Below are 57,671 nucleotides of genomic sequence, written 5' to 3'. Positions count from 1 at the left end.
CGAAACGAAGCGGTTCTTAATCAGAAGAGCTTACCAAACCTACAAATCGTCCAGGAAAGTCGCGAAAGACCTCGGGATTAGCCAGTCGAAAGCCTCGAAACTAATCCGGGAGTACTGCGAGGACCTGATGAATACCTGAGCGTCTTGGACTTTCTTAGATTGGACTTGTAGGCGGTCATCCCTTTCTACATGTTCAATCGCACACAAAAAGACACCGTAATTAGCACGGCGTTTTTTTGTGTATTTATTATAATTTCTTATTTTAGTAAAGCCCCTGTTACTAATCATTTAATCCCTTTCCATTGAGAATTTGCTGCATATATTTTTCAACCCTTGACTCTCGAGTTTTGGATTGTTTGGGTTGAGAAAAATAAAGTATGTATGCTCTTTGCCGTCCCGGCGTCAATGCTTCAAAAGCAGTTTTCAAGGCAGGGATTTCATCGAATTTATTTTGAAATTCTTCAGGAATTATAAATTCTGTATTCTTTTTAAAATTCACTTCCAAACCGGCTTTTTCCACTTCAATGGCTTCATAAATATAATCTTTCAAGATGGTTTCTATTTCAACTATTTCTTGAACATTCGTGAACCGAATCTGGCGTGCCGCCTGTACATTCTCCGTTTGCTGGATTAGAATCCCATGGGCATCCTTTAACAAGGCACCTTTGTGAAACAGAAGCGCACAATATTCTTTAAATCCATGTATTAAAACTATGTTTTTTTTCTCAAACGTGTAACAAGGATGCATCCACTTAAATTCTTCGGTCAGCTCACAGTCAAGAACGATATTTCTCAACTTCTCATATTCTTCCTTCCACTTTTTAGCTTTACTTAAAAATTCATCAACCTTAGGATTCATTCTACTATTTGTCATCAAGAAACACCCTCTTCAATTTTTCAATCAGCTAACAATCAAGAATGATCATTCTCAATTTCTCCAATTCTTAAGAAAAAATAACATCCTATCTTGGACTTTTAATGTTTTGGTTTTATTCTACTTTAACTTTTATACTATCAAAGGCATTGTATCCATAGCCCTTTCTGTTCCAAAATGGTTCTGAAGGTTGAACATTCCCTTGAGAATCAGTTGCTTTTGATTTTATCGTGTATTCACCTTTTTTTAGTGCCTCCCATTTATAATTCCAATGAACCCATGAGTATTTTTCGGATGGAGAATTTAGTTGACAGGGATCCCAAGTTTGACCACCATCTAAACTAATTTCTACTTTTGTTATCTTTCCTTCTCCTGTCCGTGCAATTCCTTTAATTTCATAAATTCCTGTATGCAATAATTGTCTATCTAAAGGATATTGTATGGTGGAGTTAACATTGGCCGCAGTGACGGAAAACTTTCCTGCATCGTTTTCTTTGTTTGGGTAATAAACGTAATCAACTACTTGAAAGGGACCTTTAAATTCCTTGTCAATCACAGTAATTTTTTTAATCCATTTTACAGAAGCCATTGCATACCATCCAGGAACAATCAATCTCAGGGGAAAACCATGCTTGAATGGGATGGGTTGATGATTATATTCATAAGCAATAAGGATATCTGGTTCAAGGGCTTTTTTAATGGGTAAACTTCTTGAAAAATTAACAATTTGGTTGGAATCAGGTCTTTCTCCATAATCATAGCCTTCAAAAACAATTTCTTTTGCAGTATCAATCAAACCAGTGTGCTCTAGTAAGGTCCTTAATGAAACACCTTTCCAAATTCCTTGACTGATTGCACCTTTTCCAAATTGTTCACCAAATACCTTTGGTTGAAATAACTCACGCTTATCTCCAGCACACTCTAAAACAACTTTTATAGTTTTCGATGGCAATGAGTAAATTTCCTGTAAAGAAAATATTTTTGGGGTATGCACCAGTCCATCAATTGGGAGAAGATAAAAGGATGATGTAAAGTGAGGGTAAGAAAAATGGTTTCTTCTGTAAAATAATTTTCCATCCACAATATCGCTATTTAAAAAATGTATAGGTGTTTCCTGATTTTCAGGGAATAAAGTCTTTGTAATTAGGTAGGGTTTTACCTGGGGATGGTCAAAATTTTTCAAGTAAATACCTCCTTAAAAATTGCTTTGCTATTTAATGCATATGTAATCGGTGGTTTATTATTCAAATTCCCTCTTATTAAATTAAAATCTGTTTTTTAATATGGATAAAAAACAACAAACTTTGCGAAAATATCGTATAAAAAAATAAAAAACACAACAGTTCGTTGTGTTCAATTCATCTATCGAAGTCGGTCCAATAAGAAACCGCCTTTAAATCTTCTTGGCTCATATGAAATAATAAACGCACTAGGTTCAAACATTTCCACAGTTGCAATTAGTTCATTTTCTCTATTTCTCTTTGTCAATATTTCCATTCGATAACGTTCACTGTCTCGGCCTTCACCCGTATATAAAGTAACGCCGAAGCCATTTTGTCGTAATGTGTCTATCAAATTACTATTTTTTTCTTGTGTATTAACCGTTACGTTTATATAACCAATAGCTATTTTTTGTTCCAATTTCGTCCCAAGGATAATTCCTAAGCCGAAGCCAACTGCATAAACAACCATTGATACAAAACTTTGATCTCCACCAAATACGAGAGAAAGGCCAAAAACATAAATTAACATTTCTGCAATACCTAATATCGATGCTAACACGGTTATATTTTTAACCAAAAAGATTGTTCGTAGCGTGTATATAGGTACATAAATCAGTTGTAACAGCAAAATCAAAAGAATCTCTTTCACTTTGGCACCTCTATCGTCATATTTAAAGTACTCTTTATTTTATCTTTTTTAATCTAAATAAAATAGTGTTATTCTTCCTTTAAAAGGAAAGAAGATATTTAACGTTTCTACTACCAAAAATTTTAATCTATTAGCCGTCTCCTTAATTCCAGAAACGGCTTTCCAGCATCAGGGGACAGAGCGACACCGTACAGTGCATGGGATTATCACAAGTTCACTTTGCAGGAATTCAAGACCGACAAACCTAAAGTGGTGGATTTGCAGCAATTTGATATGTATTTTGGTGATGAAGCCAACGAAATCGTTCAATCTGAGGATGAATCCAACCGGGTTCCGGCAGCGGAAGAACAGTGGATATTAATGGGTTTTGATATATCTCTATATTTCCTGACCGGAAGAACCCTTGATGGCCACTGATCTTATTGAGAGCAATTATAATTTCTTTACAACGAGCGGGCTGAAAATCACCCCACTTGCAACCGCATCATTTTTATACCAGCTCGCAGGACTGGATGAATACGATGTTAATTTATACCCAAGTGCATCATCAGAAGTATGGTATGGAATTCTTGTCAAAAAGACAGCCGGCCTTGGTCGGCACTGTAAAAGTGTACAGTGGCTGGACAGCTGTTTCAAGTGCAAGGCCGTAAAAGAGAAAGCAAAAAGCCTGGTATTGGCAGCCAGGCTTTTTTTACGGTCTAAAAATGCAAGTAAACCACCAGCACGAGTTATAAGTGCAAGTGCTGAAATAAGGCCGCCATTGGCAGCTCGATTTCAAGTAATGGAAGCTATCCAAAATCCATTCTTCAAGTGGAAGTTCCATTCAATCCTTTTAATCTCAGGATCCCGTATCTAATTTGCCCATTGTTTCAGAACTTGTTCTTGTGCCATACGATAAACTTCTTCTTCTGTTTGGTCTTTGGTAGCTATTACGTTGGTTTGATAGACTTTACCTTTATGTGTTACATAGATTGTATACTTGTACATTTTGTTCTATCTCCTTTATTTAATTCTAACTTTTTGTTCATTCCACTTCTGTAATAAATCAAAGTTCATTTAGTTATGCCTAAAAAATGTTTTTTAACTTTTTTATATTTTACAAATAAAACGAAAGTGATTAAAGCTAAATAAAAGGTCAAGATTTGACAAATTCTCCACTTAACAAAAATGAATATACTCACTAGCAACGGTAATGACTGGAAAAGTCAATAAAATCAACAAACTTTATAAGATTCTAATCTCTTATGTATTTTTTTACACTTCTTAGAATGCAGAAAAATGTCGAAACATATAAACTAAAAAAGGCTGGCTCCTTATACCGATCTTAAATTACACTTTTGTTTTAATCTTTGAAACTAAATAGCCCCAAAGTAAAAAACCCACCTTAGATAAGATGGATCTTACTTATTTATTAAACTAACGCTTCTTATTTATTAATAGTTGTGAGCTACTCTCACTGAAATGGAACTTGTAGCAGTTAAGCCATCCCTGGCTATGACAATCTATGATTGATCTAAAGAATACTGCTTCTTGAAGTAATTCTTGTATTCCCCACTAATAATTTGCTCCCACCACCACTTGTTATCCACATACCATTCAATCGTTTGAGCGACTCCCGTTTCGAATGTGTAAGTTGGTTTCCACCCTAGCTTCTCCAACTTCGTAGGGTCAATAGCGTAGCGCTTATCATGACCTAAACGGTCAGGGACAAATTCAATGAACTCTTCCGATTTTCCTAACGTGGTAATAATCGTTTTTACCACCTCTAAATTTGTCCGCTCGTTGTGCCCGCCTATGTTATAGACTTCCCCAGTAACACCCTCATGCAAAACAAGGTCTAGTGCTGCACAATGATCATGTACATGCAGCCAATCACGGATATTCTTTCCGTCACCATAAACAGGTACCTTCTGATTATTTACTACGCGAGAAATTGTTAATGGGATCAATTTCTCTGGAAAATGGAAGGGACCATAGTTATTGGAACAACGTGTAATATTGACTGGCAGTCCAAATGTTTCGTGATAAGCACGAACCAAGAAATCAGAGGAGGCTTTACTAGCACTGTATGGACTATTGGGCTGTAACGGCGTCTCTTCTGTAAACAATGTCGATGAATCCAGCTCTAACTCACCGTATACCTCATCTGTTGATACATGAACAAACTTGGTGACTTCTATTTGTTTGGCGGCATCAAGTAACACTTGCGTCCCCAACACATTCGTCCGAACAAATATTTCTGGGTCCGTAATCGAGCGATCGACATGGCTCTCTGCGGCGAAGTGGACCACATAATCAAACTTTTCTTTTTCAAAAAGCGGTAGAATGGCTTCGCGATCAGCAATATCGGCTTTCATAAAATGATAGTTTTCCATCTTTTCGATCTCACGGTGCTTGGTTAGATCGCCCGCATAGGTTAACCCATCTAAATTATAAATACCATACTGAGGGTATTTGTTTATCATATGTTGGACAAAGTTTCCACCAATGAATCCGGCTCCACCTGTTACAAGAAGCTTTTTCCCTTGCATTACTCCACCTCTTGCTTTAACGCTTTTAAGTACTGCTCTAAGGATTCCTGCCAAGACGGCAATGGAATAAATCCATTGTCCAGTAGCTTTTGCTTCGACATTCGGGAATTCATGGGTCGGACTGCCCTGGTCGAATATTCCTCGGTTTTAATGGAATGAACTTTTACTATTTTGCCTGCTTTGTGAAAAATTTCTTCAGCAAATTCAGCCCAACTGCAGAATCCCTCATTCGTGGCATGATAAATTCCATATCGATCCGTTTGAATCATATCAATTAATAAACGTGACAAATCCAAGCTATTCGTTGGCGAACCCACTTGATCTCCCACCACATGTAGTCCATTTTTAGTTTCAGACAATCGCATCATTGTTTTCACAAAATTATTCCCGTTTAGTCCAAAAACCCATGATATCCGGACGATGAACCAATCGGATAAGATCGTTTGGACAATTTTCTCCGCTTCATATTTGGTCTGACCGTAATAACCGACGGGGTTGGGCTCGCTCGTTTCGTCAAAAGGTACTTCACCCAATCCATCAAAAACATAATCTGTACTGATATACATAAATTTAGCCCTTAGTTCCTTGGCGGCGCAGGCTAAATACTTGGTCCCATCGACATTCACCTTCCAGCAATTTTCTTGATCATCCTCTGCTTGATCAACCGCCGTATAGGCAGCACAATGGATTATCGCATCCGGATTGATTTCTTTTACAACCTTGGAAACAGAACGTTCATCTGTTATGTCCAGATCTTTTGACCCCACGCCAACCATTTCAATACTGCGCCTCGCCCCTTCACGAACCACATCAAAACCGAGCTGTCCTGAAAAACCCGTCACTAGAATTTTCATCGTTTATTCTCCAAATTAAAAATTATTTTCTGCATCTGCTAGTAGCGGAGCCAGTTCATCTTTTGTTGATAGTATCGGAGTCATCTCAACTGGCCATTCAATCCCAATGGTTGGATCGTTCCAGATGATGCCCCGGTCACATTCAGGTGCATACAAGTGGTCTACTTTATATTGAACTTCTACATCATCGGTCAACGTCAGAAATCCGTGTGCAAACCCCTTAGGAATCAATAATTGACGTTTATTTTCCGCACTTAACTCGATTCCAAACCACTTTCCATACGGTTGGCTTCTTTTACGAAGATCGACGGCCACATCAAATATCGCCCCTTTGGTACAGCGAACGAGCTTGGTTTGCGCTTTTGGATGTAATTGATAATGCAATCCCCGTAATGTCCCTTTGGCTGCCGAGAATGATTGGTTATCTTGAACAAATTTCACAACGATTCCTGCTTCTTGAAGCCTTGCCTCGCTATAGGTCTCCATAAACCAACCACGATGATCGCCAAAAAGTTTTGGCTCGATAATCATTACCCCTGGCAGGGAAGTCTCAATCACATTCAACCTATCACCTCTTTTAATACTTGATGCTGCCATTGGCTACTTTTAATAGATATTGGCCATAACCCGTTTTGGAAAATTTCTCACCTGATTCAATTAATCTATCAATATCAATCCAGCCATTGATATAGGCGATCTCTTCGGGTGCCGCGATTTTAATTCCTTGATGATCCTCAATTGTTTTTACAAAATTAGTGGCTTCCACTAAACTTTGATGTGTTCCCGTATCCATCCACGTAAAACCTCGACCAAGCAGCTCAACCTCAAGTTCTTCCATCCGTAAATATCGATCATTTACAGTGGTAATCTCTAACTCACCTCGTGCCGAAGGTCTGACACTTTTGGCAATATCCACAATTCGATTGTCGTAAAAGTACAATCCCGTGATCGCATAATTTGATTTTGGTACCTGCGGTTTTTCTTCGACGCTTAATACTTTTCCATTTTCATTAAATTCCACTACACCAAAACGCTCTGGATTTTGCACATGGTAACCAAAAATGGTTGCCCCACTCTCCTTTTGAGCCGCACGTTGGAGAATTTTTCGCATCCCACTGCCGTAGAAAATATTGTCTCCTAAAATCATCGCGACAGAATCATCGCCAATAAACTCTTCCCCAATTAAAAAAGCCTGGGCTAATCCATCTGGGCTCTCCTGGATTTTATATTCTAGATGTATTCCAAACTGTGATCCATCTCCGAGCAGCGCCTCGAAACGCGGGGTATCCTCTGGAGTTGAAATAATCAGAATATCACGAATCCCTGCAAGCATTAAGGTGGAAAGCGGATAATAGACCATCGGCTTATCATAAATGGGTAATAATTGTTTACTGGTGACCATCGTTAACGGATATAAGCGTGTCCCGCTTCCACCTGCTAGAATAATAGCTTTCATCGTAACCTCCATTCCGGGTCGTTATGGAAGGAATTTTGGTTTGGGCTGCCTATCGGGTTTCATTCCTTTATGTATATATGCTTATTTTGTAGTTCACGAAATATTCCACCGCTACATACGAACAGGAATGTTCGATGTTTTAATTAACGCTGGTAAAAATAAAGAGCCCGATTTCTACGTTGGCAATCGAGCTTAATTTCAGGATAACTGGGAATCTGATAATGATGGACTCGATGACACAAGAATGCCAATGATTTCCCATAAATTATGATTGAATAGATGATTTAAAAACTGTAAAATTAATAGAATTGATTTTGCCAATGCATCGGAGGAAATTATGAAAAAGAAGAATAGACGCAAATGGAAGATTGCCGGCTTTAGCATATTGGGGATTATTTTACTCATCGTTGCGGGCCTTGGATATGAATACTATAAGATACAGCCGACAAATCATTTTTCCACGGTGCCTGTGGTAAGTTCAGGAAAAACGGGCGATACCACATCAACAAGTGAATCTGTCGAGGTAAAAGAACCCGTTTTTAACCTGTTATTGATCGGGTCCGATGAACGGAAAGGTCAAAATGTAGGTCACTCGGATTCGATGATGTTGGTCCATGTCGATTTAACAAAACATCAATATGATGCGATTAGCATTCCACGTGATACCCGCGTTCATTTAGATGGGTACGGCTATACCAAACTAACAAGTGTTCAATATATTATGCAGGCCACAAAAGGCGCCCAAAAAGGAGTAGAAGCAGCAGTCAATGCAGTCGCTGAATTAACGGGAACTCCGATCAATTACTATGTCGAAACCAATTATGGCGGCTTTCAAGCAATGGTTGATGCCGTCGATGGCATTGAGATGAGCGTACCATTTGATGTGAAATTAACACATCCTTGGTATGGTGAAAACAAGGATAAAGTGATAAGTGCTGGAACCCATTCCTTTGACGGAAAAATGGTAGCTGAGGTTGTACACGAGCGCTATTCCCTCGCAAGTGGTGAATATGGTCGTCAAAAGTTACAAGAGGAAGCGCTAAAAGGAATTGCAAAGAAAGCCTTAAGTCCAAATAATATCACCAACTTGCCTTCTTTAGTGAAATCCATTCCCGACTTGGTGGTTGCGACCAATATGTCTACACAAGATATGTTAAGCCTTGGACTAGCAGCGAAAGATTTCGACCCCAACACCCAGTTGGAATACCACCAAATTCCCGGTGAAGGAAAAAGAATGTACGATGATATCTTAAAAGCAAATAACTACCAGCTAGTGATTAATCAGGACAAAATCAAAGATCTAGTAGCTCAGAACTTCTAAATAGAATGGTAACTCTATTAAGCCAAATGATGATAAAGTATCATTTGGCTTTTTTTCGCTTTGGAGCGGGGAGATGACTCTATTAAAAATAGGCTTTGGCAAAGAAGTCAGTCACGTTAAGTGGTTCTACGTTACCCAAAACCTTGGAATTTCTTGAGTTCAGTCACGTAGAGTGGTTCTACGTGACCCAACACGTTGGAATTTATTGAGTTCAGTCACGTAGGGTGGTTCTACGTGACCTAAAACGTCCGAAAATTTTCATTACAGTCACGTAGAGCTACTAGGCGACGGAAATGTGATTGAATCTCTGATCGCCTGACTTAAAAATAAAAAACAACCCCTAAAAAGACGGGATTGTTCTAGAAAACGCTTTCAATTTATTGATGTGTTTCGATTAACTGGTCTCCTCTTTTCGCTGCAACCATTAGACTCATAATCAAAAGCATAGAGAACGATCCAACAAATAGGCCTGCAATAAATATAAACATAGTATTACCTCCTAGAGTGTGTTTGATAATTCGTAGTAAGGTGTTCAATCATATTCGGTAACTGGCTAGCATAGTTGTGAAAACCTTAGCCCCTCTAGTTTTGCGACACCATCTTTCAATGGGAGTGCCCTTTCGTACGAACTATGTGTTTATTTTCATATTATACCATCTATTACTAGGATTTAATAGCCCTATAAACCTATTTAATATGATAATAAAGTGACGCAACGACAGTCTTACATCCATTTGCACTTCACCACATTTATTGTCGAAATATTTTTTCAATTTTCGCGCATTTCTACGTTTTTCCCTAACAGTGTTTGGGTATCATAAAGGAAACAATCTGAAAACTTACACCCCCTAGGGGAAGGACTATTTGAGATCCCAATTATTGAAAACGTTACCAACAAAACTCGAAAACCATAAATGTTTATCTATGTCGATCATAGGAGTGGATTTCATGGACAAGCAGGGGAATCTATTAATTGGATTAATTTGGGGTACATCACTTAGTGTTCCGTTATGGATTGCGTTTTTCGGTTGGATCAAAGTAATCACTCATTTTATTTTCTAATGGGATAAGAACTCAACATAATCTGTTTGTTGTCATTGGTCTTGCTTTATTATTTGGACTGTTATTCCCTACAGCATTAGTATCTTTGCAGCTTTTAGGTGTTTCAGGAATGGTTCAAATATTCCCTGCGATTGTTGTCAGCTTATTCTGGAAAAATCAAACGAAAGAGGCAACAACCATTGGATTGCTTGTTGGGTTGGCAACAACATTTACAGTGTACGGAACAAACAGCTCGCATGGAATTTACGAAGGGTTTTGGGGATTATCAGCCAACTTCTTAACCATTATTATTTTAAATCCTTTTTTCACAGCAAAAGCGAAACATCAATCAAATTCTGTAAAAGAGTATCTGTTTAATCCTTCAAAGTCTGTACAATCAAAACATAGAAAAGGCGCATAATGGGGCGGTTTTAGGCCCAGAGTGCCTATCAATGAGTTTGGAGAAATGCATAAAAAAAGCCCTGGGAGAGGTTATACTCACCAGGGCATTTTTCCATTTAAAATCCTCGACTTAAACTAACACTGCTGATGCTGTGTTTTTTTGTTAAAAACATAATGGTTCAAGAAATAAACTGATAAATAAAAGACTACATAAATAGTAAGAAAGAAAGATACATAAAAATTATAAAAATTAAGAAAGAAAAGAGGATGGATACAAATGTAATAGAGTGACTAGAAGGAATAAAAATACCTTCTTGAATTTCTTTTCTTTTCCTTGAATATTGAATGGTTGACATCACACCAGTTATAATCCCAACAATACATGCAAATATACCCAGAAAAATAGCCACAATATTAATTAAATGATTCGCGCTTATTTTGATGGTAAAATGCAACGAAGTAGTCAAAAAGCCAACCCCAGTAATAGAGACGGCTGTTCTAATCCATGCTAGGTAAGTTCTTTCATTTGCTAAATGTTGCTGTGCATATTTCTCACTGTCTTCGGATTGCTCTTTTATTTTTCGTAAAACTTCCATAAATAGCTGATCCCCTTTTTATAAGTCAAAATAAATAAATTTTACTGCCGAAAGGAATAGTTTAATATAATACAGCGACTAGCATAGTTCTACATAAACAGTAAATCCATACTAGTAGCCGTATCTAGTTACCTAGCAATTACCAACTAATGAGTTGTTTTTGGTATTAAACGTTTCCAAGATTTCATTTAGCATATCCTCATTACATTTAGCAGGATTAAATGCAATTAATGCACGTAACGGCATAAACTTCATCATTGCTACCATCATTTCATAGCTCTCTTCCCCCTCAGATACATTCAATAGAGGGTTATCTTGATAGATCTTAGTAAGAAATTGCTGGACAAGCGGAGCAATATTTGGATCAGCTAAAGAGGATTAAATTTTGAAAAACTCTGCAGCTCTTTTATAAATATTCTCTTCTTTCGGTTCTTCAAATGCTTCCGGGTGCCTCTCCTTTAGTTCAGGAATAGCCCAACCTCGTCCTGTTTCTTCTAAGTGTTTTACATACTTTTTTAAATCCTTGGATTGAGCATGGTATGGTCCACCCTCTTTGATGACGGTCCATAAAGGATCAACATCAAACGGCATCGATTTCATCATCTTATCATGCCATTGATTGAGATAATAGACGGCATCCTTGCAAACGCCTGGCTCTACTTTTGCCAAGTTATATTGTTCATTTGGATCATTTTGAAGATCAAATAACATTTCCTCATCAAATAAATGAAATCCATCATGGTACGTTCGAATGTATAGCCAATTATCAAAACGAACGCTTCGTTGGCACACATGGGCACATTGAGAAATGACTAAATAGTCTCTTCCACTCTCTTGACCTCTTGTTAATACTGAGGCATAGCTTGTACCATCCCAGCTTGGTTTTATATCTTTTCCAATTAATTCAGCCAGTGTTGGCAATAAATCAAGGTGGTAATGTAATCCGTGATCTACATGTCCCTGTTTCATACCAGGCCAGCGGACTATCATGGGAATTCGGCATGTTGCATTATCAGCAGTTCCATGTTCACCATATATACCAAGTTCTCCTAAGTTTTCTCCATGGTCCGCTGTAATAAGAATGATCAGATCATCCATGACTCCTTGTTCCTCAAGAGCCTTGAAAATTTGACCAATATTATTATCCATGTGGCGTACACCGCAATCATATCCATCAATCACCTCACGTAAACCGTTCATGTCCGAAATCTCTCCTGGATAACGAGGATATTTTGAAGATGCTAAATTATCATACATATTCAAATCATGAGCGCTATGAGGACCAACTTTTTGCCTGTGATTTTCAAAGACTTCCTGTGTAATCCAATCTGGCAATGGATCGTTTTCAAACGGGTTACCAAAGCTCTCAGGTGCTCGGTAAGGTGTATGTGGATCCCAATAATTCACATATAACATCCAGTTATCTTCTTCGGCGTTATCCTTCACCCACTTTAAGACTTTCGGTGTCACTTCTTCTGCCGATTCCATACCGAATTTTCCTGTATTATGTACTTCATTGAATCCGGCATAAAAAGTCCAAGCGGAGTGTCTTTCTGGGAAAGGGCTTACGAGTGTTGTTTTTAATCCTGCTGAACGGAAGAAAGAGGGTAAACTTTCGAACGTATGAAGATCAGAGAACGATCGACTAGCTCCTTCTTGCCGCACATAAGCTGCGGTTCCCCCATGTCCGACAGCTCCCGTATGAATACCGAAGCGCCCGGTCATTAATGCCGTACGGGATGGAAAGCATGGAGCATCTGAAGTGTAATAATTTGTAAATCGAACACCCTCATCCGCGATTTTGTCAATGTTAGGAGAGGTATTCCGGTTATATCCGTAACACCCTAAATGATCTGGTCGTAATGAATCTAAATCTAAAATGAGCATTCTCATACTTAAAACATCCTCTCTTTATATATCATGTTATATTTATGCGTCAGCCGCACAGCGAAATCCAATATTTCCTGTTGAACTATCTGGAGTATTGGAGCTACGGGCAGCAACTCGGTAACGATTGCAGTACGATTGATGGCAAAGGTAAGAGCCACCACGTGTAACTCTTGCTTTACCGCTGGATGGTCCCTTCGGATTCTCACTTGTTCCATCCAGATAAGACGTCGGACTAAACCAATCTGAGCACCATTCCCATACATTCCCAGATACATTATATAACCCATATCCATTGGCAGGAAAAGATTTTGCCGGAGCAGTACCCTGGTATCCATCCTTCCCTGTGTTCTTTTCTGGAAAAGTCCCTTGCCAAATATTGCACATGTGTTTACCACCAGGATTCAAGCGATCTCCCCAAGGATATCTCTTTTGTATGAGTCCCCCGCGAGCTGCATACTCCCATTCCGCTTCCGTGGGTAATCGTTTCCCCGACCACTGGCAGTAGGCAAGCGCATCATTCCAGGACACATGGACAACTGGATGATCCATTCGACTGAGAATCGTTGAATTAGGTCCCTCCGGTTCCTTCCAACAAGCGCCTTTAACAGCCCACCACCATGGGGCATTTTGTACAACATCTGTCACCGTCTCCGCCACTTGTTTTGAAACAAAACCGGAAAATACGAACGACCATCCGTATAGTTCAGCTTCCGTCTTGTATCCTGTATCTGTAATGAATTCCAAAAATTCAGAATTCTTAACCGTACATGGATCGATATAAAATGGATTCACCTTTACATTTCGAACAGGACCTTCTCCATCTTTGGGAAATCCTTCATTACTATTTGTTCCCATTAAGAATTCCTCACCAGAAAGGTAAATCATCTCTTCCGTTACAGACCTGTCACGCTTTTCCATCGTATCATGTTGTTGTGTAACCACCATTTTGTCGAGCGTTTTTGGTCTGCTTGCACAACAACATGAGGGTTTCTTTTCATTTGACATTTGTTTCACCTTTTTCCTGCTATTTAATGCAAATGATTTTTAAAAACCATTTCATGTTTTTGTGAATTGAATTAATTAAACAGCCACTTTACTATGTTTTTCTTCTAAATCTTGAATCATTTTTGCTTCTTCTTTCTCTAATCGGTAGAACAGGACTGCAACAATTCCGATAATGTAACAAATTAGTGGAATCCACACAAAGTTGAATTCAATGGCAAATAATGCAGACGAGCTTTGTTGTTGGTTTGCTACATACCCACCTAGTGACATGATCCATGCTGCAATTGCTCCTCCGAGTCCCATTCCAAATTTTACACCAAAGGTGGAGGCAGCCATCAATAGTCCTTGTGCTCTTACACCAGATTTCCATTCCCCATAATCTACCGTATCGGCAATCATAGCAAATTTTAATCCAGCCACTAATCCTAGTCCTAAGATACTTAACACTCTTCCTATAACAATCAAAGGGATTGTTAATGCTTCTGAGCCAAAATAAACCACTATTTGACCAATGATGGCAATACTAAATCCTAAAAGCAACGTATTTCGTTTCCCTAATTGTTTTGCAAAAAATGGGACTGCGATGATCCCAGCAATGGTTAAAACTGATAATCCATTTAACAATGGAATCAAATCTACTCGTTTAAGATTATAGGTAAAAAAGTAAATGGTAGATTGGGCTGCAGTAATAATAGAAATAAAAAGGATAACGTTTACAAACAATAGGATCCACCAAGGATGATTTCCTTTTAATGCCTTAACTCCTTGTTTAAAAGGAATCGGTTTATTTCCATTTACCTGGACACGTTCTCTTGTATTCGCGAACGTAATAAAGAACAAAACAACTGCAACAGAAGAAAACAGAATCATTGTAAAGAGAAAACCATGTTGCTTGTTTCCATGTCCTAAAAACGCAACCAAAGGTAATACAGCAGCATTTACAATTAATGCACCAGCTTGGCCCCCGACCATTCTAAATGCATTTACTACAGTTCTTTCTTGTGAATTACTTGTTAGACTTGGCAATAATGACGATAAAGGTACATTAATAGCCGCGTAGGTAATTCCCAATAAGATATACGTTACATAGGCATAAATCACCTTACCTGAGGGACTTAAATCTGGAGTCATGAACGTCAACACTGCAATAACCCCAAACGGGATGGCTAACCAAAGGAAATAAGGTCTTGATTTCCCCCATTTAGTACTTGTTTGATCAACTAAAACGCCGATAATTGGACCATCGAAAGCGTCGACTATCCTTGCGATTAGAAATAAGGTGCCGACCGCTGCTACGTCTAAACCAAATACATCTGTATAGAAAAACATGAGATATGTTGTAACCATTGTGAAAACAAGGTTAGAAGCCGTATCACCGAAACCATAACTGATTCTTTCTTTCAATGGAACTTGTTTATTGTTCATAATATCCTCCCCTGGTATTTGATTTTGCCTCCCGAGTACATCCCATATAATTGATCGATTAATTCTATTATTTTCCTTTAGTGGGGGTTTTCGTGGAAATCTCAAATCTAGTAAAATTTAAATGTAAGTAAATCTTGGTTGTATAAAATTAATCAATGACCATATCGGCATATTCAGCCAAGATCTTTTAAGCTTGTATTTTCCCACCCCTTCGTTACTCTTTTTATCAACCTCTCTAAAATGCAAACGCTTAATTGTTACCGCTTACTTTCCTCCCTTTGGTCATTATTATAAGGACCCTTAATTAGTAACTCCATGTACATTTCTCCGATTTCATGTACGATTTTTCAAAATTATTAATTTAATCATTATTTATAACAAGTAAATAGTGTATATTATTCCTATCTTAGTTCTGATAGGAGGGAACCATTATACTTTCCATTCTTAGCGCTTTTTTTGACAACTTCATTCCCGATTGGCATACACAAACAGAAAACATTCCTTATAATGTGTTAATTTTAGTTGTACAAGGCCGTGTACAATATACGATATCCGGAAAACAAATAACTGCTGAAAAAGGTGATATTTTATACATCCCTTCAACGACTGTTCGTGCCGGTAAAAATCATGAATCTGGTCCACATCAAAAATATACGGCTATCTTTACTTTAAATGAAAATGAGATTCCCACTAACCCCTTTCCGATTGATCAAAACTTTTTCCACCTAAAGACAAGAAGTTTTGAATATGTAAAGAATCGATTTGAACGATTATATTTTGATATAAGAGGAAAGAAAAAACACCGTGATTTTATTTGCCTTGGCATATTACAGGAATTAATCGGACTGTTCGCACAAGAATTGGAAGTCCCTTCCATCGCGCCAATAAAAGTAAAATACGCACAAATTATCGAGCGGTTCTTGTTGGAAAACTATCGAAAATCGATCGAAATTGAGCAGCTTGCAAAATTAATTCACCGGTCGCCTGGATACACCATTTCCGTTTTCAAAGAAGTAGTTGGTCATTCTCCAATTAAATACATACATCAATTACGAATATTGGAAGCTTGTAATCTCTTAGTCAATACGGATATGACAGTTGTGGCGATTTCCGAGTACCTAGGATATTACGATACATCTTATTTTTCTCGTATGTTTAAGAAATTAACATCACTTTCCCCAATGGAGTATATAAGGGTTGGACATCAGCTGGAGCATCAACCTTAAAAAAACGATTGGAATAGGGTTTCGGTGGGCGGCAGCTATCATTTTCTGCGCCTTTTCTTTTGCCCACTTTCCAGAACGATCCTTAATAAAATCCCCGCTTCCAACTCCCTTTTCCGCCACAAATCTAGCTCTATTTGCGCTTTCGGTTTGGCCCCCTAAGCAATTTTACGAAACTAACAAAGAAGGCATAATGCATACCGTTTCAAACGTTTGATTAAAAGTACCTTCAGCATGCTTCATTCCTGACTTTATCCCTTCAAATGCATGAAAAGAATGTCGAGAACTGTCTTCAATAAAGACTCTTTTAAAAAGGAACCTTGTTTAGCTGACAGGTCTTGCAGCAGTAGGTAAATAGAAGAAGACCTTTTGAGCTTCCTTCAAAAGGTCTTTTTGACTTTTCTATACAGGGGTTGTAAAAGTAGTGAAAACGTCTCGTAAATTGAAATTTTTTTAATTTACTATTTCCTAACACCCCTTTTTTTATATGGCCACTGTCAATTTCATATACTACACAATCAGGCATAACTAATACATTCAACTGTTAATCTGTTGTATTCTGTTTAAAATGGTTGATAGCGTTTGGTTTAAATTATTTAATTCCACCAAGTCCAAAGACAAATTTTCTAGTAATTTAGTAGGAATACATTGAGCTTTGCCTTTCAAGTCTTCGCCTTTTTTAGTCAATGAAATGATTACCGTTCTTTCATCCTCTAAGGATCTCCGGCGTTCAATGAGACCATTCCCTTCCATACGCTTTAACATAGGAGATAATGTTCCCGAATCTAAAAATAACCTATGCCCAAGCTCTTTAACAGTCACCGATTTTTCCTCCCATAGTACTAACATTACTAAGTATTGAGGATATGTGACATCCAACTCTTCTAATAAATTTCTGTATAATTTAGTGATTTCACGTTCTGCTGAATAAATCTTAAAACAAATTTGGTTCTCTAGTTTTAATTTATTGTTGTCCATTTTCTTGTCCTTTCTTCTTTCATCAGTACCATTATAATACAATAAACATTTATTTAAACCACAAATTAATTTTACACAATTTAATTGTTGACTGCAGATTATTTTATTGCTAATATAGTTTTATAAAATTAATTGTACACAATTTAATTTTATAAAACTATATTTTGGAGTGATTTTTTATGGAAACATTGTACACTGCAAGTGCTACAGCAGAGGGTGGTAGAGCTGGGAAAGTAACAAGTAGTGATGGAACCTTAAATTTAGCACTATCAATGCCGAAATCACTAGGCGGTCAAGGAAAAGAAAATGCAACAAATCCTGAACAATTATTCGCTGCTGGCTATGCAGCTTGCTTCGATAGTGCGTTAAATTTGGTCGCAAGACAAGAGAGAAAACGAATTGACTCTAAAGTTACTGCGGAAGTTTCACTTGGAAAAGATCATGATGGCGGATTCAAATTAGCTGCGGTCATAAACGTGTCAATAAAAGGGGTATCATTCGTAGAGGCTGAAGAATTAGTAAAGAAAGCTCATGGTGTTTGTCCTTACTCTAAAGCAACAAAAGGGAATATCGATGTAAAATTAATGATGAGTGTAATTTAAATTTTTCCTTCAAGTAACGTCCTAAAGTGGATTTATTATCAAATAAAAAGAGGCTAACTCTCCTAAAAACAAGGAGTAAGCCTCTTTCTTTTGTTCACTTTACCCAGCGCTTTTTTGTACTTTCGTTGCCCGTGGAATCCGTTCCTCTTGGTAAGCTAAGAATGCCTGCTCAAAGTTTTCCCCATGAAGCTTAAACATATCAGCTAAGTAGGAAGCATCTTCTAGTGCTTGGCAGCCTCCTTGGGCCAAGTATTGCAGAATAGGATGGGCCGCATCACCTAAAAGGGTGAAATTTCCTTTTGTCCAGTTTTCAATCGGCTCTCGGTCAAACATTGGCCAGCGAATTTGGTGTTGAATGAAGGATTAGATTCCGTGCCTGTCACGCCCCGGATTTTCTTGTAGATTAATTGAAGTAATTCCCTCTTCTTTGGCTAGTTTTAATCTACTAATAATAAACTCTCGAATTCTATCCGTTAATCCTGGATTTTTAATAAATTTTTGCATAACTAATCCTCCATTATTGTATTGCCTACCTCTAATGTTAGAAAATGTAGCAGTAAATTCCCTAATTTTTACTAGTTCAATATTACTTTCATCAACAGTATCCATTAAAAAACCAACCTGCCAAAAATACATATCGATTAGCTTCATTGGCGTATAGTGAGTCCCATCTTCACTAAATAATTGGTGGCATTTATCGAATTCATCTCGATAAAGATTGTAAAAGCCGACTATTTCTAGTAATGACGCTTCATTAAATTGCTGGTTAATCCCATGCAGCTTTAAGGCATCTTTTAAATATCGATCATAGGCCGGTACATTTCTATATACACCGAGTAATATTTTTGAGGCCAACATATCTGTCACACTTATCAATTTGTCCTCTCCATTAATTTGAGGAATGTTATTTATGTATGATTCAGTCGTTTCCTTGATCAGCGAGTCTAAGCTATCGGCACTACCCCTATTCATGCTTAATTGGAGTTCACGGTCATAGAAGTGATGGTATTTATTATTTTTAACAACATTTTCTTTTTTCCTTCATTTTTCCTTAAAATCAAAAAGTTTTATTTTGATAGTTTGCAATATTAACCTTTGTTCATTAAGCAAAGAGGACACGAGCCTCATCAAGTAAGCATTTTAAGAAATCTTGCAGCTTTTGTAAAAATGACTGACCCTCTTCAGATTGCAAATATGTCGAGATTTTTTCTGTCGTAACACTAAATTGTTCTTTTACTTGGTTCCAGTCAATATCCATAGCATTTAGTTTATTGAAGAAGTCTACTAACATATCTAACTCTGCATCTTTTAAAGTAATCCCAAGCTCCGTGGCAACTTGTTCAATTAATGCACGCAAGTCAGCTTCTGTTTTCGGTTCATTCTTGGCGATTTCATCCTTGACTTTTCCCATGAGAGCAGCAGCATTTTCCGCTCCAATGGAGTCACCGAGCTGTGCGGTTTTCACCATTTCTTCATTCGCCACTTTTTTGATTTCTTCAGGAATTTCTTCATTAGTTGTCGTTTCGTAAGCTTTCATAATTCCTGTCAGCAGCTGTACCTGTAACAGAAAACGGAGCGGTAATCTGAATTGTTGCATCCTTTACACCCGCCGTAAACAAGGCATTTGTATACATTTCATCCGTAACCCATGTAATATTGTTCGTTTGAACGTCTAACCCGGAATCTTTGGCACCGATTGTGATGCTCGCTGATGAAATAGCAATAGAACCAATTTGTGCCTTAGGAATAGACTCCCCTAAATAATCATGCTCTTCTTTATTGGATACGGTAATAATTTGTGCGTTTTCCGGTACCGCTAACTCTGCTAACATTTCATTTTTTTGCTGTTCGGTTAGGTTTTCTCCTAATGTAACAATGACATCTCCTTCTGCTACTTCTGCTAAGCTGATAGAAGGAACAGAGAAAAGCATCGGTATGGCAAGAAACATTGCCTGTAATTTTCGTTTCAAAAAAAGACCTCCTTTTATACATTAACCATTCATATAAGAATGGTTAATGTTTCGCCAATTATATTTAATATCAATAAAGAATACTTCCTGAAAAATTGGCTTTGAATTATCTTAACATAGAGGTTGGGATTTTCATTGAAAGAATGGGAAACTTTTATGTTAAAAATCTATTAAGATTCTTACATGGTAGATAATAATGTTACAACCTTTACAGTAAGCCTCAAAAAGCTTAATAAACATGACGTACGTATAACGAATATAATTTAATGGAGTAAAACATTGAAAGAAGTCTAAAAAGACGATGAAAAATTACCAAGACCACAACTATATGAGGGACAAATCAAAGAAATGGAACGATAGTAAAAAATTCCAATCGAATGATGAATTTATGTAAAAATACTGCAAATTAGGTAATCTTTAAAAGAACTTTAAGCATGAAAAAAAGGCTTCACAGGGAGCGAAACCTTTTTGTTACCAGAGTTCATGGTAATCTATTGTCTTGATGGAAATTAGATATTCTAACCTACTTTACTTTCTTCTATGGCATGTTGCCAACTTGGGTAGTAATACAAAGCAATCCGCATTAAATCAGGATAAAGTTGTTTTACCTCTTTTTTACGTAGAGAATTACCTTGGTTCTGTAACTTCTGGATCTGAGTAATGTAAAAAGCCCTGGGAGAGGCTATTCTAACCAGGGCATTTTGCACCTAAAAACACTATAATTAATAATCTATTTCTCCTTAGGCCGTCACAGCTGAAAAATTCTTTGCTACCTCTGCCACTTTTGCTAGACCTTCAGAAATAATAGTTTCAGCTTGTGCTGGCATCGCGTTATGACCTTCGATAATTACTTCATCAACGATTTCCATACCGAATACGCCGCCAAATACATTTTTTATATACGTTGCTGCCATTTCCATTGGTGCAGTTTCAGGCGTCGAGTAAATGCCTCCGCGAGCACTTAGGATAACGGCTTTTTTGTCAGTCATTAAGCTGATTAATTGACCAGTTTCACTGTATTTAAATGCGAAACCAGCTGCGTATACATAGTCGATAAACGTTTGTAATTTAGCAGGGATCGTTAAATTCCAAAGCGGGAAGGCAAATACCACTACGTCCGCGGCAGTTAAGGCATCCATTGCTTTTTGTTTAGCAGCTAAAATACGTTGTTCGACATCTGTCATCTCTTCGCCTGATTGTAATTTACCGAACGCGTTGAATAAATCTTGACCAAAGTAAGGCATATCTTCAGCAAAAACATCATAAGTCGTTACATTGACGCCTTCTAAGTTCTCCATGAAAGTTTCATACATTTTACTAGAAACAGCTTCAGAAGCTGGACGGTTGTTTGCTTTCACTACTAATACATTCATCTATTTAAACTCTCCTTAAAAATCGTATTTATTTTTATCTTGAATTCATAATATATTAAATACGAGTTTTTGGCAAACGAAAGGTACTGACAAGGGAGGGAAATTTCGCCATGTTTACTGTTTTTTGAAAAAAACTAACAGATTCATGGGTTGATTCATTAACATCGTTCCCGCTGACTCCGTTTTTCCTTGGTCACGGGCACGATTCGCTTCTTCCCCATCTCGAACATATTTACAGACGATTAATAGAATTAATCGTTTATTTACAATTCTTTACACTCACTTAATTAACATAGTGATGGTAGTAACCTATAATCATAGATGGAGATGAAAATCCACTACGTACTTTATTCTTAGGTATACAGCCATATAAGAGGAGGAAATTTTAAATGCTACAAAATATTGGGATTCCTGGTTTGATTCTTATTCTTGTAATCGCCTTAATCATTTTCGGCCCTTCAAAATTACCGGAGTTAGGTCGCGCGGTTGGCTCCACATTAAAGGAATTCAAAAAATCAACAAGAGATTTAGTTACCGATGAAGAGCCGGCAAAAGCACAGCTCAAAAAGGAGGAAAAAGCCATTTAATCCAAATCATTTTTTAGGAAGATGTAAGGAGGCTTGCATCTTCTTTTTCATAAGGAGGACCTGATGAAAAACCACGATATGGCCCTGATTGGTCATTTTGAAGAATTACGTAAACGTCTCATTTTCGTACTAGGAACTTTTATCCTGTTCTTCATTGTATCCTTTATCTATGTACAGGACATTTATCACTGGCTAGTGAAGGACTTAGAAGTGAAGCTGGCCATATTAGGACCGAGCGACATTTTATGGGTCTATATGATCCTATCAAGTGTCGTGGCCATTGCAGGAACCATCCCAATGGCCGCCTATCAAACTTGGCTGTTTGTCCGTCCCGCATTGAAAGAAACGGAACGTAAAGTAACGCTGGCTTATATTCCAGCACTATTCCTTCTATTTATTATCGGAATTTGCTTTGGTTATTTTGTCATTTTTCCAACGGTATTTCAATTCCTCCTCTCGATGTCAGAGGAAATGTTTATGACCTTTTTTACAACAGAAAAGTACTTTATGTTTTTAATTCATATGACGCTTCCATTTGGATTTTTATTTGAACTTCCAGTGATTATCATGTTCCTAACAAGTGTCGGAGTGCTGAACCCATATAGATTGCAAAAGATTCGAAAATACGCCTATTTTGTGCTAATTTTATTCGCAATCTTCATCACCCCGCCGGATTTTCTATCAGACATATTGGTAATCATCCCCCTGATTTTCCTATATGAATGCAGCGTTCTATTATCAAAGGTCGTGTATCGGCGAAAACTACAAATGAATCTAGCTGCGTAAATGATAAAGAAGTCTTAGTCTAAGTGCTAAGACTTCTTTTTTTATGAAATGGTCCATCAACGAGCCATCCAACATAAGTCAAAAAGAAAAGATGTAAACCAGACACAGGGCCGGTTTACATCTTTTTATAGATTCATATAAAGGTTAAATCTTCAGTCCGTGGCGCTCAAATGCTGCTGCTTCCAGAATCGACATTCCTTGACTCTCGGCAAACTGGGCAACCTTGTTAGAGACCTGTGGTGCAAAATTTTTCGAAGGAGCAGCGTAAGACATTTCCCTTGCACGGGCAGAGTTACTGCGTGCAAATGGACCCCAGATGGCAAAGGTTCTGCCTGGGCTTTGAATGTTAACAAAAAGCGTGTTTCCGTCAGGCGAGAAGGTAGGCCCTGTCATTTCAGATCCATTGAGACGATTGTGGGCAAAAGGATAGATTTTGCCTTCAGGTGTAATTCCCATAAGTCGATCGTCACCTGCTCCATCTTCCACGAACCAAAGGTCGCCCCATGGAGTCATAGCAATGTTATCCGGAGATTCCATGTCTTTTGCATCTGTTGCCTCATAGAAAAGCTCCAAGGTATTGGTGCCAGGAATGTAGCGGTAAATGCGTCCAAGATTTTTTTCGCCGGCAGAGCTGTCATCGAACCAAAAGACACCCGCTTGGAAGAACGCTCCCTCTAATTTTTTGAATTCAATACAGCCTTGTGCCTTGGCATCCTCGCGGCATAAATGAGGATCTAGTTCCTTCCAGACAATCTTAAAGGTTTGTCCTGTTTTAAATGTGCTTGCTGATGGGCCAGCTACCTCTTCAATCGCCGCCGCATAAAGCTTGCCGCCTTTTTGCAGGGCACCCGGCTGTTGGGTGGTATCATTTGGGATAAAACGATAGAAATAACTTGGAGTTGCATCCTCAGTCAAGTAAACATATCCTGTCGCCGGATCAATCGCACAGGCTTCGTGAGAAAAGCGTCCCATTTCCTTAATTGGAGTTCTGGACATTTCATTCTCAGGCTGCTGCGGGTCCACTTCGAATACATATCCGTGCGTCGCCGAACGTGTTTCTTCACAAGTCAGCCACGTACCCCAAGGTGTCGCTCCTCCTGCACAATTTCGAATGGTACCGGAAGAGGTTACATATTCTTTGATGACGTTTCGATTTGGGCTAATAACTAGTGCAGTTGTACCCCCTGCAGCTGCGGCATCATAAGGCTTGGTTCCAATCACCGGATTTGCTGCACCTGGACTCAATTCATGATTACGAACAAGAATGGTTGTATTGTTAGGTCCTTCAAAAGCTGCCATTCCATCAAAGGCTCCAGGGATTTTTCCGCCGTTTGTCAGCTGACCGCCCTCTTCGGAAATAATCTTATAATGAAATCCTTTTGGAAGATCTAGAACTCCATTCAGATCCTGAACCAAAGGACCATACCCACCAAAACCGCTGGTAGGATTATTCGCAGTATCCGCAAATGCTTTTGAACCGAGTGTTAACACTCCGGTTGATCCAAGCGTAATTGCAAGTGTGCTCATTCCTCCCGCTTTTAAGAAATCTCGTCGATTCATGCCATCTTTAGATACTTGATTTTCCATAATGTAAATATTCCTCCTCATAAATGCTTTTTCTATCTATTTATAGTTTAACTAGCATTCATTAAGGATTAATGGAAATTTTGTAGGGATTAGGTAAATAAGATTAAAGAAATGTAAACATACTCCGAAGAGGCTAAATGAATTGACTTTATAAATATGTGAAAACCTCCACTTCTTTTTTTAGTCTAAAGTCCCAAAAATTATGTAGTAAGTTCCCCTAATTATGTATTTCCTTACAACATATCATTGGTCATGAATAACTGTGGGATATGATTCACCGCTATGCTAATATAGGAAATAATAAAGAGGGTTTTAAGGAGGTTCACAATGGAAGTCACAAAAAAAGGAACGACCATTCAATCATTACAAATCGGAATGGGTATCCTAGATTTAATGGCCAAACAAGGAAGGCCATTAAAATTTACCGATATTCAAGATCTAACACAGATTACAAAAAGTAATCTTTATAAATACTTAAATACCTTTACACAATTAGGAATCCTTTATCGTGATAAATCTTCTGGATCCTATGTCCTGGGAAGTAAGTTAATTGAATACGGAATGGCCGCAGTCGATCACGAAAATGTTATCGATCGAATCACCCCTTACTTACAAGAGCTGAACGAAAAAAGTTCAAGCACTGTCCTTTATTCCAGTTGGACCCATAATGGTCCAATGATCGTTAAAGATATTAACACCAATCGAGGATATAATATTGGAGCTCAGATCGGAACCTTACTTCCCATTTATTCCTCAGCAGGGAAAGTATTTATGGCCTTCATGGATGAGCAAACGATTCGTGAGTGGAAAACGAGGGAATTGCTACAAAGTCCTCCAGAAAAGGTTAGCCAACTGGAAGTAGAACGCAGATTGATTCAGGAGAAAGAAATTTCTTTTGCAAGGGAGCCGCTGGTATCATCCGTGTCCTCTGTTTCGTTCCCAGTCTTTAACTTTAAAAAGAAACTCCTTGGAGCTGTAACAATCGTAGGTTTTTCCGAGTTAATCCCCAGTAATGAAGAAGAGGAACTAAGTCAATTTTTCATCCAAACCAGCAAAGAAATATCCCGTAGTTTCGGATTTTTATCAAATGAGGAATAAGAATAAATAGTAGAAGTCAAAAAACTAAAAGCGGGATAATCCCCGCTTTTTTTGTGTATTTACCATTAAAAAATGTCAAATTTACAAAAAACTTTAAATATTATAATTTTTATATTGAAAATATAGAAATTGCCCTTTATAATCTCTAATTAGATAACTATATTCACTATATCTATAATTAATATGGTGCTTACAAACTTAATCGTATTACCGTAAGCGTTCTCACTAAGTTTGAAATGAAAAAAGGGGGAGAAAATTTGGCAACAATTAATTCGACAGAGATTATTGCTAACAGTAAATTTAACCGTTTTCATCTAGGATTACTACTATGGAGCTTCTTCATCATATCGTTCGACGGGTATGATCTAGTCGTCTATGGAACCGTCGTCCCAACTTTAATAGAGAAATGGAACCTTTCCCCTGTTGAAGCAGGAGCCATCGGAACCTATGGATTATTTGGGATGATGTTCGGTGCCATCCTTTTCGGAACACTCGCAGACCGGATTGGAAGAAAAAACGTGATTGCAATTACCTTAGTGTTGTTTAGTTTCTTTACCTTCTTATGCGGCTTTGCAGAAACACCCACTGTTTTCTCAACCTTTCGCTTTTTAGCAGGATTAGGACTGGGAGGAATCATGCCAAATGTCATCGCATTATTGACAGATTATGCCCCTAAAACCATGAGAAGTATGATAGTTTCCATCGTATTATGCGGCTATTCGATTGGGGGAATCCTTGCTCCGTTATTAGGAATCTTTTTAATGCCTAAGTTCGGCTGGGAATCGATCTTTTGGTTTGCAGGTCTGCCTCTATTACTGGTGCCTTTTATGTATAAGCAACTACCTGAAACAGCAAGCTACCTGATACGGACAGGCAAAAAGGAAAAATTGATCTCTGCACTTACTAAGGTAAGCCCCGGATTAAAATTTAATAAACATGATGAAATCGTAGAAATAAAATTACAAGAAACAAAAGTTCCTATTATTGGATTATTTAAAGAAAAAAGAGCATTAAGTACAGTTATGTTTTGGATCGCCTTTTTTAGTTGTTTATTGATGGTTTACGGTTTAAATACTTGGCTTCCTAAGTTGATGATTGAAGCAGGATATGGACTTAATTCCAGCCTAACCTTCCTCATTACCCTTCAAGGTGGTGCCATTATCGGAACGCTGATCATTGGTCGACTTTGTGATAAATACGGCTCCAAAAAAATGCTCATTCCGATGTATGCATCAGGGGCAGTGGCGTTGACATTGCTCGGATTTGGCGGAAGTTCATTTTTGATCTATCTCTTAGTAGCCATTGCAGGTGCTGCGACCATCGGTGCCCAAAATATAGTCCAGGCCTATGTGTCACAATACTATCCTCCAAATATTAGATCGACAGCATTAGGAATGGCATCTGGCATCGGAAGACTTGGTGGTATGCTCGGACCACTTTTAGGCGGATTCCTGTTATCTGTTTCGTTACCGATTCACTTAAATTTCATTGCCTTTGCCATCCCTGGTTTAATAGCAGCAGCGGCCCTAGCTATCATACCTGTTAGACATGCGTTTTCTAATGAAAACGATACCAAAAATGAGTCGATTACAACCCATGTGAGTTAACATCAGGAGGCTCGGTTTTTCCTTTTAGAACATGTCTGGAGCCATATGATAAAGCCTTTCAATGCTTAATTAATCAATAAGATAATATGGTGATAAAAGAGATAAAATGAGGGTGACAATTAGGGTGATTGTCACCCTTATTTCACCCTCGCCTGCCTCTACTGCACACTTAGAGTGGCAGCTTTCATAAGATTTTTTAATATCATTTAGATTCAATTTCATCACCTATTTGTTTTGAGTTTAATAGTTTGTTCTTTTCAATCTGAAATTCCTCTTCAGTAAGGTAGCCCTGTTCTTTTAATTTTGCTAGATTAACTAGTTGATCAACTGTGTTGTTATTAGGATTTCGATAAAACTGAGGAAGAACAACCAAGACTTGATTTTGACTTATACGTTTCGTGACTCTATAGCCTTGGTCTGAGGAGGTTGCAATCCCTTCATTGTTTGGTTTACAATAACTATTTGCTTTGCATGTACCATCATCCCGAACTAGAAGTTGCCCCATTAGACCAACCGCAACCCATTCCGGTCTTTCGGAGCGTGGAATATATTCCTTAGTAGAGTCCCAATTAGGATTCAAGACCGGCCTGCGCTCTCTCCGTTGCGGCACGATGACATTACCGCCAGCGTCAAAAACCGCAGAAATTGGGATGTCTTCGTACAAAATTTCTCCCCATTCAGTAGTCAAGTACTTGTGCTTCCATCGCATCTCTCCGCTATTGGCCAAGAAAGCAGGCCTTGCACTTGTGATACCTAGTATATAATCATCTTGACCATTTGATATGCGCCGCACTTTATTCTCTTCTAACGTGACGAAGTAGCCGAAATCGATCGGATTACCATCTGTCGTTTCGAACATTTCCGCATAATCTGCTGCCGGGGTAGAGACGGCTCCGTCAATTTTGACGTTACCGTCGCTTAATATTTTAGCGGCCAAACCCGGAGTCGAAGCATCCGTACCATTAGCCAGGTACCACGAATACGGCAGTTCGTTTGCCGCACCGAATTTTCCCATGATATGAACGCCTTCCAAAAAGTTCGCATCCGTCGATTGCCCCTCCGTATGGGAGAAAAATCCGGAAGCCACCGTGTTCACTCCCTCCGCGTGCGAAGTGAAGCCGCTCGCAATGTTAAGAGCGCCTTCTGCATGAGAGTTTTGGCCGAGTGCCTGCGTCTGATTTCCTTGTGCATGGGAAAGATCCCCGGAAGCTACGGAGCGTTGCCCCTCTGCATGGGCAAAAATGCCGCTAGCCACTGTCAAGTTTCCTTCCGCGTGAGACGCCCTTCCGTTTGCTGCTGTCTGGTCGCCTTCTGCATGCGAAGATTCTCCTTGAGCTATCGTACTTTGTCCTTCCGCATGAGAAACGAGCCCGCTGGCGATAGTATTTTCGCCCTCGGCATGAGACGCAATGCCCGAGGCTGTCGTCGAGTTTCCTTCTGCATGGGCAGCTAAATTTCTAGCTGATGTGAACCGTCCCTCGCTGTGAGAGTCCTGAGCACTAGCGATTGTATGGTTTCCTTCGGCGTGAGCATGTGCTCCACCGGCCGTCGTGGCGTATCCTTCTGCATGGGAAGCCACTCCACTGGCTGTGGTAGAGGTCCCTTCGGCGTGTGCTGTATCAGCTGTCGTTTCGGTAATATAACCTTCTGTGTGGGAAGCATTTCCTACAGCTCTTGTATTGATTCCTTCTGCATGGGAGGCTGACCCATTGGCGATTGTGCCAATTCCTTCTGCTTCCGAACAAGTTCCTATAGGATTTTGATTACATCCATTGGACATGGTTATTCCACTCCTTTTATAAAATTTATTGAGATATCATTAAGAGTTCTTTCTTTCAAAACAAAACAATTTATTAAATAATGATATTTCATTACTACCCTAGCTAGTAAATATCATGGAAGTGTCTATAATCCAAGACAGAACGAAAGAGTAATAAAAAATGTAACATTATGATGGTCATATCCTAGGGGCTTATCATAGATTTTTTTCCTGGAAGATAGAAAGACACTCTTATTATTATGTTATGTTCTATAGGAACATTGGTATGGACAAACTAGAAAGAGAAAAAAGCTTGTGCTGTCATTATCGTTGAACGTCAATCCGGTATCAATGGAAACACGCATTTCTGGATACATGCATATATATATTTGTGGGCTTAACGATTGAACTCATAATTATCTAATTAAGGAGCGTGAGTATCCCGATGTATACCGCCAGTGATATATTAAGCTCCTCTTCACTAAATTTATCCTTTGACTTAAGAAGTGCTCCTTACTCCCAGAAAAACAGTCAAAACTTTATTCTTCAGCAAACCGCTAAACAGTTGCCTGTCATGCAAAACTTAAGCGTCTTTGACGTTAATTTGAGTAGAGGACATAGCGTAGAGGCTCATTGGCACCCCAACGCGAATGAACTCGTCTATATGATACAAGGTGAAGCTGTCGTTTCTACTTTCAATCAATTTACCCAGCAAATACTCAGTTACCGTGTTAAACCACCTCAAACGGTGTATATCCCGATGGGGTGGTGGCATTGGGCAATTGCGGAAACGGATCATACCCACTTGCTGGCTATTTTCGACAATAATTCCATGCAGACTGTATATGGGTCCGACATCTTGAGAAAGACACCTCCTGAGGTGTTCCAGGCAATTTATGGCGTGAATGCTGCCCAGTTAGCTAAAGTGCTCAAGCCTATCGATCAAACTGTTATCATTGGTCCACCTAGTTCAAGTGATATACGATGGCGTATTGGAGAGAGAGGCAATTATTGAATTTTGCTAATTAAAAAGAAAAACGTAATTCTTAATCGTTCGTGCGCTAACATAACAAAAGAAAAGACCATTCCTTTCCTATTCGCGGAATGGCCTTTTAACTTGCCATTACAGACAGCGAGGAATAGGTATATACAAATCGCCAAATATGCTATGTATTAACCGCTGTGCTCATTGGAAATATTAATTAATATGGCTATAAAACTGGGGAAGTTCATGAATGTTGTATTTCCTTTCACAGTAGGTACAGCGAATTACAGGAGGGGACAACCTATGCCAAATATATTCTGGTACTACGGGTTGATTGCCATCGGGGCGGTCATTACCGTCTATACAGTGTATAAAAAGAGAAGTGTAGCTGATATGTTTTCATATTTTGTTTTCGCAACTGGCTGGTCATGGATAGGTGAAGCTGTTGTACTCTTTGTACTAAATGCTTACGCATACAAACCCGGACTTTATACAGATCCTTTTGCCGAAAATATCATAGGGCATATAATTGCCAATTCAGCATTATGGTCTTCAACAGCAATTTGTGTCATGTATTTTCAGCTCTCATATCGCTGGATTGGATTCATATCAATCGTTTTCATGCTGATAGAGGTTGTGTTTCTTAAAGCCGGTGTCTACACTCACCATTGGTGGCACACATATATGACCGGTATTGCAGCATTTATTTTTATGGCTGCCATGAAAAAGTGGTATTCCATAGTAAATGGAAAAGGACATAAGTCCCCGCGAATCATAACTTTCTGGACGATCGCATGGATCATTTTGCAAACTCCAACAAGCGTACTTATGCTTTTTGGAAAACAGTTTTTTCACGTAAATTGGGTTGAAAACATTTATCGGGACAGCACTTTATTTAGTGGTTTTTTGTATCATGTATGTATGGCTGTAATTGTTATATTTTGTATTTACATACCAAAAAAAAGATATTGGAAAGTGGTTCCTTTTTTTATCCTGCTATTAGGCGATGTTATCCTTATGAACATAAAAATATTAGTTTTTCATGACGATTGGAAATTGAGTTACTTGATCTGCATCCGCGCAGCAAGTTTACTATTTATTATACTGATTGAAAAATTCACGTTGAGACGGGTTAAGGTTAGTCGATAAACAAAACCGCCGTTTAAAGCCCCTTAAACACGTGCGGTGAACCGTATCATAAGTAAATAAGGTTTTTTCCTTTGACCGAGTAGTTGACTTACAAATAAAAAGCCATTCCGCTGCAAGTGTTTGGAATGACCTTTTCATTTTAACGTTCGTTCTTTGTCGTAAAATTAGGTACGAGCCAATGGATTAGCAATCCAGCAATGGTGGCGTAGGCGATACCATTATGAGCATATCCAACTCCGATGATGAAGATGATTGCGACGATGACCAAATTTTTCATATTAGCCAGACTCACTTTTTCCTCAATGAGGTGACGAATCCCCATTGCGGCGATCATACCAAACAACAGGATACATATGCCGCCCATCACTGCAACTGGAATGGATTGGATAACAGCTCCAACTTTACCGAACAAGCCAAGAAGAATCGCAAGAACAGCAGCGCCTTGAATGATCCTACTGGAAAATTGGCGTGTGATGGCTAGAACCCCGAGGTTTTCAGCGTAAGTTGTTTGGGCAGGTCCGCCGATGAAGCCGGAGATTAATGTTGCAATGCCATTCCCCCATAGGATGCTTGAAAATCCAGGACTTTTTGTCACATCTTTTCCTGTAATCTCATTTAGTACAAACATATGTCCAAGGTCTTCGATGATGGTAACCAGGGCAATCGGCGCCATTCCGAGGATCACGACCCACGTGAATTCAGGCATGACGACATGCGGAAGAGCAAAAGTCGGTGCATTGGCGATGGTATCAAAATCAACTAATCCACGCACCGCGGCATAAGCATACCCTACTGCAAGACCAATTATGAGCGGCAAGAGGCGGATCACCTTTGTACCTGCAAGCGTAGCGAGGACGGCTGCAAGAAGGCTGACGATAGCGACATCCCAATGGGTCGAAGCCATGTTGGTCACCGCCGTGGTTGCCAGCGAAAGACCGATTATACTTACAACCGGTCCTACGACAACTGCAGGAATTACTTTTCGGACTTTTTCAAAGCCGACAAATGAAATGATAATAGATACAATGGCATAAACAATGGAAACGCTGATAAGACCTGCAACCGCTTGACCTGGTGAATGTAACTTCCCCACATACAATGCTAGCGGAGCAATAAAGGCAAAGGATGAACCTAGATAGGTAGGAACCTTTCCGCGTGTAATAAGATGGAAAATCAAGGTTCCTAAACCACTGGCAATAAGTGCACTTCCTGGATCAAGACCGGTTAGTGCTGGCACCAAAACTGTTGCACCAAACATTGCAAACAAATGCTGTAATGATAATGGTATCGCGCTTAAAACTTTTTTCAAACGTGTCCCCCCTTTAAATAGTGCCTTCTTATGATATATTTCTTCTATTTAATTTTAGAATAAAAATTCATTAGAATAATAATTTATGTCTTTAGTCATTTTTTCTGTTTTCTGTAGATGAAGATTATTACAAGGAGGGAAAAACACAACTCCTCATCTACACTAGGAAAATAAAAACCTCATTTTTTAAGAAGGATTCCAAATCATCTTTAATCCGTATAATGGCTCCTATAGTAAATGAGGTACTTCTGAACATTTTTATAAAAAGAGAGTCATATTATAAGTGAAGTTAAATTAGAAAGGTTGAAAACTGAGGATGACTTTACCATAAATAAATGAGGTCTTCAGAAAAGGTATTTTTTAATATTGAGTAATCCAAAGGAACAATCAGTAGTATCTGTCTGTCACCAGTTTTGAGTCAATTACGAGTTACTTTTTGATACAAATGAAAGTAATTGTTAATTAAAAAAGGGTAGATCGTTAGAAGATCAATAGACAACTAACGACTTGCCCTTTATTAAGTATGATTCGTTAATATTCTAGATTGTGAATGAGGGCTGACTGTTCAGTTAGGCACTGGAGAGTTAGTCTCATTTTCAACCTTCTATTCTTCATTAGTACGCAAATATCTTAAGCTGCTTCCTGCTGGAAACAAGGATCATTGAAGTATACAACTTCAGAAATAATTTTACAGCCCTTCATGTATTTGAGAGCCTCTCTTGCTGCTTCTTCTGTTTCAAATTCAAACATGGAAATATTTGAATCTAAAAAACGAGTGATAATCCACATAAAAATTCCTCCTATGTTTTATAAATCATTTCTGTCCTACCGTCAGACGTCTAAAATTTGGCTAAATATACATAAGCTATGATTAACCTCAAGGATGATTTTAGCATGATGAAATCCGCACTCTAGGATTTAAAGAAGTAATTATTCATTTCCTCATACCAATGATAATGCAATAATGGAAATAAATAAAATGCAATAAAGTTATAGTTACAAATAAAAAATTTTTATATGGTAAAATTTCGGAAGATGAAAGTGGATTACCGGGATTGGAAATACTGATGGTCCTTTATAGTCAGAAAAACCTACCGATAGAAGCCCAGCTTTTGTCTGAGAAGAAGTCCAGTTTAACCGTCGCGATCACAAATAAAAAACACCGTTCCCCATAAATCTGAACGGTGCAATTGTAATAGAATGATATTTTTGTCGTTTAATATATATCCCTTCCAGGGAATTTCATTTTCTTCTTCCAGCGGTTAAAAAAGTAGAACAAGTCTCCTAACATTTGGTTATTTAATTTTCGTGACCCGTCCTTCGATCAATGAAGCAAATGGCTGCTTCAGCTGCTTCACATAATTTTCAAAGACATCGACGTCAACCGGACCGTCCACTTTGCCTGTCCCTTCAAGGAAAACGGTGAAATCGTCACCGCCATTAGCCAGGTAGCTGGTAACCGTAACTGTATATTTGGAATCAGGGTTAATAGGGGTCCCGTCAGCACGGAAGATATCAAGGACTTTTCTTTTCGTACCTTTAGTTCCGCTCCAGGTGTATTTCAGTCCGGAAATTTGCAGCATACGCACGATTCCCTTCGGCTGCCATTGCTGATTCAAGACTCGGCGAATTTGGTCGCCGGTCAAAGTCACTTTAACTAGATTGTTTGTAAACGGTATAATGGTGAACAGCTCTCCCCAATTGACCTCCCCAGCTTGGATATCGGCCCGGATTCCAGCAGGGTTCATAAAAGCAAAGTCAGAGTTCATGGCTGTTCGTTGGGAATCGGTAATCAGATTTCCTAAAGCGGATTCACCGCTTTTGTTCCGAGTGCCGGTAATGTCATTTGCAGCCGTTCCAACGACTTTACTTACGGTGGGAGCGACCTTGGCCTCGTACCTTTTCACCATTTTCTTAATTTCCTCGTCCGGTTTGATGGCGTCCTGATAGACGTATACAATTTCAGCTTTTTTGGTCACGATCTCTTTAGTTGCCGGATCAAGCTTCAAGTCGACGTCGGAGAAAGCTGTTCCGTAAGAATAAGCTTCCACAAGCAGCTTTCCGTCCACTTCGGCGTTTAGATACGTGTGAGTATGACCGCCAAACATCACGTCTACTTCATCGTCTACCTTTTTGGCGATATCAATGATATCTCCGGTAGCGGCACCAGTCAGGGCGGACTGACTGCCACCATTGTGTGCAAGAACGACGATAGCTTTAACGCCTTGTTTTTTGAGTTCTGCCACTGCTTTATTAATGGCTTTCACTTCATCTGTGAACTTTACTCCCACTAATACACTCGCATTCGCAATCTTGGGGGTATCGCTCAATACAACTCCAATAAATCCAATCGGTATGCCATTAAACGTTTTAATTTCATAGGGAGGGAGAATCAGTTTACCCGTCTTTTCGTCCATAACGTTGGCACATACATAAGGGAATTGAGCACCTTCAAAGTATCCGGCCTTCGGGTTGGTTCCACCGTGGATCAGGCGCATCATTTCTTTCACACCCCGATCGAATTCGTGATTCCCTAACGTTCCCAAATTAAAGCCTATTTTGTTCAACACTTTAATCGTGGGTTCCTCTTGCAAAAGAGAGGATACGGGTGCGCTGCCACCAACCATGTCACCTGCATGGACCAAAAGAGTGTTTTTGGTCTCCCCTTTCCTTTGCTTCAAATAGGCTGCTAGATATTCGACTTTGCCCATATACCTTCCGTTAAATTTACGGGTCCTGTCCAATTGTCCATGCAAATCGTTAAGGCCGAGTAATTGTACTTGAATGAAACGGTTCTTATCATTCTCGGTGTTTTTGGGTATGCCTGGCGATTCAGAATTTCCGTTGGCCAAAACAAAGCCCGCAGATATTGTGGTCGTAAGAACAATAGCAGGAATTGCTTTTTTCACTGCGTCCCAATTCAAAGTTGCCCTCACTCAGTTCTCCCCTCCCAATCCTTTAGTGGATTACTACTTTAGGATAAGGGGAAATTGTTAAATTTAGATAACATTCCCATAAACTTTAAGTTAATTTATAAGTGGAAAAATTTCAGGTAAAAACACGCGTCACAAACCAATACAATCCGGCAAGTCCTACTAGGACGGAACCGATTTGTACAGCTCTTGGCCACCAGAGGAAATTTTCCACTTTTCGAATCAGAGGGTAGATGCAGACCAAGATAAGCAATTGACCCAATTCGACTCCAAGGTTGAAGGTAAGCAGCGCAGTGAGTTCGTGGTTTTTAGGCAAACCGATTTCCTGCAGCACTCCGGCAAAACCAAATCCGTGTATCAATCCAAAAGCAAACGTTAACGCCCAGCGGTGCTGATAATCCCGTGACCAAAGATTTTCCAGCGCCACGTAAACGATGGTGAGGGCGATCGTCGCTTCTACAATCCGGGAAGGCAGGGACACGACGTCCAAAGCTGCTAGAATTAGTGTGATGCTGTGTGCAAAAGTAAAGGAGGTGACGACGGCTGCTATACTTCGAAACTTCATTTTTACCAAAAGAAGGGCCAGCAAAAACAACATATGGTCGTACCCAGTTAATATATGTTCGATTCCAAGCCGTATAAATTGAAAAGCCGTGTCAAAAAATCCCGGGGCTTCACCGAACGTTCCTGTCCACTCCTTTTTATCTTTAGAAAATATATATTCGAATGATTTTCCGTCTACCGTTTTAAATGTGGCGACATTCGTATGTTTGTTTTCGGACCTGTCAAAAAACAAATTATAAAGGATTGACACTGTCCCGATTTTGGAAGAATCCTTAAAAAATAAATCGATCTGAATCATCGACAGTTGGGGGACCGATTGAAGTTCATGGGTCATAGACAAAACGCGGCCGTTATTTTTTACTGCCAAGCCTTTTTCAATATAGGGACGAACCACCTCGTCGTACGCGTTTTTCAATTCATCTTGATCGATTATCTCATCATGATTGGCATCCACACCCGGGAATTCGGCAATGGTTAAAGAATCGATAAGGAGGGTGATTCTTACCATATCTCCGCCCGCCGCGATTTTAGCAAAGCCGTAGCTCCCTGAATGTGCGAACGCTTTATCGGTATTGGAGGATAAAAAGAAAAAACCCAGAAAAATGATAATCGAAATGAGAAGTAAATAGGATTTTTTCAATGTGAATCCCCCTAAGATCTAGTAACCTGAGAAACATTTACTTGAGAAGAAAAGAATGATACGGAGAGGAAAGAACAAGTTTGCATGGTTCAAAATTGATTCCTATGACAGGAACGATATTGCTTGAGGCTTCCCATTTTGCTAACCACGGGATGATTCTTCGGAAATCTATTAAGCAAACACGGAAAAAACATATGATACTAGTATTTGATTTATTCATATACCGTTCCTAATTTTAAGGAGCTAAATTAACTTGGATAAAAATTTTGGACCTGTTACGGGGGAACCTTATTATAAATAGAGCGGTTTTAAAGAAGCCATAATTAGAGGTGATACAAATTTCTGTATCACCTTTTTAGGTTGATTAATTTCTAAGAGGAAATAAATAAATTTTATTGAATTTATTAATATGATCATCTTTATCCAATAACAAAGCCTGTAGGAGATGAAGAACGTGGGAATATTTGATAAATTCAAGAAAAAAAAAGAAAAGATTGATTATATTGATGAAATAATTACTAAATTGGATTGTGACTGCTCGATTATTGAAGAGGACGATGTTAAAGGGGTTATGACGAGGTATCATCAAGCTCTCATAGAGGGAAAAAGAGAAGGATATACACCACTTATCATTATCCCTTCAGAGATGATGTTAGAAATCGTTGATACCCATGCGGATAAAGAATACTTGAACGATGATCGAGAATCAATCATAGCCAAAGCGAAGGATATGGATGTAAAAGAATTATTAAAGAGACTGCTAGATGAGATCATGCCCATGGAGGAAGACGATGATATCACTGGTGAGTTTTCTTTAGAGGGACAGATGGACCATTTTCTGTCCATTAAAGATGTAATAAATAAGAAAATAATTATCGCAAAGATTCCAACGGATAAACCTTGGGAAGTAGCTGCTTGGGTTCCAATGGGCGGGTTTAATGATTGTCCTATGCCAGAGGAGCAAGTTGCAGTATTCAAATACTGGTACGAAAAATATGGAGCTACTCCCGCTTTAGTGTCCACAGATGTATGGGAATTATTTGTTGAAAACCCTCCTAAGACACAAGAAGAATCAGAATTACTCGCTTGGGAACAATTTGGTATTGTGGGGATATAGTCTGGCAAGGGGGTGGAACAGTAAATTCCCTAGCAGGAACTCTTATCAATTCTTCGGTTTGGTGGTGGGACTAAAAAACGTTATAATCTCCCACTATTATAGGGAGTCAATTAGGACCTCAATCCGACATCCTTGGAAGTCTCTATAATTATGTAGTAAGTAACCGTTAAGTAAGAATTCCCAGTTTGAGTTGATTTGCAATTATTATCCAGCAAATGTCGTAAGTTTCGTAAAATATGTAGTAAGTGACCGTTATCTTGTAGTAAGTCTCTATAATTATGTAGTAAGTGCCCGTTATTTCGTCGTAAGTCTTAATAATTATGTAGTAAGCTGATTGGTAACGATAATTTCGTAGTTTCGGATATCTATCACGGGGAAAAAGTATTAATTAGTAAGAAACAAAGCGGGATGATCCCATCTTTTTTTGTTATACCTTAAGCTTTTTTAAGGCAAACAAAAGAGAAGTGCGTTACGCTAACACCTCTCCACCCTGCGGCACGGAAATTTAACTCGGTACCGACCCTGAATCACCTTTAAAAATAACTTTCAATAGATGTCACAGAGCTCCTTTTATTGTCTCGATCATGTTATGATATTCTTCTTCTGTTAAGTATGTTTTTCCTGGGTTCATCTCGAAAGTGGACCCCCAATTTTCTTTTCCTTCATACTTAGGCACAATGTGCATATGTAGATGATGTAATGTATCACCATACGCTCCATAATTAATCTTGTTTGGCTGGAAAGTCTGATCGACCGCTGCAGCTACCTTTTTTACATCGTTCATAAAAGCTGCTAATTCATCATGACTGAGCTGAAATAGTTCTTTAACATGATCCTTATAAACTACATTACATCTGCCAGTATACGTCTGTTCTTTAAAAAGAAAGACTGTTGAAACCTCCAACTCACATATTTCAATCATAAGATTGTCTCGTCTTTCATCCTTCATGCAATACATACAATCTTTATTTAACTCCATCTTTTTTCTGCCTCACTTATTTATGAATTTTGAACCTATCTCTATAGTACCTCAGTTTTGAAAAATATATTTAGATTTGGATTTCTTAATAGGCAGTCAGGATGGATGATCGCTTTTTGTCTTTTTCTTGATGAAGTGCAAAAAAGTAGACTCCAAATAAAAAATCAGGAAATCATTGACGATTTCCTGACTCTAATCGATTGTTTAATAGATGACAACCGGGTCGTAAGTGCTTAGTGTATTATACACAGTTTTCATAACACTAGGCGGTGTATTGACGCAGCCATGTGATCCTGCATTAAGATAGGCATTACTTGACCAGTTGGACCGAAAGCCGGCATCGTGGAATCCTTGTCCATCATTCGTAAAAGGAGCCCAATAATCAACTTTTACTGAATAACCTGGTTTTCCTCCGAGTTCTCTGCCCGTTAGTGTGGAAGGTGATCGTTTATAGAGGATATACCACACTCCTTTTGATGTATCATTACCGGTGCTGTGTTTGCCGGTCACGACATTCGTTGTGACGACTAATTTACCATTTTTGTAAATCCAAATCCGCTGTTGTGCAATCGAAACTTCAGCATATGTATCACCGATGCCATTGTTTGATGTCGTTTCATAACCATAGCCTTCACCACTCCAGCCATGTCCGATAATATTAGTAGCAGCGATCGACTTCTCGCCTTTTTCAAAAGCTTTCTTAATCTGTGTTGTTTCTTTATCCACATCTAATGCCCAGCCATAGCCTTTTCCTTTTACGGTTTTGACTGCTCCTGAATGGGTCTTAAATGTGAAATCTTTATCTAATGTGGATTGAGAACTATTAATTTCAGCAATTTTCTCGTTAATATCACTTGGGTCAATCGTGACCTTCAAGTCTTTTGTCACCGATGCATTTTTTATTAATTCGCTGCCTTTTAACGAAAAAACTTTATCCTGTACCTTATAATCAACGGTTTGCAGAAGGAGTTCTTCTAGCCTTTTCTGCTCATTTTTTACAATCGGACTGTCTTCTTTGATTGGCTGGATGTATACAGGGTTCAAACGGATTTCACTCGTATATCCCTGCTTTTCGTAGTCCTTTAATAGACTGGCAAAATCAAGCTGCTGTCCATCATTACTTTTTGAGACGACAACTTTACCTTGTTCCAAACTGGCCTTCGCATCTTTAGGCGCTGTTAAACTCTTATTCATTGAAAGTATCTTTTCTTCCACTTGTTTCTTCATCTCTTGGCTGCGATACTGATCGGGTTGGCTAGGCATTAATGAAAATTCTTTTGCCTTTGAAGAAGGAAAATACGTTCGCTGGCTGCTTAATAATTTTTCAACACCTGCTAGATCCTTATCTGTAAAACCCATCTTCGTATCTTGTCCATCAAAAATTTGTTGTTGCCCGACATAGACTACGTTTTTTAAAACAACTGTATTTAATTTGTTAAGTGCCTCATCAGCAGTCAGTCCATTAACATTTACGCCATTAATCTTGATATTTGCATTAAAATGGTTTGCCTGATAATAGCTGATTGCCCCAAATATGAGCGCTATAATAATGATTACACCCGTTGTAATAAACTTCCAGTTTGTATACCATTTAAAAGATTTTGCCCGCCGTTCTCCAATTTCTTCCACTGATTCTTTCACAGCATTTTCCATTAAAATTCCCCCCGCATACCTAACAATCAAGCTATCGACGTCTTTCGACTTTAAGCTTTTGGTTTTGCATCATAAATATAAATTATAGTATCAATTCTTAAATTTTACTACTATTCTACTAGATATAAAGTGTGAACTTTGTCACAATTTGTATCTGCGTGAAATATTTTTTGTCTTTTTGTAATTTGGTTGCCTGAAGTCAGGGTTCGTTCGGACTGAGCTTTCCTTTTTTAATTAATTTCCAATAATTATCCAGCAAATGTCGTAAGTTTCGTAAATTATGTAATAAGTGTACGGAATTATGTAGTAAGTCCCTATAGTTAGGTAGTAAGTGTACGCATATACGTAGTAAGTCCCTATAGTTATGTAGTAAGTGTACGCATATACGTAGTAAGTCCCTATAGTTATGTAGTAAGTGTACGCATATACGTAGTAAGTCCCTATAGTTATGTAGTAAGTGTACGAAATTATGTAGTAAGTCCCTATATTTATGTAGTAAGTGTACGCATATATGTAGTAAGTCCCTATATTTATGTAGTAAGCATCGGCAATTCACCCCAAAATCGACTGAAACTCCAAAAAACGCCCCCAAAAATCAAATTTGCTTGCAAATATCACCTCACTTAGCCCAATATCCCTTCCAAAAGTGAATATTTTCCGTTCGATACGATCGAGTATTCCCGCTATGGTATAGGTACCCGGGAATACATGAAAAGCGCGCTTTCTGAAAGGACTTTCCCTTGGAAAGCTTTGAACAGTTAGTCGACCAGTACCAGCCCATGCTCCATAAAATCATGCACTCGCTCCACCTTTACAAACACCATGAGGAATTCTATCAGCACAGTCTCATCGCCCTTTGGGAAGCTAGCCAGCGCTTTGACCCCCAAAAAGGGAGCTTCACCAACTATGCCTACACCTATATCAAAGGCTATCTTCTGATGGAATTGAAAAAATTACACCAAGACCAAGAACGAAATGTTCACCCTGATGAGCAATTCTGGGACCTGGCAGCAGATCCCTATTCGGATGACCCATTACAGGAGGAAATTCTATTATCCTACTGCGAAACGCTCACACCGAATCAAAAGAAATGGCTACTGTATACCATCCGTGATCGCCTATCGGTCAAGGAAATTGCCGAACTAGAAAAGGTATCCTTATCAGCCGTGAAAGGTTGGCGTAGCGGTGCTAGAGAAAAAGTAAAGAATTTAATACGGGAGTAGAATACGAGAACAAAAAATTCGTGGGTCCGGCCTTCATACGGACGATTAACTACCGGACTAGCGAAATTACCGTTAGTCCGGTCGTCTATAAGGATTAATAACTATCGTTCTCACAAATTCCCCTACTACACAAACGTTTGATTAATAGTTGCCTCAACATGCTTCAATACTATTCTCACTCTAAGTACCTGCGAAGAATGTCGAGGGAAATCTTCAAAAATGACTCATTAAAAAGGAACCATGTTTAGCTGCTGAACCAGATTTGAATACAAAAATGGTTCTTGGTGTCAGGCACCACAGATGGACAAATGTCCTTTCATGGTGCCTGACACCATTTTTAATATGTAGCGATTGTTAAGTCACAGTTGATTTATTCATTTTTCAACTACTATTTTTAGGCATTTTTCAAATGAAAAAGTCTAATTTCGAAAAACATGAGTATCATTTTAGTAATGAAGGAGGCGATCTGATGGAATCAATTGGGATTTTAGGAGTCGGGCAAGCAGGCGGTAATTTAGCGGAAATTGCTTCATCGATGGGGTTTCAAACCGCACTTATCAATACGAACAAACGCGATGGCATAGTGAACACAAAAGTGGAAAGGAAGTATTTTGTTCCTGGTTACAATGGTGCTGGGCAGGATCGATCCATTGGTTTAAAAGCGGTTAACGATAACTACCGAGAGATTATCGACTTTGTAAAGAATTCCTTTAAGAAAATTAAACTTTTATTAGTGGCCTTCTCAACCGATGGTGGTACTGGATCAGGGATGAGCCCGTTATTGATCGATCTGTTATTGGAACATCTGTCCGGCGTTAACATAGGTGCCATTGCAATTGTTCCTGATCGAAATGTATTAACAGGTAATCGCATCAATGCTACAGAGTGTATTGAAGAGCTTTCCAAGATAAACTCGCTTTCATCGGTGTTCCTAGTTGATAATGATCAAATGAGAAAGTTAAACCCACAATCCAGTAAACATCAAATCTACCTTTCTTCTAATCAGCAAGTCATGGAAGCCATTAAGAGTGTGTTGCAAGTAACGAAAAAGAGCTCGTTTTACGGAAACTTTGATGAAACTGATCTGATGAATATTTTGGGAACAAGAGGAGTAACGATTATATCTTCTGCTCAAATTACCGATGCAAAAACAACCTCAGATGTTACTAGTAAAATACAACAATCTTGGGCTACCTCCGTATTCTGTCCGGTGGAGTCAACCGGTGTAATCCGCTCGGGGATAATCTACGAAGGCCCAGAAAAAATGGCTAAACTAATTAATGTTCCATCCATTTTTGAACGAATTGGAGAACCACTCGAATTATTCGAAGGGACCTACTTCTCGGAATCAGATCCTACGGTAACGACTATTTTGGCGGGACTCGCCTTTCCTTCACGGCGCCTGCATGCCCTTGAGGAATCCCTAGAAAAAAACAAAGATCGGTTACAGAACCTAGTCAAAAAGGAACATACCCAGAAATATGAATCAAAAATAGCTTGGGCATCAACCCTAAAAGCCAAACCTCAGGAGAGAAAGCCCAGCACCGTAACCTCTAAGTTAGATAAGTACCAAAAATAAGAGGAATATATAGTTATTGGTGTCAGGCACCACAAATGGACAAATGTCTTTTCGTGGTGCCTGACACCATTTGCACTATTTCCCCCTTAGTAACTGCATGCGCTGGTTGAAAAGGCTTGGGTACGATAAATAATTGGACTGCTTGCATAGGGTTGGCTCCTGCGATGTTTTGGTGCTCATCATTCTCGGCAACTGGACGAGGCGGATTATTTTCTGGCTCTCAATGGTCGGAATCATGCTTGCTTTTATAGAAGTGATGAGCTGTGTGTGTATGGCTTGTTTAGGTGTTCCGCCGAGTGACAGGATAAGTTCCGTCTCATCTTGATGCGCTTCTACTTCTGATGTAAATCTGTTGAGGAAGAGAATAGCGCGCACCATCGAATTTCCGATGACCATTCCGCTGATTGGGATAATGTTTTGGGCCGCACCTCTTTTAAACATAGAAAAACCACCTTTTAAATCTTAAAAGGTGGTTTTTCTCTTCTATTTTATTAAATTTAGGCGAATGGTCTTCAGGATCAGACTGCTTGCTTGATACTTTGATCATTTTGATCTTTTTCTTTCATACGGCTGAAAATATTAGCGAGAACGGAACCAGATAGATTATGCCAGACGCTGAAAATGGCACTTGGTACTGCCGCTAAAGGTGAGAAATGAGCGGTAGCGATAGCGACTCCCAAGCCCGAATTCTGCATACCAACTTCCATTGCTACAGCCTTTTGTTTTGCAAGGTCCATACCGCATAAACGGGCAAAGAAAAAGCCCAGGAAGAATCCAAGCAGATTATGAAGGATTACTACACCAAAAATAAGTAGACCCGACTCAGCAATTTTGGTCGCGCTGCCTGCTACGACAGCAGATACAATTAACACAATCGCAATAACGGAAACAAGCGGCAATGCCTTTGCACCGGCTTTTGCCTGTTTGCCAAAGAACTTTTTAATGATAAAGCCAGCTGCTAATGGAACAATGACAACTTGTACAATCGAAAGGAATAAGGAAGCAACACTGACATCAACCCATTTGCTCGCAAACAGAAGAATAAGCAATGGTGTAACAATTGGTGCAAGAATCGTAGAAACTGAGGCAATTGCAACGGCCAGTGCCACATTTCCTCTTGCTAGAAACACCATAACATTGGAAGCAGTTCCGCTTGGACAGCATCCTACTAAAATGACACCTACAGCAACTTCTTCAGGTAAATGGAGTCCGACCGCCAATAAAAAGGCAAGTAACGGCATAATGATAAAGTGACCGATGACCCCAAGCGCCACTTCTTTCGGTCTTCTAAATACTTCTTTAAAATCCGATAGCTCGAGTGTCAGGCCCATTCCAAACATAACAATTCCTAGTAGAGGAACAATATAGCCTCCCAGCCACACAAAGTTACCAGGATTAAGATAAGCAATAACCGCAAAGATCAATACCCATAACGTAAATGTTTTCCCAGCAAAGCTGCTGATTTTCTCGATGACTTCCAAAACAATTCCCCCTATAAATTAATTCCAACTATTTCAATAAATTTAATACACATTATATTAGAATAAATATTTAAAAAAATCAATATATTCTTACAAAATGTTACAAAATTTTCTGTATTGTTGATGCTTGCTTTCTGCTCTCATCATCATTGATATCGCAAACTCAAATGCGGCTTGACCAAGAGAACCATCCCCATGGTCTCAAAGACACAAAAAAAGCAGAGAGACATTGCTCTCTGCTTTACTGTTTGATTCAGTTTACCTCCCACTGACCCCTAAATAGTCTCAAGAAGTTTATATGCTTCCTCTTTCGTCGTAACCTTTAATAATTGCTCTCTAAACCCATCATCCATTAATTTTCGTGATAGCATTTGGAGAATCTTGAGATGGGCATCTCCTGCTGCTTTTTCCGGCACAGCAATCATGAAGATTAATTTTGCCGGTGCGCCATCTAAACTGTTCCAATTGACACCGTCACGTTTGATACCAAAGGCAACAGCTGGTCGTTCCACCGCATTGGATTTACCATGGGGGATGGCGATATTCATGCCAAGCCCAGTCGAACTTTCACTCTCACGATTTAAGATCGCTTGTTTATATTCTTGTTTTGAACGTAAGACACCAGCTGTATCAAACTTGGCAATCAATTCATCGATTACATCATCACGTGTGTTGCCAGCTAAATCGGTATCAATTAATTCTATTGTAGTAATATCAGTTAACTTGCTAATATCAGTTTTAGAAACAGCTTCGACTTTTTCTTCACGTACTGGTGCCGCAGCACTAGTATCAGGACCAACACCCGCTGCAACCGGCACAGCACCATCTACATTTTTCTTCAACGCCGTAACCATGAGGGCCGTTACAATCACACCAACAATAACAGCGATGAAGAACATAACCACATTGTCAACAGCACCTAATATAGCAACAATCGGACCACCATGAGCAACTCTGTCACCCACACTAGAAAGCATGGCGATGACAGAACCTACCATCGAACCGACAACGATACTTGGAATCACACGAAATGGATCTTGTGCGGCGAACGGAATCGCACCCTCTGTAATACCAAATAGCCCCATCGTGAAGGATGCTTTTCCGGCATCTCTTTCTGCCTGACTAAATTTGCGTTTGTTGATAAAAGTAGCAAGTCCAAGTCCAATTGGCGGGATACAGATCGCTACTGCAATGGGTCCCATAATTTCATAGTTACCTTCTGCAATCATGGCTGAGCCGAAAAGAAAAGCAACTTTGTTGAATGGGCCACCCATATCGACCGCAATCATCGCACCGAGAATCATCGCTAAGACAATCGAGCTTCCACCTTGCATGCTAGCAAGCCAAGTTGTTAATGCTTCGAACACACTTGCAACCGGATGACCAATGACGAAGATAAATAATAGACCTACAATAACACTTGATAGAATTGGGATAAAAATAATTGGCATAACGGGCTGAACCGCTTTTGGCACTTTAATTTTTTTAATAGCTAGGGCAACATAACCCGCTAAGAAACCAGCAATAATCCCGCCGATAAATCCGGCACCCGCTTCACTTCCGTAAAAACTACCATTGGCTGCAATATAACCGCCAATCATACCTGGTACGAGTCCTGGACGGTCAGCAATACTTACCGCAATGAAACCAGACAAGATCGGTACCATGAACATGAAAGCTGTACCGCCAAGACCTTCAATTTGTTTCCAAAAGGAACCATCTGGTATTTTAATTCCACCTGGTGTTTGCTCACCACCTAGAGCTAACGCGATCGCAATCAATAATCCCCCAACCACAATAAAGGGAATCATGTAGGAAACCCCACTCATTAAGTGCTTATAAAAGCCGTTTTCCTTTTGTTTGCTTTTCTTTTCTTGACCAGACGGGGCTGATTCAGGTTTATAAACAGGAACGTTTCCGCTTTGAATCTGTTTAATCAATTCTTCTGGTTTGCGAATACCCTCTTGGACACCGGTGACAATTAATTTTTTGCCGGCAAAACGGTCCTTCTTAACCTCTTTATCCGCTGCAATAATAATGCCATCTGCTTCGGCAATATCTTGCTCCGTTAACGCATTTTCGACGCCAATCGAACCTTGTGTTTCCACTTTTATATCGATGCCCAACGCTTGGCCCGCTTTTTGTAAGTTCTCAGCAGCCATATATGTATGAGCAATTCCAACTGGACAAGCTGTAACAGCTAATATTTTCCCCATCGTGTTACCTCCTATTGTAAAAATAACTAAGTAATCGCTTTCTTAAATCTATAATATACCAATCTTGTCCAGGTAATTTTTCATCTTTTTACCGGAGACTGCGGTAAAAAAAGTTTAATGCGTTCCTATGTGACCTTAATCTTAGTTCTAGCTCCATATCGGTCACGTAGAACCCTCCTACGTGACCCCAAACTTAGTTCTTTTACCACTTCGGTCACGTAGAACCCTCCTACGTTACCTCAAACTTAGTTCTTTTACCACTTCGGTCACATAGAACCCTCCTACGTTACCTCAAACTTAGTTCTTTTACCATTTCGGTCACATAGAACCCTCCTACGTTACCTCAAACTTAGTTCTATTACCATTTCGGTCACGTAGAACCCTCCTACGTTACCTCAAACTTAGTTCTTTTACCATTTCGGTCACGTAGAACCCTCCTACGTTACCTCAAACTTAGTTCTTTTACCATTTCGGTCACGTAGAACCCTCCTACGTTACCTCAAACTTAGTTCTTTTACCACTTCGGTCACATAGAACCCTCCTCCTACAAAACAATTAGGGGGGGAATTGCAAAAATAACCAACCCGCTAGGCGAATTGGTCGATTACTTGTAAAAATTCTTGATAATCCCGTGCAGCTGTTAGCGCATGAACAACCAAAGGTGCCTCACTCAGGGAGGAAATCTTCCCAATTACCCCGCGAAGCTCCCCTTGATTTTCTTTGGCAATGGCCAGCATGATGACAAGGGACACTCGTTCATTCCCCCACTCCATCCGCTCTTTCATGATCGCCGTGGCTAAAGCAGATTGGTGAATCATCGATGGGTTTCCATGCGGGATGGCAATTCCCCCGCCGATGGCTGTAGCTGATTTCCTCTCTCGATTAACAGCACTATGAATATACTCTTTACTCACATAACCTTTTTTATAAAGAGCGTCCGCCAGCATTTCGACGACTTCATAGCGGTGTTCTTTTTCCACATGAAAAAACACAAGTTCTTCCTTCAAGAAGGGAGAAAATACAGGGGGTCCATGGAGTTCTGCACTTTTCTGCTTCAATTCCTCCACAAACTGATGTAATTTTTTCTTATCCTCTTGTCCAAACAACGGGGAAATCACGATGTGCTCGATGGTTACTTTCTCAAGCGGAACCGTAGAGATAATAAAATCCGCTGGATGAGAACTCAAATATTCCGGCACTTCCGCCTTTCCAATACAGGCGACAATCTCAATGTTCTGGTACTGCTGTTCGATTTTCGCCTCTAACAAATGCGACATGCCAATCCCCATATGGCACACAATCAACGCTTTCTTCTTTATATCTCGCTTTTTTTCCAGTCTTTCAACAGAGGCTTGAAAATGAAGGACAATATAGGCCGCCTCATCCTCAGGGATTTCGATATGAAAAGTTTGTTTGATTTCTTCAAGCGTTAACATCACCATATTGAACATATAGGGATACATTTTTTTAATATTCGATAGAAGCGGATTTGTAATCGGAAAACCATATTTGATGCGATTGATGACCGAATGCAAATGAACGGCAAGGCCATCGATTAAGATCGGATCCGCTTCATAATGAATGAAAGTCAACTTTTCCATCTTGCGAACGAAAGCAAGAACAAGCTCAGCTGCCTCTTCATCCACTGTCAAATCTTGATGGAGTTCCTCTCCGACACGCTTGCTGCTAATCAGGTGCCATGTAAAATAAACCTGCTCCACATCCGGGAAGGTTAACCGAAAGGCCAATTCCAATTTTTCAAAAAACCAGCTGGCAAATTGATATTCTTTCCGTTCAAACGCCATCACTTTTTCGGACTCTTGGACAAATACAGGCGACCGCTGCCGGGTCCGTTTCACCATAATCAGTGCATGAACGAGCAAGCTCTCTAACGCATCGTCTGAAAAAGCAATCGAAAATCGCCCCTGCATATCCTTAAGTGCATTCCTAACGGTCGAAATTTCATAGGGTAAAAATAAATCCAACACCACATTTTTTTCGTGCAAAAAAAGCTCAGACAAGTGCGCCAAAGCATTACGTTTCTTCAATTCTGATCCTTGAATCACATTTCCCACCCGCGGCTTCGAAACGAGTTCAAGCTCAAACCGCTCCAGCCAATCCGTAATCGCCTCGATATCTTTTTTAATCGCCGCTTTAGGTACATAGTATCGATCGGCAAAATGCTGTAAGGTGATTGCCTTATCACTTGTTAAGAGCTGATAGGCCATTTCAAAAAGCCGTTCTTCATTGGTTTTCGGTTCGCTCGAAAGAAGACTGCGCAAAATTTCCGATCGATCACTTTCATCACTTTCAATCGCAATCCCAAGGCCCGGCTTCCGGATGAGCCTTGCGCTTGGATAATCGCGGAGAAACTCCTCCAATCGATCTAAATCGTTCCGGACCGTTTTTTCCGCACAATCAAGCTCTTCCGACAAATCCTTGATATGCAATACCCCTTCTTCATGAACGAGCAATATTCGTAGTAATTCTTTCTGTCTATTATTCATCCTGCACCCGCTCTAAAAAACAATATAGGTAAGTGTATCTTTATTTTGTCCTCTAATCAAATGAAACAATGAAAACGATGAACCTGGAACCCAAACAAGCGTAAATGCCTTCCAATCCGAAGGCACCTTCGCGCTTTTTTTTCCAAAAATAAAAGTCCTCATAATTAATCACGCATTTTTTCGAAAAATAACCATCCCCACACTTAATCACGCCTTTTCATGAATATAAAGGCTTTCACCGAAAGATTCATCTGATAAATGTGCGTTTTCCGCTGATAAAATGGTCCAGTTCGCTATATCCTTCAACAATTGGCTGGGAAGCTGCTCATTGGAGCTAATTATCCCACTACATGCGCCCACATATTGCAGCTTACGAGCTTCTGCAAGTGCATCTGGACCATAGAGAACGCAGCTCCAACCATATTTTCTCAATAATCTCATAGGAAACAACCTCGTGCTATGAAACCACACAATATGTTCCACAATCTAGGACTACTCCATCCATTCACTAAAAGTCTTACATTCAAATAAAATTTCTCCTTCCTACCCTGTCCTTTTTACCGACTTTTCTATATATAGAAGGTGAAAGGTGGTGAGAAACAATGGCACAAGCATTATTAGAGGTAACGAAGCTTCGCATCGTGTTTGAAGCGGGCATGGATGACGAAGGAAATCCCATCCTCAAAGCAAAAACGTTTAGCAATGTCACAAAGGCTGCTACCGCAGATCAACTATCCCAAGCGGCACTAGCAGTAGCTTCTCTATGCAATGACCCGCTAAACAAAGTGGAGCGAAATGACAGCTCCGCGATTCTAGGTTAATAGTCTAACGAAATAATAAAGTGAGTGGAGGTGAAAGGAATGGCAAAAACATTGGAATTGCAATTTACCACAGAGTTTGGAAAGACGGCAAGTCTTTCCGTCGATAACCCTAAAGAGCCGATTGATGAAGAAGTTGTAAAATTATCAATGGCGCAGATTATTGCATCTGAAGTTTTCACAACGGCCAGTGGCAAGTTTGTAGCTGCAAAAGGAGCAAGAGTCATCGACCGCAATGTGACGGATTACGTGATTGCCTAATAAGGGAAAGAGGCTGGATTCATTATGAATCCGGCCTCTTTTTATTAAGCTGTTTTCTGAGAGAAAAAGAACTAGGCATTAAAATGGAGCTCCTCTTCCTTTATTGGACTCTGTTTTCCACTTTCCTTCGTAAATATCTGTTTCGTTGAATATTTTTCTTTTTATTCTTTGATGAATTCCTTTGTACTTCTCATTGTATCAATTGGGCGAACTAATTTTTCTATTTCTGCACGTTTAGGCTCTAAGAATGGAGGTAAAGATAATTTTTCCCCAAGCGTTTCATAAGGTTCATCTCCCATAAAACCAGGACCATCTGTAGCGAATTCAAATAAAATTTGCGGTGCAACTCTTGCGTATAATGACTCAAAAAAGTGACGATTTACATAACCGGATGTATGGAATCCAAAACTACTCATCCGTTCAATCCATTCTTCTAAAACAGAGCGATCCTCTACACGTAATGCCGCATGGTGAACCGTCCCAAAACCTTGCTGGGCTTCAGGAAGAATGGCATTATATTCTACAATGACCGAGGCACCATTCCCGCCTTCCCCCACTTCAAATAAATGGAATGACCCTTCTTTATCTGTCTCTTTAAATAATAGGACTTTTTCCATCATTTCTTTGAAGTAATCAAAGTTCGCAATACGGACAAAAATTGGTCCCAAACCAGTAATTGCATATTCCAGTGGAATTGAACCTTTTTGCCATGGTGTGCCAGATTCCACCCCTTTATTGAATTCATCTGAAATCAATTGATATTGCTGATCGTCAAAATCAATGAAAGAGAGGGTTTTCTTGCCAAATTGCTCTTTGATTCCAGTATGTTTCACTTCTAAACGATCAAAACGATTTACCCAATAGTCTAATGCTTCATCACTCGGTACACGGAAAGATGTCTTTGAAATCTCGTTTGTACCATGTACTCCTTTAGGAATGCCGGGGAAATCGAAGAAAGTCATGTCTGTGCCTGCGCTGCCTTTATCATCTGCAAAGAATAAATGATAGGTTTGAATATCATCTTGATTTACCGTTTTTTTAACTAAACGCATTCCTAAAACATAAGTAAAAAATTCATAGTTCTTTTCTGCACTACTTGTAATAGCTGTTACATGGTGTATTCCTTTTAGATGGTTCATTATATATACCTCCAATATTTAATTTAAGATTAATGGTCGTAATTTTTCTTGGATCTCTTTTCGGTTTGGTTCCAAAAATGGTGGAAGTGCTAGTTTTTCCCCCATTGTTTCCATTGGTTCATCTGTCGCAAATCCCGGTGTATCCGTTGATAATTCAAATAAAATACCATTGGGTTCCCTGAAATATAATGCCTTGAAGTAATACCGTTCCACTTTCCCTGAATTCGGTAACCTGTATTCTTTCAAACGCTCTGCCCATTGGTCATATTCTTCCTCATTCGGAACACGGAAGGCAACATGGTGAACACCTCCACGACCTAAGCGGACTCTTGGCAAATCGGGTCTTGTTTCAATATGAACTTCCGCACCGCTGCCGCCTTCTCCAGTTACATAAATCAATATATCTGGATAATCCCCTTCAAGTGAAGGATAAGAACCGGCAAATCGGAAACCCATAACTTCTGTTAAAACTCCAATTGTTGGTTCTGCAATTCCGACTGTGAGTGTTACAGGTCCTAAACCAATAATGGCATGTTCCAGTGGAATGTCATTCCTTTGCCAAGGAATCCCAGCTCTCACACCTTTTTCACCGTTATCGGCTACGAGGATTAAACGAGTCCCCTCGAAATCTCTGAAAGCCAATGTATCTCGATTTGCTCTTTTTTGAATAACATCATGTTCAACCCCAAATTGTTTAAAACGTTCTTTCCAAAATAACAATGAATCTGAATTTCTAACCCTTAGTGATACAGTAGAAATATCTGAAGTTCCCCTGTATGTTTGCCCAAGATGAGGAATGTCAAAGAACGTAACTTCAGTTCCTGGGTTTCCTTCCGCGTCAGCATAGAAAAGATGATAGGATTCTGTATTATCTTGGTTAACTGTTTTCTTAACCAATCTCATTCCTAAAATTTTTGTATAAAATTCATAATTTTTTTCCGCTTTACCTGTTAATATTGATACATGATGTAGTCCTAAGAGTTCCATCTCATTTCACTCCTGTCACAATATTAATTTAATTCTTTTGTTCGAAATTAAAGATCGCCTGTAATAGTAAAAAGTGTCATAAAAGACCAGATATTTTAGAATAAAAATGAATCTAACGCATATTGACCGGGACCGATCAAAGCTATACCAATAGCAACTGAAAGCAAAGTTAAGTTGTATTCATATCCATTAGCTGTTGCCCATAATCCATTTGGACCATGCACTTTTACGATAGCCATTAACATAGTTCCTGCAATCATAATTCCTGCAAGTGGTGTTAATAGTCCTAAAGCAAACAAAAGTCCCCCAATAAGTTCTGCTAACCCTGCGAAAAGAGCCATGGTCACTCCTGGTTTCATGCCAATAGATTCAAACCAGCCACCGGTTCCTTTCAATCCATTGCCACCGAACCAACCAAACAACTTTTGAGCACCGTGACCTACAAATAGTAAACCAATTACCAAACGAATGATTAATAAACCAATGTTTAACATCTTAAAATCCTCCTGATTTTTTATCTCGAATTCGAGATATTATTTTAAAAAAATGCACGTTTAAACTTTATTCCTTACTTTTTTCAAAAGATTCACCAATGTCTCTGCCTCATCAGAATTTAATGAATCAAACATATCTTCAATTAACTCTTGATATTTCGGCATGATTTCCTTCATCAATTTATTTCCATCATCAGTTAATCTAACATGTATCATACGGCGGTCATCTGGACAGGCATTTCGGCTTAATAAACCTCTTTGTTCTAGCTTATCTAAACAATAGGTCATCGAACCACTTGAGACCAATATGCAATTTCCAATTTGTTGAATTGTTTGTTTCCCTTTTTGATAAAGTACCTCTAAAACAGAAAATTCCGTAATACCAAGCTTGTTTTTTACCATTTCTTCCTTAATTCGATCATGAATTGCTTTAGATGTTTGCATTAATATCAGAAAGGTCAAATTATTGCATTTCCTCTCCATTAATTTCACCCCCTTAAAAAATCTTGAATTATATTATCTTGAATTATATTATCTTTAATCTGAGATAATAATAATACTTATAATTTTTTTTGTCAATACCCTTTATTTTATTGAACTAATTGGTGCTTATATACAGTATCAGCAAAAAAACGATCCTTCGTTATCGAAGCATCGCACCCATAACTCAACGCCAAATTCGTTTAATGATTTTACTTTAAAAACGATACGCTCTTTTCGAGTACAACAGGACCAAATTGATTTGTCATATACATCATCTATACGGCCTTGAAACCCAAAATAACCATCTTAAATCCATATAACAGTCACCAGAAACATACCAGTCGCCAGGCATGAAATATGATTTATATTTCGCAGTTTTCCCTCAGACCGTACACCAAAAAATTTCTTCATTCTTTATAAACGATTCGAGATACTCCCTGTCCGTAGCAAGCTGCGAGCGATACGCCCGAATCGCTTTCAACTTTCGAGTGGCCTCAGCTTCGGTCATTGGGACCCGCACTCGAGGCGGCCACGGGACAAAGCTGGGAATTCGCTCTCCTTTATACTCATGTGCCTCAAACGGCAATCTAGGGGTAATTCCACGTGGCCATGGCCATTCGGTGTCTGGACCGCTGTGGATTAAATAGGTATACACTTTCCCTCTGTAACCTGTCGCCTGCACGGCGTCACGAACAAACAAGAAAGCCGCCTGATGATCTAAGTGCCCATCCGCACCATCGGTGACGTAGATTTCCTTTGGCTGCATACACCTGATCAGGTCCATTGTATCGGAGAGAGCAAATTCCTTCAGATAGGGCGCTGGCATACCATAAACAAGCGAGTGATAGTCCGGGTATACCATGCTATACGTCTGTCTCATCAGGGTAAAGCGTTGCTGGAAAGGCTCTAGACCCTGGGACTTATAGACACGATCCAGTCCAGCATCAGGATAGCCGAGAAAGGTAATATCCGACGGCGTTAGTCCCAACTCCGCCATAGCAGCATACACTTCGAACTGGCGCACCCGCGCCAATTCGAAGTAATCCTCGGGACGAAGCTCGTTAATATTCTTCTTGAGCAGCTGGGAGGCAGCCCTCGGGTAACCATCTCCATTCGTAAAGATAACAACATGAACCCGCTTTCCTGCCGCCACTGATCGCATAATCACACCTGCAGTCCCTAGCGTCTCGTCATCGGGATGAGGGGCGAAAACCAGCAGATCAATAGGCTTTGTGTTGGTCACGTATTTTCCTGCTTGAATGCAATAAATAGGTTTGGATAAGTTACTCCAAATAGATGGTATAGGCACGGGTTGTAGTGATAAGAATGGTGCTATTACTATTGGAAATATTGGTCCTGACAAGTCCATTGATGGTTTAGGTAACGGAAGATAGCACGGACAAGGCTGATATAGGTAAGGCCAGTAAACAGGTACATTTCTGTACGTTTTTTCTATCAATGCTTGTTCCTCCATTCTTAATAATAGACTCTGTATCGCCTAGGAAGATGGGACAAGGGGTTCTTGAAGTCGATATTCTGGGAAACTCCGCGGGTTAAAAATATCTTGGTAATAAATCTAAAGTTCGATAGAGTTGAAGAGGTGGAAGTTGAAAATTCTTTAAGTAGTCTTGAACTCTATCAAACCACCAACTTACTTAGATACAAAGATAAGGTAATTTAAAATAATACCAATTTAACTATATTCAGAACACCAATAAAATTAGGCGAATATAATCTTATGCTATGTAAGCGAATATAGATTTGTTAAAGGGATAACGCCAAAATTTTGAATTATCTATAGTGACCTTTAGCGGGTCGTAAAGCTTAAGTTAACAGGAAAAAATTAATGTCAATGAATCTCAAACGTTAATGGCAAATCAAAATGCACAGAAATGACAAAATAGGTTTAGATTATTTCCTTGACCTACATTGTCAACACATCCTAAATCACCCTGATGGTTTCGGCAGATAATTTACTCCCATGCCGGATGCCTTATCTTAAATCGACGTTTAATAGTAAAAGGGTGCCGAAAATTCTAAACCTCTAAAGTCTTGGGCTCTTGCCACGTGCTTGTATTTAGCAATATCAATACCTATAGTTAAATTTAATTTGTTGCCTTTAGAGTATTTGATTTAAAAAACAATTTCATCATTGGTGGCGTAACAATAGTTGTTACAAGTACCACAACAACTAACACAGCAAACATATCTTGGCTAAGTAGATTGGATTCTAAACCAATAGCAGCAATAATTAATGCTACTTCACCACGGGAAACCATTGCTGAACCTATTCCCAAAGAACTATTCCAACTAAATCCAGCAGCTTTTGCACCAATTGCAGAGCCGACTAACTTAGTTAAAATTGCTAATACACTAAGAATGGCTATTAGAAAAATATTTTCAGTAATACCAGTGAACTCTGCCGTTACACCAATCGAGGTAAAGAAAACAGGAACAAATATAGAATAACTAATCGTTTCTACCTTCTCAAAAACTTCGTGTTTGAAATCCGTTACGCTAATTGCCACGCCTGCAATATAGGCTCCGATGATGGCGGCGACGCCTGTATATTCTGCTAAGTAAGCATAAACAAAACAAATAACTAGAGCGGACGAAATGACCGTTTCTGTTACTTTTAATGATGAGAACTTCTTTAAAAACCAAGGTATTACCTTCCATCCAACAAGAATAGCTCCCGCAAAGAAAATGACTTTCTTTAAAACAACAGTGATTAAATTCACATCTCCGCCTGCAAAACTCATCAAGAATGCTAATGCGATAATTACTACAACATCATCGATTACAGCTGCTCCTAAGATTGTGGTCCCTTCAGGTGTTTTTAAACGATTCATCTCCTTCAGTGCTTGAACCGATATACTTACACTTGTTGCAGAAAGTAATAGCCCCAAAAACCAAGATTCCATTGTACTTAAGTTTAATGCCAACCCAGTAAAGTGACCTAAAACAAGGGGAACAATAATGCCACCAAAACCAACTAATGTTGAGGCTTTTCCAGTTCGTTTGAATTCATCTATATCTGTTTCCAATCCAGCTATAAACATTAATAAAATAACTCCGATTTGACTAAATTCAGCTAATGTTTCTGTTTCATTTATTAATCCAAGAACCGATGGTCCAAGTACAATTCCAATGAGAAGTTTTCCCAGAACAGAAGGCTGCCCTAATCTAACACTAAGACTTCCTGCTATTTTTGATGCAATTACAATAATCGCTAATTGTAGGATTAACACTTAAATTACCACCTTTCGTTATTATGATTTGTCATTGTTTAATAAAAATACAAAAAGAGCCTGTTACCAAAGGACATAATTATCCCTTGGTGACAGGCTCCTCCAAGTACACTCTGTATTTTATTAGTTATACTTTAACATAAAATTAGTTGTAGAAAATTAAATTTTTATGTTTATATTATTTCATTCGTCCTCTTGGTCCCCCCAGATCGCTTGGGCCTTTTTTTTTAATAGTAATATTGCGGCAGCTTCCGCCAATGCTTTCTCTTTTTTAAGTAAATCTCTTTCTAACGTTTTTGCTCGTTTTTTCTCTTCTTTTAATTCTTGATTCAGCTGCTTCGTTTGATTAGTTTCTCGACCATTCTAAACTCCCCCGTTAGCCATCCATATAGAGAGAACTAGGAAAATTTACTTTCTCTAATATCATAGAACAGTTTGAGTTACTTCAAATTTTGTTTAAACCACAAGCGTCACAAACCGACACTCTTTCGACTAAATACCAAATAGGCTATACTAATCAAACGATTGATTGAAACAGCTGTAAATACTGATTGATAAGCAATTCCCCCTGCAAAGCAAGTATGAAGATTGTCGAAATGCGTTTGAACATTCCGCAGGAAATAATCCACCTTTCTACAAAAACAGATGAGCTTCTCCCAAACCTCCATGATTCTATTAAAATCCCGACTTTTTGATACTATCCAAACGTTTGATTAAAAGTAGCCTCAGACCACTCATTACTAGATTTATAACTCTAAATGCCTGTGAAGAATGTCGAGAGCTGTCCTCAACAATGACTCTTTAAAAAGGAACCATGATTAGTTTCTGAACCAGGATTCGTGCCAAACCCCATTACTGTGACTTGTTGCTAATTTCCTCTAGTGATCATATTTTGGAAATGTCAAAAAAAAACTACCTAAAAAAATGCTGTAAGCCTTTTGCCTTTAAATACAAAAAATACCACAGCAGTAAGATCTGTGGTAGTAAAAATTTGTACTTTCTTATTCATACAAAAAACAACCTTTTCAGGTTGTCTTCAATTTGCCTGGCAACGTCCTACTCTCAC

At 39.1% G+C, this 57,671-nt stretch carries 52 protein-coding genes, 4 pseudogenes and 1 riboswitch (1 of these 57 running past the window's edge); of the genes and pseudogenes, 18 read left to right on the top strand and 38 right to left on the bottom strand.

Annotated elements, in window-relative coordinates; genetic code table 11:
- Positions 1–139, top strand: the final stretch of a protein-coding gene (locus J7E67_RS17225; RefSeq protein ID WP_214712317.1) for a sigma-54 interaction domain-containing protein. Its footprint begins 1,232 nt before the window's first position; the window shows 139 of its 1,371 coding nt (coding positions 1,233–1,371); the start codon falls outside the window, past its left edge; its stop codon occupies positions 137–139.
- 141 nt (positions 140–280) lie between these two features.
- On the opposite strand, the gene J7E67_RS17220 is transcribed toward J7E67_RS17225, so the two are convergent.
- The 3 genes from J7E67_RS17220 to J7E67_RS17210 all read right to left on the bottom strand — a co-directional run bounded on the left by J7E67_RS17220 (position 281) and on the right by J7E67_RS17210 (position 2,746).
- Complete coding sequence (locus J7E67_RS17220; protein WP_214732475.1) at positions 281–874, bottom strand: YdeI/OmpD-associated family protein; 594 nt, start codon at positions 872–874, stop codon at positions 281–283.
- 115 nt (positions 875–989) lie between these two features.
- Positions 990–2,057, bottom strand: a complete 1,068-nt coding sequence (locus tag J7E67_RS17215; protein WP_214732474.1) for a sulfite oxidase — start codon at positions 2,055–2,057, stop codon at positions 990–992.
- A gap of 179 nt (positions 2,058–2,236) precedes the next feature.
- Positions 2,237–2,746, bottom strand: a complete 510-nt coding sequence (locus J7E67_RS17210) for a DUF2179 domain-containing protein (protein WP_088089906.1) — start codon at positions 2,744–2,746, stop codon at positions 2,237–2,239.
- 219 nt (positions 2,747–2,965) lie between these two features.
- Between J7E67_RS17210 and J7E67_RS17205 the strand changes: the two genes are divergently transcribed.
- Both J7E67_RS17205 and J7E67_RS17200 read left to right on the top strand, forming a co-directional pair.
- Positions 2,966–3,163, top strand: coding sequence for a hypothetical protein (locus tag J7E67_RS17205; RefSeq protein WP_214732473.1), 198 nt, complete (start codon positions 2,966–2,968; stop codon positions 3,161–3,163).
- On the top strand, positions 3,153–3,602 hold the full coding sequence (locus J7E67_RS17200) for a hypothetical protein (RefSeq protein ID WP_214732472.1): 450 nt from the start codon (positions 3,153–3,155) through the stop codon (positions 3,600–3,602). Before J7E67_RS17205 ends, J7E67_RS17200 begins: the two co-directional genes overlap by 11 nt.
- Here J7E67_RS17200 and J7E67_RS17195 read toward each other — a convergent pair.
- The 5 genes from J7E67_RS17195 to rfbA all read right to left on the bottom strand — a co-directional run bounded on the left by J7E67_RS17195 (position 3,599) and on the right by rfbA (position 7,587).
- Complete coding sequence (locus J7E67_RS17195; RefSeq protein WP_098932569.1) at positions 3,599–3,733, bottom strand: BA3454 family stress response protein; 135 nt, start codon at positions 3,731–3,733, stop codon at positions 3,599–3,601. The two genes, J7E67_RS17200 and J7E67_RS17195, sit on opposite strands and share 4 nt — an antisense overlap.
- A gap of 515 nt (positions 3,734–4,248) precedes the next feature.
- A complete protein-coding gene (gene rfbB / locus J7E67_RS17190) occupies positions 4,249–5,277 on the bottom strand; it encodes a dTDP-glucose 4,6-dehydratase (protein WP_214732471.1) in 1,029 nt (342 codons plus the stop codon).
- The gene (gene rfbD, locus J7E67_RS17185; protein WP_214732470.1) at positions 5,277–6,131 is read right to left on the bottom strand and encodes a dTDP-4-dehydrorhamnose reductase; all 855 of its coding nucleotides are present in this window, start codon (positions 6,129–6,131) and stop codon (positions 5,277–5,279) included. The genes rfbB and rfbD overlap by 1 nt, the downstream gene beginning before the upstream one ends.
- Before the next feature lie 15 nt (positions 6,132–6,146).
- Complete coding sequence (rfbC, locus tag J7E67_RS17180) at positions 6,147–6,695, bottom strand: dTDP-4-dehydrorhamnose 3,5-epimerase (RefSeq protein WP_214732469.1); 549 nt, start codon at positions 6,693–6,695, stop codon at positions 6,147–6,149.
- 13 nt (positions 6,696–6,708) lie between these two features.
- Entirely contained in the window at positions 6,709–7,587 is an 879-nt protein-coding gene (gene rfbA / locus J7E67_RS17175) for a glucose-1-phosphate thymidylyltransferase RfbA (protein ID WP_214712327.1), read from the bottom strand.
- A gap of 337 nt (positions 7,588–7,924) precedes the next feature.
- Here rfbA and J7E67_RS17170 point away from each other — a divergent pair, with 337 nt between their 5' ends.
- Positions 7,925–8,908, top strand: coding sequence for an LCP family protein (locus J7E67_RS17170; protein WP_214732468.1), 984 nt, complete (start codon positions 7,925–7,927; stop codon positions 8,906–8,908).
- Positions 8,909–9,449: 541 nt separating this feature from the next.
- Positions 9,450–9,535: riboswitch (cyclic di-GMP riboswitch) on the bottom strand.
- 445 nt (positions 9,536–9,980) lie between these two features.
- Positions 9,981–10,370: pseudogene (locus J7E67_RS17165) on the top strand (sodium:solute symporter family protein); the annotation flags it as partial.
- Between the two features lie 187 nt (positions 10,371–10,557).
- Here the strand turns inward: J7E67_RS17165 and J7E67_RS17160 are convergent.
- The 5 genes from J7E67_RS17160 to J7E67_RS17140 form a co-directional block, all read right to left on the bottom strand.
- Positions 10,558–10,947 (bottom strand): YidH family protein, encoded by a 390-nt coding sequence (locus J7E67_RS17160; RefSeq protein WP_214732467.1) that lies wholly within the window; start codon positions 10,945–10,947, stop codon positions 10,558–10,560.
- Between the two features lie 132 nt (positions 10,948–11,079).
- Positions 11,080–11,217 (bottom strand): hypothetical protein, encoded by a 138-nt coding sequence (locus J7E67_RS17155; protein WP_214732466.1) that lies wholly within the window; start codon positions 11,215–11,217, stop codon positions 11,080–11,082.
- A 108-nt stretch (positions 11,218–11,325) separates the two neighbouring features.
- On the bottom strand, positions 11,326–12,840 hold the full coding sequence (locus tag J7E67_RS17150; protein ID WP_214732465.1) for a sulfatase family protein: 1,515 nt from the start codon (positions 12,838–12,840) through the stop codon (positions 11,326–11,328).
- A gap of 36 nt (positions 12,841–12,876) precedes the next feature.
- Positions 12,877–13,842 (bottom strand): formylglycine-generating enzyme family protein, encoded by a 966-nt coding sequence (locus tag J7E67_RS17145; RefSeq protein ID WP_214732485.1) that lies wholly within the window; start codon positions 13,840–13,842, stop codon positions 12,877–12,879.
- 75 nt (positions 13,843–13,917) lie between these two features.
- Complete coding sequence (locus J7E67_RS17140) at positions 13,918–15,267, bottom strand: glycoside-pentoside-hexuronide (GPH):cation symporter (protein ID WP_214732464.1); 1,350 nt, start codon at positions 15,265–15,267, stop codon at positions 13,918–13,920.
- 509 nt (positions 15,268–15,776) lie between these two features.
- Here J7E67_RS17140 and J7E67_RS32135 point away from each other — a divergent pair.
- A complete protein-coding gene (locus J7E67_RS32135; protein WP_308161432.1) occupies positions 15,777–16,493 on the top strand; it encodes an AraC family transcriptional regulator in 717 nt (238 codons plus the stop codon).
- A 534-nt stretch (positions 16,494–17,027) separates the two neighbouring features.
- Here the strand turns inward: J7E67_RS32135 and J7E67_RS17130 are convergent.
- Complete coding sequence (locus J7E67_RS17130; protein WP_214732463.1) at positions 17,028–17,468, bottom strand: MarR family winged helix-turn-helix transcriptional regulator; 441 nt, start codon at positions 17,466–17,468, stop codon at positions 17,028–17,030.
- 179 nt (positions 17,469–17,647) lie between these two features.
- On the opposite strand from J7E67_RS17130, the gene J7E67_RS17125 reads away from it, so the two are divergent.
- Positions 17,648–18,070, top strand: coding sequence for an organic hydroperoxide resistance protein (locus J7E67_RS17125; RefSeq protein ID WP_214712350.1), 423 nt, complete (start codon positions 17,648–17,650; stop codon positions 18,068–18,070).
- A 99-nt stretch (positions 18,071–18,169) separates the two neighbouring features.
- On the opposite strand, the gene J7E67_RS17120 is transcribed toward J7E67_RS17125, so the two are convergent.
- The 4 genes and pseudogenes from J7E67_RS17120 to J7E67_RS17105 all read right to left on the bottom strand — a co-directional run bounded on the left by J7E67_RS17120 (position 18,170) and on the right by J7E67_RS17105 (position 21,413).
- Positions 18,170–18,403, bottom strand: a complete 234-nt coding sequence (locus tag J7E67_RS17120; protein ID WP_308161430.1) for an FAD-dependent monooxygenase — start codon at positions 18,401–18,403, stop codon at positions 18,170–18,172.
- 30 nt (positions 18,404–18,433) lie between these two features.
- The gene (locus J7E67_RS17115) at positions 18,434–18,946 is read right to left on the bottom strand and encodes a hypothetical protein (protein WP_214732488.1); all 513 of its coding nucleotides are present in this window, start codon (positions 18,944–18,946) and stop codon (positions 18,434–18,436) included.
- A 226-nt stretch (positions 18,947–19,172) separates the two neighbouring features.
- Positions 19,173–20,040 (bottom strand): annotated as a pseudogene (locus J7E67_RS17110) (DUF1002 domain-containing protein).
- Positions 20,041–20,780: 740 nt separating this feature from the next.
- Positions 20,781–21,413, bottom strand: a complete 633-nt coding sequence (locus tag J7E67_RS17105) for an FMN-dependent NADH-azoreductase (RefSeq protein WP_214712363.1) — start codon at positions 21,411–21,413, stop codon at positions 20,781–20,783.
- 389 nt (positions 21,414–21,802) lie between these two features.
- Between J7E67_RS17105 and tatA the strand changes: the two genes are divergently transcribed.
- Both tatA and tatC read left to right on the top strand, forming a co-directional pair.
- Positions 21,803–22,000 (top strand): twin-arginine translocase TatA/TatE family subunit, encoded by a 198-nt coding sequence (tatA, locus tag J7E67_RS17100; protein ID WP_214712365.1) that lies wholly within the window; start codon positions 21,803–21,805, stop codon positions 21,998–22,000.
- 63 nt (positions 22,001–22,063) lie between these two features.
- Positions 22,064–22,786 (top strand): twin-arginine translocase subunit TatC, encoded by a 723-nt coding sequence (tatC, locus tag J7E67_RS17095; RefSeq protein WP_214732462.1) that lies wholly within the window; start codon positions 22,064–22,066, stop codon positions 22,784–22,786.
- A gap of 144 nt (positions 22,787–22,930) precedes the next feature.
- Here the strand turns inward: tatC and J7E67_RS17090 are convergent, their stop codons facing one another.
- Positions 22,931–24,373: an alkaline phosphatase PhoX gene (locus J7E67_RS17090; protein ID WP_214732461.1), complete on the bottom strand. Its 1,443-nt coding sequence runs from the start codon at positions 24,371–24,373 to the stop codon at positions 22,931–22,933.
- A gap of 327 nt (positions 24,374–24,700) precedes the next feature.
- Here J7E67_RS17090 and J7E67_RS17085 point away from each other — a divergent pair, with 327 nt between their 5' ends.
- Together J7E67_RS17085 and J7E67_RS17080 are read left to right on the top strand one after the other, a co-directional pair.
- Positions 24,701–25,471 (top strand): IclR family transcriptional regulator, encoded by a 771-nt coding sequence (locus J7E67_RS17085; RefSeq protein WP_214732460.1) that lies wholly within the window; start codon positions 24,701–24,703, stop codon positions 25,469–25,471.
- A 257-nt stretch (positions 25,472–25,728) separates the two neighbouring features.
- Positions 25,729–27,078 (top strand): MFS transporter, encoded by a 1,350-nt coding sequence (locus J7E67_RS17080; protein WP_214732459.1) that lies wholly within the window; start codon positions 25,729–25,731, stop codon positions 27,076–27,078.
- A 202-nt stretch (positions 27,079–27,280) separates the two neighbouring features.
- Here J7E67_RS17080 and J7E67_RS17075 read toward each other — a convergent pair whose 3' ends face one another.
- The gene (locus J7E67_RS17075) at positions 27,281–28,858 is read right to left on the bottom strand and encodes a peptidase G2 autoproteolytic cleavage domain-containing protein (protein ID WP_214732458.1); all 1,578 of its coding nucleotides are present in this window, start codon (positions 28,856–28,858) and stop codon (positions 27,281–27,283) included.
- Between the two features lie 424 nt (positions 28,859–29,282).
- Here J7E67_RS17075 and J7E67_RS17070 point away from each other — a divergent pair, with 424 nt between their 5' ends.
- Together J7E67_RS17070 and J7E67_RS17065 are read left to right on the top strand one after the other, a co-directional pair.
- Positions 29,283–29,852, top strand: a complete 570-nt coding sequence (locus tag J7E67_RS17070; RefSeq protein ID WP_214732457.1) for a cupin domain-containing protein — start codon at positions 29,283–29,285, stop codon at positions 29,850–29,852.
- Positions 29,853–30,125: 273 nt separating this feature from the next.
- Positions 30,126–30,971 (top strand): hypothetical protein, encoded by an 846-nt coding sequence (locus J7E67_RS17065; protein WP_214732456.1) that lies wholly within the window; start codon positions 30,126–30,128, stop codon positions 30,969–30,971.
- A gap of 139 nt (positions 30,972–31,110) precedes the next feature.
- Here J7E67_RS17065 and J7E67_RS17060 read toward each other — a convergent pair whose 3' ends face one another.
- The 4 genes from J7E67_RS17060 to J7E67_RS17045 form a co-directional block, all read right to left on the bottom strand.
- Positions 31,111–32,280, bottom strand: coding sequence for a uracil-xanthine permease family protein (locus J7E67_RS17060; protein WP_214732455.1), 1,170 nt, complete (start codon positions 32,278–32,280; stop codon positions 31,111–31,113).
- 630 nt (positions 32,281–32,910) lie between these two features.
- Positions 32,911–33,069, bottom strand: a complete 159-nt coding sequence (locus J7E67_RS17055) for a hypothetical protein (RefSeq protein ID WP_214732454.1) — start codon at positions 33,067–33,069, stop codon at positions 32,911–32,913.
- Positions 33,070–33,575: 506 nt separating this feature from the next.
- Positions 33,576–35,216 (bottom strand): bifunctional metallophosphatase/5'-nucleotidase, encoded by a 1,641-nt coding sequence (locus tag J7E67_RS17050; protein ID WP_214732453.1) that lies wholly within the window; start codon positions 35,214–35,216, stop codon positions 33,576–33,578.
- Positions 35,217–35,328: 112 nt separating this feature from the next.
- Positions 35,329–36,417: a HupE/UreJ family protein gene (locus J7E67_RS17045; protein ID WP_214712380.1), complete on the bottom strand. Its 1,089-nt coding sequence runs from the start codon at positions 36,415–36,417 to the stop codon at positions 35,329–35,331.
- A gap of 454 nt (positions 36,418–36,871) precedes the next feature.
- Between J7E67_RS17045 and J7E67_RS32130 the strand changes: the two genes are divergently transcribed.
- A complete protein-coding gene (locus tag J7E67_RS32130; protein ID WP_214732452.1) occupies positions 36,872–37,534 on the top strand; it encodes a DUF4253 domain-containing protein in 663 nt (220 codons plus the stop codon).
- 556 nt (positions 37,535–38,090) lie between these two features.
- Here the strand turns inward: J7E67_RS32130 and J7E67_RS17035 are convergent.
- Together J7E67_RS17035 and J7E67_RS17030 are read right to left on the bottom strand one after the other, a co-directional pair.
- A complete protein-coding gene (locus tag J7E67_RS17035) occupies positions 38,091–38,513 on the bottom strand; it encodes an HIT family protein (protein ID WP_214732451.1) in 423 nt (140 codons plus the stop codon).
- 204 nt (positions 38,514–38,717) lie between these two features.
- A complete protein-coding gene (locus J7E67_RS17030) occupies positions 38,718–40,166 on the bottom strand; it encodes a L,D-transpeptidase family protein (RefSeq protein WP_214732450.1) in 1,449 nt (482 codons plus the stop codon).
- 740 nt (positions 40,167–40,906) lie between these two features.
- Here J7E67_RS17030 and J7E67_RS17025 point away from each other — a divergent pair.
- Both J7E67_RS17025 and J7E67_RS17020 read left to right on the top strand, forming a co-directional pair.
- The gene (locus J7E67_RS17025; protein WP_214732449.1) at positions 40,907–41,389 is read left to right on the top strand and encodes a sigma-70 family RNA polymerase sigma factor; all 483 of its coding nucleotides are present in this window, start codon (positions 40,907–40,909) and stop codon (positions 41,387–41,389) included.
- A gap of 469 nt (positions 41,390–41,858) precedes the next feature.
- Entirely contained in the window at positions 41,859–42,968 is a 1,110-nt protein-coding gene (locus J7E67_RS17020) for an FtsZ/tubulin family protein (RefSeq protein ID WP_214712389.1), read from the top strand.
- Positions 42,969–43,043: 75 nt separating this feature from the next.
- Here the strand turns inward: J7E67_RS17020 and J7E67_RS17015 are convergent.
- The 5 genes and pseudogenes from J7E67_RS17015 to J7E67_RS16995 all read right to left on the bottom strand — a co-directional run.
- Positions 43,044–43,391, bottom strand: a pseudogene (locus tag J7E67_RS17015) (ABC transporter permease); the annotation flags it as partial.
- Positions 43,392–43,486: 95 nt separating this feature from the next.
- Positions 43,487–44,449, bottom strand: a complete 963-nt coding sequence (locus J7E67_RS17010; RefSeq protein ID WP_088089939.1) for a bile acid:sodium symporter family protein — start codon at positions 44,447–44,449, stop codon at positions 43,487–43,489.
- A gap of 275 nt (positions 44,450–44,724) precedes the next feature.
- On the bottom strand, positions 44,725–46,665 hold the full coding sequence (locus J7E67_RS17005) for a PTS fructose transporter subunit IIABC (protein ID WP_214732447.1): 1,941 nt from the start codon (positions 46,663–46,665) through the stop codon (positions 44,725–44,727).
- A gap of 587 nt (positions 46,666–47,252) precedes the next feature.
- Positions 47,253–49,172 (bottom strand): BglG family transcription antiterminator, encoded by a 1,920-nt coding sequence (locus tag J7E67_RS17000; RefSeq protein WP_214732446.1) that lies wholly within the window; start codon positions 49,170–49,172, stop codon positions 47,253–47,255.
- A 207-nt stretch (positions 49,173–49,379) separates the two neighbouring features.
- The gene (locus tag J7E67_RS16995; RefSeq protein WP_214732445.1) at positions 49,380–49,613 is read right to left on the bottom strand and encodes a hypothetical protein; all 234 of its coding nucleotides are present in this window, start codon (positions 49,611–49,613) and stop codon (positions 49,380–49,382) included.
- 161 nt (positions 49,614–49,774) lie between these two features.
- Here J7E67_RS16995 and J7E67_RS16990 point away from each other — a divergent pair, with 161 nt between their 5' ends.
- Together J7E67_RS16990 and J7E67_RS16985 are read left to right on the top strand one after the other, a co-directional pair.
- Positions 49,775–49,993 carry a DUF1659 domain-containing protein gene (locus tag J7E67_RS16990; RefSeq protein ID WP_214712400.1) on the top strand — a complete coding sequence of 73 codons (219 nt, stop codon included), beginning with the start codon at positions 49,775–49,777 and terminating at the stop codon, positions 49,991–49,993.
- Between the two features lie 39 nt (positions 49,994–50,032).
- The gene (locus tag J7E67_RS16985; RefSeq protein WP_214712402.1) at positions 50,033–50,251 is read left to right on the top strand and encodes a DUF2922 domain-containing protein; all 219 of its coding nucleotides are present in this window, start codon (positions 50,033–50,035) and stop codon (positions 50,249–50,251) included.
- 161 nt (positions 50,252–50,412) lie between these two features.
- On the opposite strand, the gene J7E67_RS16980 is transcribed toward J7E67_RS16985, so the two are convergent.
- The 7 genes and pseudogenes from J7E67_RS16980 to J7E67_RS16950 form a co-directional block, all read right to left on the bottom strand.
- A complete protein-coding gene (locus J7E67_RS16980) occupies positions 50,413–51,390 on the bottom strand; it encodes a ring-cleaving dioxygenase (RefSeq protein ID WP_214732444.1) in 978 nt (325 codons plus the stop codon).
- Between the two features lie 18 nt (positions 51,391–51,408).
- Positions 51,409–52,377, bottom strand: a complete 969-nt coding sequence (locus J7E67_RS16975; protein ID WP_214732443.1) for a ring-cleaving dioxygenase — start codon at positions 52,375–52,377, stop codon at positions 51,409–51,411.
- 95 nt (positions 52,378–52,472) lie between these two features.
- The gene (locus tag J7E67_RS16970; RefSeq protein ID WP_214732442.1) at positions 52,473–52,871 is read right to left on the bottom strand and encodes a DoxX family protein; all 399 of its coding nucleotides are present in this window, start codon (positions 52,869–52,871) and stop codon (positions 52,473–52,475) included.
- A 60-nt stretch (positions 52,872–52,931) separates the two neighbouring features.
- Entirely contained in the window at positions 52,932–53,354 is a 423-nt protein-coding gene (locus tag J7E67_RS16965) for a MarR family winged helix-turn-helix transcriptional regulator (protein ID WP_214732441.1), read from the bottom strand.
- Positions 53,355–53,621: 267 nt separating this feature from the next.
- A pseudogene (locus J7E67_RS32325) lies at positions 53,622–53,724 on the bottom strand (hypothetical protein); the annotation flags it as partial.
- 12 nt (positions 53,725–53,736) lie between these two features.
- Complete coding sequence (locus J7E67_RS16960; RefSeq protein ID WP_285290473.1) at positions 53,737–54,723, bottom strand: PIG-L deacetylase family protein; 987 nt, start codon at positions 54,721–54,723, stop codon at positions 53,737–53,739.
- Between the two features lie 736 nt (positions 54,724–55,459).
- The gene (locus J7E67_RS16950) at positions 55,460–56,605 is read right to left on the bottom strand and encodes a cation:proton antiporter (protein WP_214732439.1); all 1,146 of its coding nucleotides are present in this window, start codon (positions 56,603–56,605) and stop codon (positions 55,460–55,462) included.
- Positions 56,606–57,671: the final 1,066 nt, after the last annotated feature.

Source organism: Bacillus sp. ISL-46 (genome assembly GCF_018613205.1).
The sequence above is the reverse complement of the archived record's forward strand: the minus strand, read 5'-3'. Positions and strand labels throughout refer to the sequence as shown.

Coding starts and splice junctions, on each gene's coding strand:
- J7E67_RS17145 (WP_214732485.1), bottom strand. CDS start 13,842: ATGTCAAATGAAAAGAAACCCTCATGTTGTTGTGCAAGCAGACCAAAA.
- J7E67_RS16975 (WP_214732443.1), bottom strand. CDS start 52,377: ATGGAACTCTTAGGACTACATCATGTATCAATATTAACAGGTAAAGCG.
- tatA (WP_214712365.1), top strand. CDS start 21,803: ATGCTACAAAATATTGGGATTCCTGGTTTGATTCTTATTCTTGTAATC.
- J7E67_RS17020 (WP_214712389.1), top strand. CDS start 41,859: ATGGAATCAATTGGGATTTTAGGAGTCGGGCAAGCAGGCGGTAATTTA.
- J7E67_RS17125 (WP_214712350.1), top strand. CDS start 17,648: ATGGAAACATTGTACACTGCAAGTGCTACAGCAGAGGGTGGTAGAGCT.
- J7E67_RS17200 (WP_214732472.1), top strand. CDS start 3,153: ATGGCCACTGATCTTATTGAGAGCAATTATAATTTCTTTACAACGAGC.
- J7E67_RS17035 (WP_214732451.1), bottom strand. CDS start 38,513: ATGGAGTTAAATAAAGATTGTATGTATTGCATGAAGGATGAAAGACGA.
- J7E67_RS17000 (WP_214732446.1), bottom strand. CDS start 49,172: ATGAATAATAGACAGAAAGAATTACTACGAATATTGCTCGTTCATGAA.
- J7E67_RS16985 (WP_214712402.1), top strand. CDS start 50,033: ATGGCAAAAACATTGGAATTGCAATTTACCACAGAGTTTGGAAAGACG.
- J7E67_RS17105 (WP_214712363.1), bottom strand. CDS start 21,413: ATGAATGTATTAGTAGTGAAAGCAAACAACCGTCCAGCTTCTGAAGCT.
- rfbD (WP_214732470.1), bottom strand. CDS start 6,131: ATGAAAATTCTAGTGACGGGTTTTTCAGGACAGCTCGGTTTTGATGTG.
- J7E67_RS17055 (WP_214732454.1), bottom strand. CDS start 33,069: ATGTGGATTATCACTCGTTTTTTAGATTCAAATATTTCCATGTTTGAA.
- J7E67_RS17030 (WP_214732450.1), bottom strand. CDS start 40,166: ATGGAAAATGCTGTGAAAGAATCAGTGGAAGAAATTGGAGAACGGCGG.
- J7E67_RS17195 (WP_098932569.1), bottom strand. CDS start 3,733: ATGTACAAGTATACAATCTATGTAACACATAAAGGTAAAGTCTATCAA.
- J7E67_RS17150 (WP_214732465.1), bottom strand. CDS start 12,840: ATGAGAATGCTCATTTTAGATTTAGATTCATTACGACCAGATCATTTA.
- J7E67_RS16980 (WP_214732444.1), bottom strand. CDS start 51,390: ATGAACCATCTAAAAGGAATACACCATGTAACAGCTATTACAAGTAGT.
- J7E67_RS17220 (WP_214732475.1), bottom strand. CDS start 874: ATGACAAATAGTAGAATGAATCCTAAGGTTGATGAATTTTTAAGTAAA.
- J7E67_RS16965 (WP_214732441.1), bottom strand. CDS start 53,354: ATGGAGAGGAAATGCAATAATTTGACCTTTCTGATATTAATGCAAACA.
- J7E67_RS16995 (WP_214732445.1), bottom strand. CDS start 49,613: ATGAGATTATTGAGAAAATATGGTTGGAGCTGCGTTCTCTATGGTCCA.
- J7E67_RS17160 (WP_214732467.1), bottom strand. CDS start 10,947: ATGGAAGTTTTACGAAAAATAAAAGAGCAATCCGAAGACAGTGAGAAA.
- J7E67_RS16970 (WP_214732442.1), bottom strand. CDS start 52,871: ATGTTAAACATTGGTTTATTAATCATTCGTTTGGTAATTGGTTTACTA.
- J7E67_RS17075 (WP_214732458.1), bottom strand. CDS start 28,858: ATGTCCAATGGATGTAATCAAAATCCTATAGGAACTTGTTCGGAAGCA.
- tatC (WP_214732462.1), top strand. CDS start 22,064: ATGAAAAACCACGATATGGCCCTGATTGGTCATTTTGAAGAATTACGT.
- J7E67_RS17085 (WP_214732460.1), top strand. CDS start 24,701: ATGGAAGTCACAAAAAAAGGAACGACCATTCAATCATTACAAATCGGA.
- J7E67_RS17065 (WP_214732456.1), top strand. CDS start 30,126: ATGCCAAATATATTCTGGTACTACGGGTTGATTGCCATCGGGGCGGTC.
- rfbA (WP_214712327.1), bottom strand. CDS start 7,587: ATGAAAGCTATTATTCTAGCAGGTGGAAGCGGGACACGCTTATATCCG.
- J7E67_RS17120 (WP_308161430.1), bottom strand. CDS start 18,403: ATGTTTGACCGAGAGCCGATTGAAAACTGGACAAAAGGAAATTTCACC.
- J7E67_RS17005 (WP_214732447.1), bottom strand. CDS start 46,665: ATGGGGAAAATATTAGCTGTTACAGCTTGTCCAGTTGGAATTGCTCAT.
- J7E67_RS17170 (WP_214732468.1), top strand. CDS start 7,925: ATGAAAAAGAAGAATAGACGCAAATGGAAGATTGCCGGCTTTAGCATA.
- J7E67_RS17130 (WP_214732463.1), bottom strand. CDS start 17,468: ATGGACAACAATAAATTAAAACTAGAGAACCAAATTTGTTTTAAGATT.
- J7E67_RS17155 (WP_214732466.1), bottom strand. CDS start 11,217: ATGATGGTAGCAATGATGAAGTTTATGCCGTTACGTGCATTAATTGCA.
- J7E67_RS16960 (WP_285290473.1), bottom strand. CDS start 54,723: ATGGACTTGTCAGGACCAATATTTCCAATAGTAATAGCACCATTCTTA.
- J7E67_RS17090 (WP_214732461.1), bottom strand. CDS start 24,373: ATGGAAAATCAAGTATCTAAAGATGGCATGAATCGACGAGATTTCTTA.
- J7E67_RS17140 (WP_214732464.1), bottom strand. CDS start 15,267: ATGAACAATAAACAAGTTCCATTGAAAGAAAGAATCAGTTATGGTTTC.
- J7E67_RS16990 (WP_214712400.1), top strand. CDS start 49,775: ATGGCACAAGCATTATTAGAGGTAACGAAGCTTCGCATCGTGTTTGAA.
- rfbB (WP_214732471.1), bottom strand. CDS start 5,277: ATGCAAGGGAAAAAGCTTCTTGTAACAGGTGGAGCCGGATTCATTGGT.
- J7E67_RS17070 (WP_214732457.1), top strand. CDS start 29,283: ATGTATACCGCCAGTGATATATTAAGCTCCTCTTCACTAAATTTATCC.